Consider the following 56,281-nt stretch of genomic DNA (forward strand, 5'->3'; position numbering starts at 1 on the left):
CACTCAGGATGATGTTTTTAATTTCAACAAGATAAACCAGATGCGTGCCGATGGTTTGCACCTGGCTTATTTCGCCTTCAAGGCTGGCCAGCGCGCCCTTGAGCACCGGCTGCGCCAGCGGGCCTTTCTGCCAGCAGGAGAGGGCAAAGCGATCCTCCATCGTCATACCGGTCATCCCGGCGAAATGGCGAGCCATGATCTCCTGCTCGTGGTTCAGCACGTTAACGCACAGCCTGCCGTTGCCCTGGAATACCGGGTTCATGGCGCTGTTGGCGTTGATGCATACCATCACCGACGGCGGGGTGTCCGTGACCGAGCAGACGGCGGTGGCGGTGATGCCGCAGCGTCCGGCCTCACCCTCGGTGGTGACAACATTGACCGCGGCCGACAGGCTGGCCATCGCGTCGCGAAAACGCAGGCGTTGTTCTGATTGCATGAAAACCTCCCGCTGCGCTATTTCAGCAGCTTATCCAGCATGTTGATATCGCTGTTATTGTGCAGGTGCGGCACCGTCCAGCCGTGTTGGTCGTATTCGGACATGCAGCGGTCGACCATCGCCATCATCTTGTCCATGTTACCGGAGCTCTGCGCCTGGCGCAGACACTGCAGGCGGATCTCATCCTGGCTGCCGGAGTAGTTAATTTCGTACAGCTCGTGACGACCGCCAAACTCGCTGCCGATGGCATCCCACATCAGTTTCAAAATCTTGATGCGTTCGACGTGATCCATGCCGTTGGAGCCGCGCACGTATTTCGCCAGATACTGATCGATCTGCGGGTTGTTCAGGTCCCGGGCGCTGGACGGCAGGTAGATCAGCCCGGAGGTGACGTTACGCTCGATGATGTTCTTGATCTTCGCGTAGGCCATCGGGGCCATCACGCGGTAGGTCTGCAACGCGGCGTGATCCGGCAGATACGCGCCGTTGACCCACGGCGTGGCTTCGGAACACATGGAGTCGCTCAGCGCCCAGAACATGTTGCGCCAGGCAACCACTTCGCCGAGATCCGCCTGCACGCCGCGGAACTCCAGGGTGCCGGTGCACTCCAGGGATTTCTTCAGCAGGGCGGTGATGAAGTCGAGCTTCACCGCCAGGCGCACGCAGGCCTGCAGCGGGTACATTCGCGCAAAGCCGCCTTCCATCGTCCAGCGGCGGCAGCGGTCGAAATCGCGGTAGATCAGCACGTTTTCCCACGGGATCAGCACGTGATCCATCACCAGGATGGCATCGTTCTCGTCAAAGCGGCTGGAGAGTGGATAGTCGTACGGGGATCCGGTTGCGCCTGCCACCATCTCGTAGGAGGCGCGGGAGATCAGCTTCACGCCCTCGGCATCCATCGGCGCGACGAACATCAGCGCGAAGTCCGGGTTTTCGCCCATCACCTGCGCGGAACCGAAGCCGATCATGTTGTAGTGGGTCAGGGCGGAGTTGGTTGCCACCACTTTTGCGCCACTGACGATAATCCCGGCGTCGGTCTCTTTCTCCAGCTTGATGTAGACGTCTTTTACCTCGTCCGCTGGCTTGTGGCGGTCGATCGGTGGGTTAACGATGGCGTGGTTGAAGTACAGGCCGGTTTCCTGAATGCGGGTGTACCAGTTCCGGGCGTTCTGCTCGAACTGGCCGTAGAAGGCCGGATTAGCGCCTAGCGCGCAGCCGAACGCGGCTTTGTAGTCCGGCGTGCGGCCCATCCAGCCGTAGCTCAGGCGCGACCACTCGGCGATGGCATCGCGCTGCTGGCGCAGGTCGTCGGCGCTTTTCGCCACGCGGAAGAACTTGTGGGTATAGCCGCCGCTGCCGGTGTCGGTGCCCCAGCACAGCGTGTCCTGCATGTCCGGCTTGTGCAGCGCGTCGTACATCTGCGCGATGGAGGCCGCCGCATTGCGAAATGCCGGATGGGTGGTGACGTCTTTGACGCGCTCGCCGTAGATATAAATCTCACGACCGTCCTGCAGGCTTTTTAAATACTCTTCACCGGTTAACGGACGTTTGGCATCAGCGCGGAACTCTTCAGGCTTCATAGGGGACCTCGTATCGGAATAGGTTTGTTAAATTTATGTTTTGTTTTTGTTGTTTAATTGAAGCCTGAGAGGGACGTAACGTGAAGGGACGATTGGGACAACGACGGGTACTTTTCGGGTGGGATGTGGTTTTGTGATCTGTGCGGCTTTTTGGCGGGTGGCGCTGCGCTTACCCGCCCTACGAACCGTGATGCGTTCAGGAAACCGGTACTTTCTGCGCCCGATACGCGCTGGGCGAGCATCCCACTAAGCGGTTAAAAAAGCGGGCGAAATAGGCCGGATCTTTGAACCCCAGCTGCCAGGCAATCTCGCTGACGGTGCTGTCGGAGAAGAGCAGCAGGCGTCTGGCCTCCCGCAGCTGGCGGTCGAAGATCAGGCGTTTTGGCGGACGGTTGGCGAAGCGGCGGCAGATATCGGTCAGGCGAGATTCGGTCAGGTGCAGCTCGCTGGCGTATTCCGGCACCGTCCAGTGCTGGTGGTAGTGGGTGTCGATCAACTGGGTAAAGCGCTGGAACAGCTTCAGCTCGCCGCGCATGCCGCCTGAGGCGTGGTCGTCGAGCTTCGCGTTGCGCAGCAGCAGGGTAAACACCGCCTGCGCCAGCAGGACCAGGGTATGCTCGCGCCCGGGCAGCTGCTCCGTGGATTCCCGGGCAATCAGCTGCCAGTAGTGCTTCAGCGCCGCCAGCTCGTCCGGCTTGTCGGCAAGCGAGAGGCAGATCCCCGGCAGGCCAAAGGCCTCCCGCGTGCCGGGGTAGAGCACCTCCAGCAGCGGCCAGATCAGATCCTCGCGCACCGTCAGCACGTGACCGTCGCTGTCGGATTCGGTGATAAACGCGTGCGGCACCGACGGCGGGGTGAGGACAAACAGCGGCGCCTGCACCGAATAGCGGTGATCGTCGAGCTGGAGCTCAATTTGCCCGGTATCGAGAAAGTGCATCTGAAAGTACTGGTCGTGACGATGCGCCTGCATGTCGCGGCCAAAAAAGGCCGCCATGCGGGCGAACGACTGGTAGTGCACATCGTCGGTGCCCAGACTTTCGTCGTACTCCTTGCTGATATCAATGTTGGCGATAGGGTTCTGGCACATGATCGTTCCTCTGTTGATCCCGCTGCGTCATCGGAATGCGCGTCAGCACCAGCGCGCCGACCACCAGCAGCCCGGCCACAAACCACAGCCCCGAGCTGAAGCTGCCGGTCGCGTCGCGCAGGATCCCAATCAGCAGCGGGCTGACGGCGGAGCCGACGTTGCCGATGGCGTTGATCACCGCCAGCGCCACCGCGCGGGACTGCAGGCTAATAACCCGATCCGGCGTGGTCCAGAATATCGCCATGGCGGTAAACGATCCGGTTGAGGCCATGATGATGCCAAGCAGCTGGATCAGGCTGTGATCCGTCGCGGAGGCCAGCATCCATCCCGCCGCGGCGAACAGGTACGGCAGGATGGTGTGCTTTTTTCGCTCTTTCAGCCTGTCGGAACGGCGGCTCCACCAGATCATCCCGAGGATGGTGCAGAACTGCGGGATCGCCGCCAGCAGGCCGATGACGATGTTGCTGCTGCCCGTGTTGAAGCTTTGCAGGATCTGCGGCGTCCAGATGTTGATCGCACTCAGTGTATTGGTCAGGCAGAAGTAGGCCAGCGTGTAGAGCAGCACCGCCGGGGTCAGCACCTCGCGCAGCGTCGAACGCGGCGTGACGGATTGGGCAATCGCGACCTCCTGCTCGCGGGCGATCATCGTTTTGAGCGCTTGCTTTTCGTCCTCATCCAGCCAGGTGGCCTGATCCGGCGTGTCGTTGAGGTAAAACCAGGTCACCACGCCGAGCACCACCGACGGCAGTCCTTCCAGCAGGAACAGCCACTGCCAGCCCTTGAGGTTCCACAGTCCGTCCATCGCCAGAATGTACCCGGAGAGGATCGAGCCGAGCATCATGGTGACCGGCATAGCAATCATAAACAGCGCGTTGGCGCGGGCGCGGTGATAGGCCGGGAACCACCAGGTGAGATAGACCAGAATACCCGGCAGGAAACCGGCTTCGGCAATGCCCACCAGCATGCGCAGGACGTAAAGGGTTTCGGGGCTGGTGGCGAACATGGTGCAGGTAGAGGCAATACCCCATACCACCATGATCCCGGCGATCCAGCGGCGTGCGCCGATCTTCGCCAGCATGATGTTGCTCGGGATGCCGCACAGCACGTAGGTGACGTAAAACAGCGTCGCGGCCAGGCCAAACATGGTTGACGTGAGGCCCAGATCTTTACCCATTGTCAGCCCGGCGAAGCCGATGTTGATGCGATCGAGGAACGAGAAGACAAACAGGATAAAGAGAAAGACGATCAGGCGTCGGAACAGCTTGTGAATGACGCGGTGTTCAACAGCTTTATTATCATGGGTTTGCAGGGTAGAGGTCGTCATGGTGCGCTCCAGATCTTACGTTTAGTAGACGGATTTATTGTTATGAACTGACGTAACCGGTGTTTCGATAAAGCGTGCCGCCAGCGCTTCCGCGCCGCGGGCAAGCAGGGTCGTGTCGACCCCGACGGCAACAAACAGCGCGCCGAGCTCAAGATAGCGTTTTGCCAGCGGTTCATTCGCCATCAGGATGCCGGGAGCTTTACCGGCAGCGCGTATCTGCGCGATCGCCTGCTCAATGGCGGCCTGCACTTCCGGGTGCTGCGGATTGCCGGCAAAGCCCATGTCGGCGCTCAGATCCGCCGGGCCGATAAACACGCCGTCGACGCCTTCCACGTCCAGGATCTGCGGCAGATTTTTCAGCGCCTCGCGGGTTTCAATCTGCACCAGCACGCACATGGCGTCGTTGGCCTGCTGCAGGTAATCGGGAATGCGGTTCCAGCGCGACGCGCGCGCCAGGGCGCTGCCCACCCCGCGAATGCCCGCAGGCGGGTAGCGGGTGGCACGTACCGCCAGCCGCGCTTCGTCGGCGTTTTGCACCATCGGCACCAGCAGGGTTTGCGCACCCACGTCCAGCAGCTGTTTGATCTGCACAGGGTCGTTCCACGACGGGCGGACCACCGGCTGGCTGGGATAAGGGGCGATAGCCTGCAGCTGGGTTAAGACGGTCTGCACGCTGTTCGGCGCGTGCTCGCCGTCGATCAGCAGCCAGTCGAATCCTGCTCCGGCCAGCAGCTCGGCGCTGTAGCTGCTGGTCAGCCCCAGCCATAACCCAATTTGCGGACGGCCTGCTTTCAGCGCCGCTTTAAATGCGTTTTGCATCGTGCTCTCCTAGACAAAGCGGCAGCTGATGGAGCCCATGTTGCCGTAATCGACGTGGAAGGTGTCGCCTCTGCTGGCGGGCACCGGGCGGGTAAACGAGCCGCCGAGAATGATCTGGCCAGGCTCAAGCTGCACGTCGTACGGCGCAAGCTTGTTGGCCAGCCACGCCACGCCGTTGGCCGGGTGGTTCAGGACGCCTGCGGCCACGCCGGTCTCTTCGATCACGCCGTTGCGGTAGAGCAGGGCGGAGATCCAGCGCAGGTCCAGCTCGTCGGGCTTAATCGGACGGCCGCCGAGGATCACGCCCGCGTTGGCGGCGTTATCGGAGATGGTGTCGAAGACCTTGCGCGGACGCTGGGTCTCCGGGTCGACGTTGTGGCAGCGGGCGTCGATCAGCTCCAGCGCGGGGATGACGTAATCCGTGGCGTTATAGACGTCGAAGATCGTGCAGTTCGGGCCGCGCAGCGGTTTTGCCAGCACGAACGCCAGCTCCACTTCAATGCGCGGGACGATAAAGCGATCGACGGGAATGTCGCTGCCGTCATGGAAGAACATGTCGTCCAGCAGCGCGCCGTAGTCCGGCTCGCTGATCTGCGAGCTGGCCTGCATCGCTTTGGAGGTGAGGCCGATCTTGTGGCCCTTCAGCACGCGGCCTTCGGCGATCTTCAGGCTCACCCATTCGCGCTGGACGGCGTAGGCGTCTTCAATCGTAATCTCCGGATAGTCCAGCGAGATCGCGCGGATCTGCTCCCGGGACTGTTCCGCCTGATGCAGACGGTGGGCGATCAGGGTATGGGTATGTTTGTCGAGCATGGCGTATCCTTTATGCGGCTGTCGCCGGGTGGCGCTGCGCTTACCCGGCCTACGTTCGGGGCCGTTGTAGGCCCGGTAAGCGAAGCGTCACCGGGCGGAAAAGATGTCTACTTAAACAACGCGTGCACGTTGTTCTGTTTGTAATTGAGCGTCGGGTGCAGCTCGTCGAGCTCAAACGACAGCGCCAGGTAGCGGCTCGCCATCAGCTCCGCGAAGTGCGCTTTGATAAGCCCAAACAGCATCTCCCCCACGGCTTCCCGGCTCTCCAGACTGCGCCCCGCGCCAATCTTCAGCGTCATATGGACAAAGGCGTAATCGTGCTTGCCGTCGGCCATCTGCCAGGTGTCCAGCCAGTGGGCGCGGCTGCGGATACCGCCGAGCGGGAAGATGCCCGTGGCGGCGAGCGCCTCGTTCACTTTGGCGAACAGCCCCGGCAGGTCGGCCTGCTCGCGGATGTTGTCGGTACATTCAGCAATAAAGTGCGGCATGGTGGCTCCTTACGCGGGCAGAGGGAAAACGGCGTTGACCTGGCCGGTGCCGGAGCTGGCGAACAGCTCGGTGAGAAACTCCACCTTGCCGTCGTATTTGTCCCAGCCGAGCATGCCCAGCAGCATCACCGTGTCGTGCATATTGCCTTCGCCGTAGCAGTAGTCGGCGTACTCCGGCAGCATGCTGCAGAATTCTTTGAACTGACCCTCTCGCCACAGCTTCACCACGCGCTCGTCCATCTGGCGGTCGAACTCGCGGGTGTAGCTGTTCATCCCTTCCTCGGCACGCTGGTCGTCAATAAAGCGGTGCGACAGCGAGCCGCTGGCGAGCACCGCCACGGTGCCGTCGTATTTTTCAATGGCGCTGACGATGGCCTCGCCCAGCCTGCGGCTGTCGGCGAAGTCGTGAACCGTGCAGAACGCCGAAATAGAGACCACTTTGAAGTGCTTATCCGCGTTCATGTAGCGCATCGGCACCAGCGTGCCGTACTCGAGCTTCAGGCTCGGAATGTTGTGCGCTTTGGCGCGCACGCCAAGCTTCACCGCCTCGTCGGCAATCAGCTGGCCGAGTTCCGGGTTGCCGTCGTAGTCGTAAGTCATGTCGCGGATAAAGTGCGGCAGCTCGTTGCTGGTGTAGACGCCCGAAAAATGGTCCGCACAGTTGATGTGGTAGGCGCTATTCACCAGCCAGTGAGTGTCGAAGACGATAATGGTATCGACGCCCAGCTCCCGGCAGCGCTTGCTGATCTCTTTGTGTCCGTCGATAGCGCCCTGGCGGCAGCCGTGGTTTTTACCCGGCAGCTCGGAGAGATACATCGACGGCACGTGGGTGATTTTTGCCGCTAACGCTAATTTACCCATTTTCAGATCCCCCACTTTGGAATCGGATGGTCGCCCATGGAGATGCAGACGTTCTTCATCTCCGCGAACACCTCGAAGCTGTACTCGCCCCCCTCGCGGCCGGTGCCGGAGGCTTTCACGCCGCCAAACGGCTGGCGCAGGTCGCGTACGTTCTGGGTGTTGACGAACACCATGCCCGCTTCGATATTGCGCGCCAGACGGAGCACTTTGCTGACGTCCTGGGTCCAGATGTACGACGCCAGGCCGTACTCCACGTCGTTGGCCAGGCGCAGCCCTTCCGCTTCGTCCTTGAACGGCAGCAGGCAGGCCACCGGCCCGAAGATCTCCTCCTGCGCCACGCGCATGCGGTTATCAACATCTGCCAGCACGGTCGGGCGCAGGAAGTTGCCGCCTTTCAGGTGTGCAGGCAGATCGACCGGTTTGTCCGGGCCGCCCGCCAGCAGGGTTGCGCCTTCCTCGATGCCGAGGCGGATATAGCCGGAGACTTTTTCCCAGTGCTGCTGGCTAATCAGCGCGCCAATCTGGGTGTTCGGATCGGTCGGGTCGCCCACGCGCAGGCGGTTGGCGCGCTCGGCAAAGCGCTTGACGAATTCCGGGTAGATGCTCTGCTGGATAAAGATGCGCGAGCCGGCGGTGCAGCGCTCGCCGTTGATGGAGAAGATGGTGAACAGGGCGGCGTCCAGCGCGCGCTCGATATCCGCGTCTTCAAAAATCAGTACCGGGGATTTGCCGCCCAGCTCCATGGAGTACTTCTTCAGCCCGGCGTTTTTCATGATGTTGCGCCCGGTGGCGGTGCCGCCGGTGAAAGAGACCGCGCGCACGTCGTGATGACGCACCAGTGCATCGCCTGCCGTCGCGCCGTAGCCCTGAACGACGTTCAGCACGCCCGCCGGAATACCCGCTTCGAGGGCCAGTTCTCCCAGACGGTCGGCGGTCAGCGGGGAGAGCTCGGACATCTTCAGCACCGCGGTATTACCTAAGGCCAGACAGGGCGCGACCTTCCAGGTGGCGGTCATAAACGGCACGTTCCACGGCGACACCAGCGCGCAGACGCCCACCGGCTGTACCAGGGTGTAGTTGAGCATCTTGTCGTCAACCGGGTAGGTCTTGCCGTTCATTTGCTGGCACACCTCGGCGAAAAATTCGAAGTTGTGCGAGGCGCGCGGGATCAGCACGTTTTTGGTCTGGTGGATCGGCAGCCCGGTATCGGCGGTTTCCATGGCGGCGATCTCCGGGACGTTCTGGTCGATCAGATCGCCCAGACGACGCATCAGGCGCGCGCGCTCCTTCATCGGCAGGTTGGCCCACTTCGGAAACGCCTCTTTGGCGGCGGCAACGGCCTGATGGATTTCGGCTTCACCGCCGGAGGCCACTTCAGCCAGGACCTCGCCGGAGGCCGGGTTAGTGGTGTGGAAGTAGTCGCTGCCCGCGACGTTTTTACCGTTGATCCAATGGTTTATCTTTTTCATTTTGCCGTCTCCTCACTCACAATTCGGTTCACCAGGCGTCCCACGCCTTCCACTTCCACCACCACCTCATCGCCCGGCACCACGTCGGAGAGCCCCTTCGGCGTGCCGGTGGCAATCATGTCGCCCGGCTGCAGGGTCATAAAGTCGCTCAGGTACGCGATCAGGTACGGGATGCTGAAGATCAGATCCGCCGTGGTGCCTTCCTGGCGCAGCTCGCCGTTGACGAAGGTGCGCAGGGCGAGGTTGTGCGGGTCGGGAATGGCTTCTTTTGGCACGATGTTGGGGGAAATGGGGGTCAACCCGTCGCGGCTTTTCACCCGCAGGTTCGGGCGGTAGTAGTTTTCCAGGTAGTCGCGGATGGCGTAGTCGTTGCAGACCGTATAGCCCGCAACATAGTCCATCGCCTCGGCTTCGCTCACCTTACGCGCCGTTCTGCCGATGACCACCACCAGCTCCGCTTCATAGTGCATGTACTCGACGTTGTTCGGGCGCACCGACGTCTGGTTGTCGCCGTTGAAGGTGTTCGGCGCTTTGATAAAGACCAGCGGCTCGGTGGGCGGCTTGAAGTCCAGCTCGCTGGCGTGATCGGCATAGTTCAGACCGAGGGCAAACAGCGTGGCATGCGGCGGCGTGCGGTGTGTGTTAGCGACGTCGCGCTCATCCACCACCGGGTTTTCCAGCGGCGGAAACCCCTCTGCCAGAATACGCACGCGATCGCCCGGGCGGATCTCAACGCGGCTGTGCGGGGTACCGAGCAGGATCGCATCGCCGGGATTAAGGGTGGCGAACTCGCTCAGGGCGCTCAGCAGTTCGGCAGCGTTACGCTGCAGATCGGCGGTGTTCCAGTGGTCCGCTTCGCGGCCGTTGATCTCGGTGATGATGGTCAGGTTGTCCACGTTATCAACGGCGACCGGTTCGCCAAGCGGGCAGAATCCGTCCCGGCATTTGGCCTTGATGGCCGGGCGGTAGAAGCTCTCTTCCGGCAGGCTCACCTCGTTGGCGAGCGCGTATCCCGCAATATATTCCGCGGCGTCCTCCACGCGCACCTTGCTGGCGGTTTTGCCCACGACCAGCGCCACCGTGGCGCCGCTCAGCACCGTTTCCCCCTGCGGGAACGGAATGGGCTCGCCCGCGCGAATCACGGTGTTATGCGGTTTGATAAACCACACCGCCGTTTTCGGCGGCGTGTTGTAGGGGGCTTTTTCAAACGCCTCATGCCAGGCTTCGCACTGGCTTTGATGGTTGAGGGCGACAGCAAAAACGGTACCTTTCATTCACATACTCCTCAGGCCGGAGGTCCGGTTTGGATTTCATTAATATGTTAATGATCTGGTTTTATGCTTTTGCTGTTTATTTCGCAATCAGAAGTGAAAAATTTGTGATATGAATAACAATAAATTCACATATTCTTTTTTATGCATAGTAAAATCAGGTGGTTAATAAAATTAATGGGTTTCTGTTAGACTTTTTGGCAGAAAACGTGTTGTTTATAAAAACATCTTTTCGTGTTTGTTTACTTGTTAATGATGTGAAGGGAACAGGCTATGCATGATTCATTAACCATCGCGCTGCTGCAGGCGCGGGAAGCGGCGATGTCCTACTTCCGCCCGATTGTGAAGCGCCATAATCTTACCGAGCAGCAGTGGCGTATTGTGCGCGTGCTGGCTGAACATCCGTCGATGGATTTTCACGATCTGGCGTTTCGCACCTGCATCCTGCGCCCGAGCCTGACCGGCATTCTGACGCGTATGGAGCGCGACGGCCTGGTGCTGCGCTTAAAGCCGGTGAACGACCAGCGCAAGCTGTACGTCTCGCTGACCAAAGAGGGCAATGCGCTGTATGAGCACGCCCAGGCGCAGGTGGAGGAGGCGTATCAGCAGATTGAGGCGGAATATACGCCGGAGAAGATGAAACAGCTGACGGCGCTGCTGGAAGAGTTTATTGAACTCGGAAACCGTCATAACGCAGCGCGGGATGAAGAGTAAAAACCACAAATTCCAGGATGAATTTCGTAAAGTTTTCCCTTTCCAGGCCGAAAATTCTGTATCTGTCTGAGGAAAGAGAAAACATGTTAAACCGTATCAAGATTGTCACCAGCTTAATGCTGGTTTTAGCGATATTTGGCCTTTTACAACTCACATCCGGTGGTCTTTTCTTTAATGCTCTGAAGAATGACAAAGAGAATTTCACCGTCCTGCAAACCATTCGCCAGCAACAGTCCACGCTGAACGCCAGCTGGGTAGCGTTGCTGCAAACCCGTAATACCCTGAACCGTGCGGGTATCCGTTACATGATGGATCAGAGCAATATCGGCAGCGGCGCGACCGTGAACGATTTGATGCAAATCGCCTCTGTGTCTCTGAAACAGGCGGAAAAAAACTGGGCTGCCTACGAAGCCCTGCCGCGCGATCCGCGTCAAAGCGATGCGGATGCCATGGAGATCAAGCGTAACTATGATATTTACCACGGCGCGCTGGCGGAGCTGATCCAGCTGCTGGGCGCGGGCAAAATCAACGCCTTCTTCGACCAGCCGACCCAGAGTTACCAGGACGGTTTTGAGAAGCAGTACGTGAGCTACCTGCAGCAGAACGACAAGCTGTACCAGATGGCGGTCGAAGACAGCAACAGCTCCTACAGCCAGGCTATCTGGGTGCTGATCAGCGTCCTGATTGCCGTGCTGGTGGTGATCGTGGCCGTCTGGCTGAACATCAAGCAGACGCTGATCTCCCCGCTGAATCGTCTGATCGACAACATTCGCCATATCGCCAGCGGTGACCTGGTGAAGCGTATTGAAGTTCAGGGCACCAACGAGATGGGTGAACTGGCCGACTCGCTGCGCCATATGCAGGGCGAGCTGGTGCGTACCGTTGGCGACGTGCGTAACGGCGCGAATGCGATCTACAGCGGCGCGAGTGAAATCGCGATGGGCAACAACGACCTCTCCTCCCGTACTGAACAGCAGGCCGCTTCCCTGGAAGAGACCGCTGCCAGCATGGAGCAGCTGACGGCGACCGTTAAACAGAACGCCGAGAACGCCCGTCAGGCGAGCCATCTTGCCCTGAGCGCCTCCGAAACCGCGCAGAAAGGCGGCAAAGTGGTGGATAACGTGGTGCAGACCATGCGAGATATCGCGGGCAGTTCGCAGAAAATTGCCGACATTATCAGCGTGATCGACGGCATTGCTTTCCAGACCAACATCCTGGCACTGAACGCGGCGGTAGAAGCGGCGCGTGCGGGCGAGCAGGGCCGCGGTTTTGCGGTGGTAGCAGGTGAAGTGCGTAACCTGGCCCAGCGCAGCGCCCAGGCTGCACGCGAGATCAAGAGCCTGATTGAAGACTCCGTGGGTCGCGTGGAAGTGGGGTCAACGCTGGTCGAAAGTGCCGGTGAAACCATGGGTGAGATCGTGAATGCGGTCACCCGCGTCACGGACATCATGGGCGAAATCGCCTCTGCGTCTGACGAGCAGAGCCGCGGTATCGACCAGGTCGGGCTGGCGGTGGCAGAGATGGATCGCGTGACCCAGCAGAACGCCTCGCTGGTGGAAGAGTCTGCCGCAGCGGCAGCCGCACTGGAAGAGCAGGCAAGCCGTCTGACGCAGGCCGTGGCGGTGTTCCGCATTCAGCAGGAGCAGATGAAAGCGCGCGAATTCGCTTCTGCGAAAACCGTTGCAGCACCGGCGATGGCGCGTAAAACGGTTACCGCTGATGCAGGTGATAACTGGGAAACCTTCTAACGCCGTATGTTGTGCCGGGTGGCGGCTGCGCCTTACCCGGCCTACGGTTCGTGGTTTTGCCGGGTGGCGGCTGCGCCTTACCCGGCCTACGGTTCGTGGCTTTTGCCGGGTGGCGGCTGCGCCTTACCCGGCCTACGGTTCGTGATTTTGCCGGGTGGCGGCTACGCCTTACCCGGCCTACGGTTCGTGGTTTTGTAGGCCCGGTAAGCGCAGCGCCACCGGGCGATATTACAGAGGCAGGCGCATGGCGCAGCGCGTTTCATACGCGAAACCGTGCGCTGTCTCTTCTTCCCTTTTCTGACGCATTTCAGGCGTCAGCGTCGTCATTTTTTCAAACCCCAGCCGGGCATAGAACGGCGCATTCCACGGGACGTCCCTGAACGTCGTCAGCGTCAGCGCTGTCAGCCCACTGTTACGGGCATGGTCCGCCACGCAGGCGATGAGCTGCCTGCCGATCCCTTTTCCCTGCCAGTCCAGATCAACCGAGAGTTCGACAATAAACAGTGATGACGGATGGGCTTCGGCAAGGATAAACCCGACGGGGTGGTCGTTTGCCAGCGCCAGCCAGCTTAGCCCGCGTTCGACATAGCCGAGGTGTTGTTCAGCGGAAATGACCTCGCCATCGGCAAGCCAGGCGAGTGCCGGGAAGTCACGGAAGCGCCCGGCCGCCGCGCGTTCAATGGCGGACAGGGCGGCAACGTCGTTACGGGTGGTGGGGCGAATGCGAATAGTCATGGCGGCAAGTATAACCTGACCCGTCGACATTATTCCGAGCAGATCAGCACCGGCGAATAGAAATTGCTGATCACCAGCGCGTCTTCCGGCGTGCGCTCGATCGTCAGAAGCCTTTTATTGCCCAGCGTCAGGCCGGCAACGTATTTTTCAAAGACCCCGGGCGGCATGGCGTCATGGCTAAAACGCTCCACTTTTTGAATAACGATCTCATACAGTTCGCCTTCCACGTGACGCCATTTAAACATCTCCTGGCGGGAAACCTCCCAGCTGCGTGGGGCATTCACCACGCTGCCGTTAACCGTGATGTACCCCGTTTTGTCGGGATGAAAACGCATAATGATCTCACCGTCAAAGGTGAAATCGTGACTGTCGCGCCGGTCGGAGAAGGTCAGGTTTCCGTCACAGGCCACCGACAACGGGGGCGTGTGAAAGTACCACGCCAGCACGGTGCCCAGCAGCAGCAGGTTGAGGATCAGGATTAGCCAAACTTTTTTGTGTCTCATATCACCACTCGTAATAGTAAAGCGTACGACAGGCGCTGGCTTTACCCTGCGTGAGGGAACATTGGGAGAGCACCAGCCGCCCTTCGTGGCCGTAGAAAAGCGTTCTCTGAATGTGCATATAGAAAATTGAATTTTTCAGGCACGGAAGATGGCCGTCCTTCTGAAGCGTTTGCGCCAGCGTAATCGCCTTCCCGTGAAACACGTCCGCCAGCGGCGTAAAGGTGTAGACAGGGCAGGTGCCAATGTGCGTCAGCAGATGGATCTCCCGCTGTGAATTTTCCGGCTTGATGAGCGCGATCCAGAGGCATAGCGCAACGACGACCAGCGTGAGCGCGCCGCAGAACAGCCATTCCGGGCGAACGCGCCATGCAGGTTTCGCCGTTTCGGCGGTCGGCGGAGCCTCCTCCAGCGGAGTGACCGTGACATCGGCGCTGAGCATAAAGCCCGTTTTCGGTACGGTAACGATAAACAGCGCGTCGGGAAGCAGGGTCGCCAGCATCTTGCGCAGAATGCTGATGTACTGGTTTAAGGAGTTGTTAGACCCCTGGAGCCCTCGACGATCCCAGACTTCCTGGAGAAAGGTTTCCCGTTCAACCACGTTCCCATGATGCTGAACCAGCAGCTTCATGATGGTATTGGCCGTACAGGTGAGGAGCTGCGCATCCTCATCCGGCGCATTGATAAGAGAAACAGAACCGTCCTCGTCGTTGTAGACGATGGCGTCAGCAAGCAGGTATTTCATAAGTTCTTGTAATAAAAACAGAGATAACGAATAAAAAGAGAAGGTTTACGCCTTCCGGGCAGCACTGCTGGCTATTTTAACGCCACTGTTACCGATAACATTGATCCAGACAGGATTTTGGGTGATTTAATAAGTAAGGGTGATAATCACGTCATCAATAAATTCCCCGGTGCCAGTTAGCGGCTGCGCCGGGACCTCGCCGTAAACGGTGTAGTTCTGGGTGCCGCCAGCGGGATTGGTGACCTGCAGCGCATCGCCGCTGCTTTGATCTCCCCAGCGTTGCGTGGCCGCTTCATCCTGCCAGAGCCCGTAGCGCAGGCACTGGCCCTCGCTGTTGCAGAGCTGCCGCTGATTACCGCTGGCATGGTTGCCTTTGCCCATCGCAAGGGTGAACGCGGTTCCGGCCGGACAGCGCGTGGTCAGGGTGGCGGTGGAACGCGTCGGGCGCAGGGTCGCGGTGCTGGTCAGGGTGCCGAAGTTAAGGGGCGTCACGCGCTCGATGTAGCATCCCTGGCTGATTTCGGCCTGCGCGCTGGTGCCGCCCTGCACCTGCTCCCCCTCTGCGGAACCGTCCGAGCAGTTTTGCAGGGCATCCTGACGCAGGGCGCTGTGCCAGGCGATACGCAGATTCATGTTGTAGTTGTAATAGTGGTAGGCCGGAAGCTGGCTTTGCCCTGCCGGAATGGTCGCGATAAGCGGAAAGGTACCGCTGACGTTGGCATTGCTTTCCGCAGCCAGAGTCTGCTGAATCAGGTTCCCGCTGCTGGCAGGCCCCAGCTCCTGAGATCGCGCTGCACCGTTCAGCAGGCGGAAGAGGAGGGTGTACTGTTTCCCCTCCTGATCCCCCGGCGAGATCATCTCAAAGGGCGGGGCGTCTACGCTGCTCAGGCAGACGTTGAGATATTCCGTCCTGCCCTCGTTGTCGGCCTGGCAGCTAAACTTGACCTCGGTGTTGACGGAGGTGGTATTGCCCGCCACGACGTTGCCAAAGTTAATGGCGGGCATGGAGGTTATCCAGCAGGCTGCCGCCATCGCCTTCACGGACAGGGCGAGCAGCAATAATAACGGCGCTCTTAGTGACACAGTTGTTCTCCGATATTCTGTATAGATGACGCGGTACGCGGTGCCGGAAGCGTGACCCGGCACTCCCCCTCACCGGTCTTAACCACCAGCTCACCCGGCAGGGGCGGATCTTCAAGCCAGATAAAGCCGTCGCGTCCCACGATGGTGGCACCCTGCGGCGTTGACACGACGCTGCCCAGCGGGAGCGGCCTGCGTCGGCTGTCGACCAGCCGGGCCTGAACCGTGACGGCGTGATGGACGTTAAACTCGACTTTGACCGCGCTGCTGTTGCCCGGTCTGGCATGCATGTCGGTGACGGGGGCGATCACATCGGCGGGCAGATCGAGCGGGTTAATGCTGACTTTGCTGTTGTGGTAGCGCGGCAGATCGGTCAGCAGGAGATAACCGTCTTCATCCGTTTCACCGGCCGGGCGGTTTTCCAGCATCACCGGTACGTGCCCAATACCGTGCGTGGAGACCAGCGCCATGCCCTGCTGGATATAGCGCAGCGCGTGCAGGCTGCCGTCGAGCAGCGTCAGGCTACCTTCGGCGGAGGCGTACTGGTTGCCCTGGCTGGCACTTTGCTGCAGCCCAACGTGCCATTCACCCGCGCGGCCCAGATAGCCTATGTCCGCATATTTTTCACGTCGTTCGCCAAAGCCCTGGCCCAGCTCCCATGACCAGCCGCCGGCCTCATCGTCCGGCTGGTGGCGATAATCCATGCGCGGCGTATCCCGGCTGGCCTGAGCGGAGAGCGTGTCCTCGCGACCCAATGGGACGGAAAACAGCAGCTGAACGTGACTCGACGCATCCGTAAACGAGCGGGTATAGCTCAGCGTGGTGGAGATGTGAGCCGGCAGCGACACCGACCAGGAGGCGTTGAGGTAGCGCTCTGTGCTGCCCTGAATGTTCTGCTGTACCCAGCCCGCGCCCACGGTACCGAAATGGGGGATGGACTGGCTTACCCACACGCTGTCGCTGCGCCTGACGGGCGCGGCACCGCTCATGCGGGCGTTGTCGGCGAAATCCGCTTCGGTACGGACGGTGCTGGCAGAAATGCCCGTTCCTCTGCCGTTCCACTGCCAGCCAAGGCCCCACTGAACGCCCTGACCGTAAGGGCTGTCGCTCACGGCAACGTGCTGGCTGACCACCCCTACGGCGGGAGAGACCAGCCAGTCAGCACCCGTGCCCACGTTGTGCAGCCTGCGCTGCTGCTCCGTATGCAGCGCCAGCGTCAGGTGATTATTCACCCCATAGCGCCAGCCTGCGTCCAGCAGCGGCGAGGCGGCATAGTCGTCGGAGTGCAGGGCGTAGTTTTCGCGCATCCAGCCGATGTCCAGCGAACCGCTGCTGAGCCCTTCCGCCAGCATGCCCGGGGCGCCGTAGAGATCGAGCTGTACGGCGCGACGCTGGCCATTGATATCGGTAATGACCACCTCCGCCTGCCCGCTTCCGGTGAAGGAGGGCAGGGTATCCAGCAGAAAGTCTCCTGGCGTGACGCGCTGGCTGCTCTGCTTAAGGCCGTCGATATACAAATCGACCGTGGAAGGCAGTACGGCGGTGTCGCTGTAGCGGCTGCGCGGTTCGGTATTGAGCTGGGGATTGAGCTCAAAGTTACGTGCCCAGTGCAGCCCGCCAAAGCGCACCTGTCGGCTCCAGCGAGTACCGGTGGTGACGCTGTCGCCCAGCGCCAGCGTGGTCAGCGAGTCGGTGTTATCCCACTGCCAGCGGGTTTCGAGACGCGTGTGGGTCGGTCGACCGGCGCTGTTTTCCTCCCCGGCATGGCTTGAAAAACTGCTGCTGAACGTTCCGGGCAGCCCGCCGGACGCGGTCAGCATGGTCTGGGCGTTAAGCTGGCGCTTCCCCTGCACGTCGCTGGCGTAGAGCGCGTATCCGAGCGTATAGGCGCTGACGGGCTGCGCATCAGGATAGCGGTACATCGGCGTGGGCTTCGAGACGGTCAGATGCTGCTGGCCTTCGAGCGCGTCGGCCTCTGCGGTAATCGACACCTGCTGGGACAGCACGTCAAGATTGACCTTCAGGCCCGGCAGGGAGGTCAGCTCAATCCACCCGGCGCGATCCTCCGGGGCGTGAAGCCCCAGCTTTTTCATGTCGCTGCGGCTTATCCATAGCGCATTATCCACCACCCGGCAGGCCCAAAGTTCGCCTCGCGGGGCGTGGTTCACGGTAATGGCCAGCCATTGCACGGTGTCGGCGGGGTCAGTCCGGGCTGACAGCATGAGCGGTAGCCAAAACAGGAGCGCGAGAAGCGAGCGGGCGCAGAGGTATCTGGCTGGCATGATGGTCATCATTGAGATAGACACGCAGCGTGCTGAGCGCGCGACGTGTGGGCTGCTTGAGCGATAAAAGGGCGGTTTGTCCCGGAAGCACATAGCCCGCCAGGCCTTTAATCGACCCTACAACTTTCCCATCGGCCGTCAGGGCCTCAAGGTGGCTCAGGCGGATGTGGCGGTTTCCGGCGTTAAAGCAGCGGAGAGTGGCCGGTATGTCTGCCTGCTCACAGCTCAGGGCATCGTGGCTGACGGGCGCGCTCTGGCTCCCGGCAATAAACACCGGAATCGAGTAGCGCAGCAGGAAGTGTACCGCGGAGGGGTTGGCGGCACGGGACGCGGCGTCCGGCAGTTCGTCGATGACCAGCCGGTAACTTTGCTCCTGCGCACGGTTTCCGGGCTGCATGACGATAATGCGCACCAGCTGCTGCTGGCCCGGCGCCAGTGATGTCATCGCCGGGCTGCTGACCACCTCCCCGGTGGCCACCAGCACATCTTTACCGTTTTTTTGCGTCCATTCGTACACCCGAATCTGCGCATGGATAGCCGCTTTCCCACTGTTAGTGAGATAGACCGCCGCTGCCCGCTGGTCGCTCTGCAGATCGAGCGTTACCGGGGCCACCTGAAGCGTGGCGGCCAGCGCGTAGCGCGACAGCAGCGCCAGCATCATGAGCCACAAAATGAAGCAGGGAAGGTAGCGACGCACGATCAATACTCCAGTTTTAACGTGATATCGTCGCTGTAGTTCCCTGCCTGGGCGGTTGTCAGCGCCCCGGCGTCAATGACGCCATACAGCGTTTCCTCCTGTTCCGCACCGTTGCCGGTATCGTCCAGGCCATTCGTACCGGTGATTTGCGTCTGTTTGCCTTCGTCAGCAAAGAGCTTCCACGCAATCTTCTGCGCGCCCGTTTCGCCATTTTCCGGCTTCAGCCAGAAGGTACCGTTTTCGCCGTCGTTGCTGGTGGCGGTGAGGGTGAACGGCGTGCCGTTGGTACAGACGATATCGACCTGCGTTTTGGCCTGGATTTCGCTCGACTCATCGGAGCCGTGACGCGAGAAGTTGAGGTCGTTGGCTTTGAGGGTGCACGACTTCACAACCTCGAGTGAGACGTGCATCGTCGCGCTTGCGGTACTGTCTGCGGCGATCGCAGCAGCAGGAAGCAGGAGAGCGGAACAACATACAGCGGTGGGAATAATTTTCATGATCTTTTTTCCTGACGTGAGTAACAGTGCAATTACAAAGCGAATGACTGAGCGTCCAGCAGGCAGCGTTTTTGATGGCATTCCGCCAGGTTGTGGCAGCAAAAAGTGGGGCAAGGCCATAAGCAGGCGTTGCCACGCAGAACGATGACCCGATCGCCAGCATTCGGAATAAAAGGGGTCATTTTCTCCCCCACAGATAGCCCTGGCCGTAATCGGCCTCGCTGGCGCGGGCCAGCGCGAAATCACCCGCGGTTTCGATGCCTTCGATCAGTACCTTGCTGGCGACGCGCTTGCACTCACGGGTGAGATGCAGAAACTTCGCCTGCTCGGTCCGTCCGTTCCAGAAGGTATGTTTGTCAATTTTGATGCCGCAGAAGCGGATCTGGCTGGTCAGCAGGTCGGGAAGAAGGTCTTCGCAGACATCGTCTGCCCACACTTCTATCCCCCACTGATGGAGCGTCGCGATGCATTTTTGCAGCACCCGGCTTTGCGTATCGTCGAGTTGGACCATCGTATGGAGATCGGTGATCTCGATAGCAAGTCTCTCCGGGCACGGGGTTTCTTCTTTTAGCCTGTCGAGGAAGTCCGTTTCCAGCAGTAAATCCGATGTCGCATTGAGATAATACTTGTCGCCATCCTTGCAAAACATGGCGTGACGAAGCTGCGCAAAGAAGTGCGCTTTACGCTGCGTCGCCGACATCGAGCCAAAGTAATCTTCAAGATTGACGTTGGGCTTTGCCGTGGACAATACCTCCCAGGCAATCACATTTTCACTGCGCAGTGCCCGGATGGATTCGAACTTATAGCCGGTTAGCATGATAAACGTGCGTAACGCTCCGTGGTGATTTCAGGAGCTGCACATTTTATGGATTTGGTTTTTGGCAGGATATTTATAGATAAAAATGGCTTATATAAAGTGTTTTTATCTAATTTATAATAATTATATAGGATTATTTATTTTCATAAGCGCCCAGCAGAACGCCGGGCGCGACGCGCATTAACCCGCTTTGCTGATGATTTTGATTTCGACCATGCCGATCCCGATCTCGCGCGGTGAATGCCCAAGGATATTCCCCTCGTTCGTGGACTGCGGGTCCGGCGGCACGATGACCAGGGTATTGCTGCGTGAAGGATTCTCAAAATGCAGCGTGTGCGTGCTCACGTCGTTTCCAAGCGTTAACGTCTGCTCCCGATCGCCCACGCGCACGGGGACGGGCTTGTTAGCATTCGGCCCATAGGCCCTGGCGGTGATCACCAGGTCGAACTGTTCCGGCAGGGGATGGGTGTACTCAATTTTCACCTCATTGCCCAGCTGCGCGTTGGACCAGCGTCCCCAGGACTCCGGCCGCGAGATGCCGCTAAACTGCTTCACTTCTTCCGGCGCGCCGGCCACGTTAAAGATAAAGCTGTCCGCTTTGTAGCGAATATCGTTGTCGACGATTTTCAGCATGTCGACGTTACGCTGATAGCGCGCGGTATCAATCACCGTATCATTGAAGGCGGTTTTGCCTTTCCAGTTTGCCTTATCCACGTGCTGCACGGTTTGCTCGCCGCCGAGCTGGCCCTGAGAAACGCACCAGTCGGTAGAGAGCGCCAGCGGCTGCGACCAGAGCTGGCCCATTTTGTAGCAACGGTCGACCCAGACGAAGTTATCGCGTGGCGCAAAATCGGCCAGTTGATAGCGCAGCGGCGCGGAATACTCGCTCTCTGGCAGCGGCTCAACGCGACCCTCCGACACGCGTACCAGCAGCGGCAGGCGGAAGTTGCTGCCTGAGAAGGCAATGGTGTTTTTATCCCGATCGACGGTGAAGTCCTTCATCTCTTTCGGGAAGTTCCACAGGCGGATGATGTCGGGCTTCCAGGCGAGGATTTTTTCCTTCATGTTGAGGAACACTTCCGACAGGGATTGCCCCGACAGCGTGCTGCGGCCCAGGCCAATAAAGTTGTCGCCGCCCAGGATGTCCAGCACGGTGGCGCCGTTATCCATGGAGTTGCGTTTGGTGGCGATCTCCTCCTGCTGCGGCTGGTCGCCGCGCAGGACGAAGAACAGATTGCTGCGATCCTGCTTGTTGAGCTGGTCCCACGCGCTGTTTTTCATCGCCAGGTGATCAGACGAGACGACGATGACGGTGTTTTTAAACCAGGGCGAGGCTTTGATTTTCTCGACCAGCGCGGCAATGTGCTCCTGACTGCAGGTGACGGCGCTAAATGATTTATTGTTTTTACCATCAATGTCATAGCTTTTGCGCTTGCAGGTGCGCGAGACAAAGCCGTCCGGATGGTGGGTGTCCACCGTCAGCGCAAAGAGAGAGAAACGCTTGCCCGCGCGGGACAGCTCCTCGAATTTCTTCCAGGTTTCGTCGAGTACCGTATCGTCATAGAAGCCCCAGTCGTTGCGGTAGCTCGGATCGGCAACCGTCGTTTTTAACTCTTCTGAGCCGTACAGGTGGTCAAAACCGTGGGATTTCAGGAACACATCTTTTCCGGCGAAGCGCAGGTTTGCTCCCTGCACAAAATAGTTTTCGTAGCCGGAGTTTTTCAGGATATCGCCGAGGCAAATATTCTGCGGGAAGAAGGTCGACATGGAGGCTGAGGCGTTACCTTCAAAAGGCGCGAACAGCGGGATACCACACTGGGAGGCAACCATACCGGCAATCGTGTAATCCGTACCGGGCAGCTGCATGGTGTGGCTGAAATCGAGACCTTCATTTTTCAGCGCACCCAGATCTGGCGTCAGGTTCGGGAAGGCATCGTTATCAAAGTACGTACGCTCCAGACTTTCACCGTAGATATAGACCAGATTGAGCGTCGGGTTAGCGATCGTTTTCGACGGCTCTTTGTAGTAAGCCGCGAAATCCGGATCGCCGTCGCGCGACTGGGATTTCACCAGTTCGGTAATCTGATGGAACGCCGGGCTGGCGTCGACGGAGGCCAGCGCCAGGAATAACGCCAGCAGGCTGTAGCCATGATGGTGCGGATGATGGCGACGTCGACGCAGCACCCAGGCCAGTGCGCCAAAAATGGTGACCAGCGCAACGACAAGGCCGAGCCCCGGCAGAATGTACTTGCTTACACCCGCGCCCGTCAGGCTGTTTGTCAGCGTGTAGAGCACCGCATCGTTAATGCCGTCACCGGTAAAGTAATCGCTGGCGTATAAGGTAATGTTTAAAATAATAAAAATGCCGAGCACCACCAGCGTGGCGATAAACCACCAGGTGTGACGGCCGGCTTTCCAGGCGTAAACGCCGACAGAAGCCAGAAAAAGGATAAGAGACAGGAATTCAGACAACAGCATATCCTCGTGACGCCAGATGCTTCGCTGGCTAACTGTTTATTTTTTGGGTCATACAATGTAATTGCGATGTCGTTAAGCTGCAATTTTAGTGTCACGAAAGTGTGCTGTTGTTAGGATTTGGTTTAGAAAATCGTTTTTATGAAGACGTGCACATCCTGACAAACGGACGCTGAGACGGTGGCAGGCAGGAAAAACGCTCATTTAGCGCCGCGTTGCAAGACTATCGCATTAAACGCGGCGTGTTGTGGCAGAAAATGGGGTGGATCAGGAGATGAAATTAACGCCTTGTTTCAGCACCAGATCGCAGGCTTTGGTTTTCACCTGTTTGGCCAGAGAGGAGTTGCCGAGGGTGCTCAGGTTAAGCTGCTGACCGTTCTGCGCGTTAAGCAGGCCCTGAATGCCGTCCATATAGTTGGTGTCCGCTTTTTGCTCCTGAGTATCCAGACCCAGTTTACCCAGCACCTGGTTTTTCACGTTTTGCGCGTCGGTCACGGAGGCCAGCTTTTGCTTCGCGCAATATTCCAGAATCCCCGCCGCGTTGTTCATCGTGCCCGCGCTCAGGCTCTGGGAACTGTTGCCCAGCAGGCTGGTGAGGGAAGAGGCGGAGAGTCCGCCCTGCGTGCTGCTGCTCTCTTTGGTCAGCTCGTTTGCTGCGCTTGACAGGGACTCCTGCCAGGACGCCGCCTGCGCTGCACCGGTTACCAGCAGCGCACCTAAAAAGGTGCTGATTAGAATCTGTTTTTTCATCATGGCTCTCTCAAAAAGGTCCGTTTTGGGCCGAAGGGGTTCCAGTATATACCTGCGACCTGTCGGCGATTCCTGGAACTGTCTTAATACTCTTTCCCGGTGACGCGGCTGCGGTAACTGTCCCAGTCGAAGATGACATACAGGCTGTTACCCAGCTTCATGCGGTCCATGACGCGTTCCCCCAGCAAGCGGGTCATCTCGTCGATGTTGTGGTTTGTCAGCATGCCGGTGGGGCGTTTGGATGAGGAGCGGCGATCGACAATCTGGTTAATGATCACCTTTTCATAGCGGGATTCCGTCTGAACGCCAATCTCGTCGATGACCAGCAGGTCGACATTACTCAGATCGTTAAGCAGCTGTTCTTCGCTGGTTTCGCGGTTGCTGAAGGTGTCTTTCATCGCGGACATGATATCGGCCACGGTGATGATCAGGACCGATTTACCGCGCAGAAGCAGCTCGTTGCAGATGGCGGCAGCCAGGTGGTTTTTGCCGGTGCCCGGCTTGCCGCTAAAGATGAAGCTGGCGATATTGCCGTCGAATTCATCCACGTACTGCCGCGCGGCGGCCAGCGCGTTCATCTGCCCGGTGGTCTCAATTTTATAGTTATCGAACGAGCAGTTCTGGTGCAGGGGACGAATTCCGGAACGGTTAAAGGTGCGCTGCATTTTCATCGCCCGATTTTCGCGGGCAAGCGCGGCGGCGCGGATCTTACCTTGCTCTTTTTGCCACGCCAGCAGCTCTTCACCGGTGGTGAAAGCAGGCTTCACGTTGGCAGGCATCATTTTTTGCAGACGTTTCATCAGGTCGCCGACGTTCTTCATTTCGCACCTCGGAATCCGCTGGGGATCTGTTTATCCGGTTCTGAAAACGCATTGATATCACGTTTTGGCTGACCATTGTTGCCGGCGCGGGTAATCTGGAGATGACGCGCAAGCTTTTGCTGCCACTGAATATGGGTGAACACTTTCCCTTCCGCCTGCCACCAGGCGGTAAACGCGGCAAGCTCTTCCGCGGTGGCGGGTTGGGTTAACGCAATGCCCCACAGCGCGGCCTGCCGCTGAAAATCCGCATCCGGCTGCCAGCCCGCATAGAGGGCAAATTTACCCATCGGAACGGTCACGGGAACGTTAACCGGTTCATCAAAGAACTGATTATCCAGCGTGACATCGCTTACCGGGCGTGACAATTGCGCTTCGATCTCCAGAAGCTGTGCCAGACGTTCCGGTGTGATTGCGTAAAACGCTGGCGCGTTGTCGGCAAAAACCGCAACCGTGCCCCCTTCGGCGTGGGTCAACACACCGCGAGGGTCGCGCATAAAGGCATCAATACCAGCAATGCTGGTGGTCAGAATTCTGGAGGACATAACGCTTACTCTACTGATGACTACGGGCGTGATATGGGCTTATGGTAGCACAGAGAGGGGAAAGGGAAGGAGGGGATTTCCCCGGCGGCGCTGCGCTTCCCGGGGCTACAGTTGTAGGCCTGATAAGCGCAGCGCCGTCAGGCAGTTATCACGCGATGATGTTCAGCGTGACGTCGATGTTGCCGCGGGTTGCATTAGAGTACGGGCAAACAATGTGCGCCGCATCGACCAGCTTTTTAGCTTCCGCAGGATCCATACCTTCAACATGGATGTTCAGTTTTGCTTCAATACCAAAACCGGTAGGCAGCGGGCCAATACCCACTTCGCCTTCAATAAAGGCATCTTTTGGCAGGGTAAATTTGTCGCGTGCGGCCACGAACTTCATCGCGCCCAGGAAGCAGGCAGAGTAGCCCGCGGCAAACAGCTGCTCAGGGTTGGTCACGTCTCCCCCCATGCCGCCCATCTCTTTTGGCACGCCCAGTTTGACGTCCAGTACGCCATCGGAGGAGGTGGCACGACCGTCACGGCCACCGGTGGCTTTTGCTTTGGCGGTATAAACAACTTTTTCTAAAGACATGGCAGGTTCCTCATCTTTTTTTAACGTGTGCTATTAAATAGCGTACGATATATATGGGTAAATAATCACGCGTAAAGTATAGCGTTACGCGCGGTGTAGCTGTTGTCGCAAAAGTTCGAGCTGCTGTTTGAGCGCCAGCAGGGTGTCAGTATCACACTGCGCTGCGCACCCCACCGCATGGGGGATACCCAAAGCCTGCTGCTGGAGCTCACGTCCCGCTTCACTCAGGGTGACGGCGACCTGACGTTCGTCTTTGCGTGAACGGTGGCGGTTGATGAGCCCGGCGCTTTCCAGACGCTTCAACAGCGGCGTCAGGGTCGCAGAGTCAAGGAACAACCGTTCACCGATGTCCGACACCGTCATATCATCCTGCTCCCACAGCACCAGCATCACCAGATATTGTGGATAGGTCAGGTTCAGCGGTGCCAGCAACTGCCGGTACAGCTTGTTAAGCGCCAGATTTGCCGAATAGAGGGCAAAGCAGAGCTGGTTATCCAGCTTGAGCGCAGCGGTTGCATCGTTCGTTTTCGCGTTCATGAGATGAATATAGATAGTGCACGATTTAATTGCAAGCAATTTTATGGGCAGGTGTAACGGAGCGCCACCTGAACGGCCATTTTGCGGTAGTGCTGGCGCTGTGCCTGTTCGTCTGCGCCTTCTTCAAACAGCAGCGTAAAGGTGTAGCTGTTGGCAACGTAGTGAAAGCTGAAGCTGCTTATCAGACGATGAAGATCGCGGGCGTCTACCGTCTCACTGAAGAGCTGTTTTTCTTTCCCCCGGCGCAGGATCTCCTCCAGCAGGTCGAGCGCGCTGCGGTTGACCTGGCGGAGATAGCTCGACTGCTGCATAAAGCGGCCGCGCTGCATGTTTTCCATGCAGATAATCCGGATGTAGTCAGGGTGGTCGGCATGATAGTCAAAAGTGGCTTCAACCAGATTGACCAGCGCTTCGACCGGGGGCATTCCCGTCAGGCTTAGCGCTTTTTCACTGGCGCGAATCTGGGTGTAAACATGTTCCAGTACCAGGAGATAGAGGTTCTCTTTATTCTTGAAATGGTAAACCACCATGCGTTTGGTGGTGCCCGCTTTCTCTGCGATCTGCTCCATCCGTGCACCGTTCAATCCATACTCGGCAAAAAGCGCGATGGCGCTCTGAAAGATTTTCTCTTTCAGGCTGGATTCTTCACTGTGCTCGGGGTGTTCGCTGCCAGGGTTAGCCACATCCTTTCCTTATTTTCACCAAACGGACCAGACGGATTATCTCCACGGCAGCGAAATAACACAAATATCAAACGCGTGGGCGTTTGCGGTACAGCCACAGGCCGGGGATCGACAGCCCGATGGAGAGCGCGCCGACGATGGAGGACGCCTTAAGAAAGTTGCTCAGGAGGAGGATCATCTGAGGTTCGGTATAGCCGAAATGGCTGATTTTCACCGCGGAAATCATTGCGGTATAGGCCGATATGCCCGGGAACATCGGGATCACTGCGGCAACAGTGAACACTTTGGGATGTGCCAGGTACCAGCGCGACCACTGAATGCCGATACTGCCGACCAGCATGGAGGCCATAAATGTCGACCATTCGATGTTAAAACCCGCCGTCATCATGACCATGCGTGAGCCATGGCCAATCGCGCCCAGCAGGGCACACCAAGGCAGAGCGCGTTGCGGGACGTTAAATACCATCGCGAAGCCGATGGCCGGAATCGCGGCCAGAAGCATGTCCTGCGCCAGCGCCAGCAGAAAATCGATCACGCCCATCCGCGTAGCCCCCAGAGTGTCATGGCCATGACCACACCGATGCAGGTCGCCAGCGTCAGCAGGCTGGCGATCGCCCAGCGTGCCAGACCGGTATTGATGTGCCCTTTAAACATGTCGGCGACGGCGTTGATCAACGGAAAGCCCGGAACCAGCAGAAGCACGCTGGCGGCCATGGCAACGGTCGGGGTGTTGGCAAACTGCGGCAGACGCAGCAGCAGGCCAGAAACCGTGGTGGCGACAAATGCGGTAATGCAGAAGTTAATTTGCGGGTGCAGCTGCCGATGCGTCAGCAGCTGGCGAACATACATGGCGATACTGCTGGCGAAAAAGGTGATGATCGCTCCGTCCCATCCGCCTTTGTTGAGCTTACAAAAGCAGGCGCACGAGAGCCCTACCATCAACACGACGAGCCAGCGCGGATAACGTAATGGCTTGATCTGGTTGAACCGTTTTTCAATCTCCCTGAGATCGAGAAGCTTATGTTCAGCGAGGATGACAATGTGCTGCACTTCGGTCACGACGTGCATGTTTATGCCGCGGTCATGGTTTTTGCGCGTGGAGGTCAGGCACTGACCGTCTTTAATCGTGGTCAGCACAATGGCATTGGATGAGATGGCACTTTCGACGCTGTCCATCCCTAGCGCCAGCCCCAGCCGGGTGGAAAGCTCCTCAACCAGCGCGCTTTCCGCGCCGTGCTGGAGCAGAAAAAGACCGCACTGAATACATAGCCGCGTGATAGCACGCTGCGTTGACCGCTCTGCCTGCATGTCGTGTCCTGAAAAAGATGGAGAGGTTGCCGGTTAGCCCATAATGAGTACTTTTAGCACAAAGTGCAGTCCCTCTTGCTGTGGGCCAGATCAAGGTTTGTGCAAACAGTGGCAGGCGGTGTCGTGAAAGGGGGCGGGATTAATTTATTAATGCCGTGAATTATTAATATCAAAATATAAAATATTTGTATTTAGTTATTCTAATTTTAAATTGTCGTTATTTTAATGACTCCACAATTAAATTTTATTTCGCTTTGTGAGATATTACTGCTGTTTAGGCATTTCTTAAACTAAGCATACATCTCATCTTCTGCTTGTATTAACCAGTCTTACACTCAGGGACGAAATAGTCATACGTTGATGTGTTTTAACGTTACTCATCAAATGAAAAATGGACACGGAGGGTCTATGTTGTCATTGCATGGTAAGCATGGCGTTGTCATTAGCCGGATGCCCGTGATGCAAAACGGGTTAGGGGGTGTGATGGCACGTCATTTCCCCGATTTTGAATTGAGCTATTGCCGCTCATTGCAGGAATTAACGCTGCTCCAGCTACGCCGCGCGGACGTCATTATTGCCGATATTTCAGGCGAATACAGGAATCCTCGGGGTGCGCTTGAAGAATATTACAGTTTATTGAATCAATACCGGGACATTCACTGGATCTTTTTAGTCTCGCGTCCGCTTTACCCTATTGCGGTTGAGTTACTTATGCGCCCGGAAAGTACGTTGCTTTCTGATATGGAGCCCATTGAAGGCGTGGTTAACGCGATTCGGGCAGGGAGTGAGCGGGCAGAGCGGATAAGCCAGACGTTATTAACCCCGGAGCCTCAGGGCACGGAGGATGAAAACGAACACGTTATCGCGCTTACGCACTCCGAACGTAAGGTCCTGCGTCTGTTAGGGAAAGGATGGGGGATTAACCAAATCGCCACATTGCTTAAGAAGAGCAATAAAACCATCAGTGCGCAGAAAAACAGTGCGATGCGACGGCTTTCATTACGCAGCAATGCGGATATGTACGCCTGGATCAACAGTACACAGGGAATGAGAGAGCTGAGTTTGTTGTCAGCCTATGGAGAGTTCGAGGAATGGAAAAAACCGATTCAACAAGACATATCGCCATCATCGAAAGTTGCACGATGACGGCTGTCGGGCTACAGCATCTTTTTGCCATGCCCGGCCTGAGCCATTACCAACTACACCTGTTTAGTGAATTTGACAGCTTTAAGAATGCACTTCGTCACGTTAATTTTTTCTCGCTGATCTATTCCCTTTCCGATGCGCGAGAGGAGCGTCGTAACTGCCTGGCGCACCTGCGGGACCTTGCGTTTACGCACGGCCATATCCAGCGCATCATTTTGGTTTCTGACGAGATGGAAGCACGGCTAATTAGCCATCTTTCTCCATCACGTCTGCACGGTGTCGTCAGTAAATCGGTGACGCTTGAGGATCTGCAGAAGGAACTCGTGGAGTTGCTGAGCGAAACGCTGCGTATCAATGACAATATGCTGAATCACTGGTACCGGAGCCAAAACAGGATGCTGAGCCCCACAGAACGGGCAATATTGCGTTATATGTCCTGCGGGTATTCCATCCCTGAAATCGCGGCACATCTTGAACGGAATATTAAGACCATCCGGGCACATAAGTTTAATGCGATGGTGAAACTGGGCGTGAATTCAGACGTAGGGTTGCTTGATGCGGCAGATATTATTACGCATCTTCCTGCAAGAGAGCCGCAATGTTTGACTCTCCTCACGCCCACCTTTTTATAAACCGTTTTTTGCGCGCCAGATACGCTCTGGCGCGTCAATCAGATACAGACATCCACCCATTTTGCGGAAGTCAGCTCTGCCATTCTGTCAGGTGAAATGCGCACAGCGCTGTGAATTGCGCCTGCGGCAGGCAGCACTTCGGCGTACTGCTTTAAAGAGATATCGCAATATACCGCGAGCGGGTTTTCCAGCCCGAACGGGCACACGCCGCCAACGGGATGACCGGTGATGGTCACTACTTCATCACTGCTGAGCATGCGCGCTTTCGCACCAAACGTGTCTTTCAGCTTTTTGTTATCCAGACGCGCATCGCCTTTCGCCACGACCAGAATCACCTCATTTTTAACCTTGAGTGACAGGGTCTTGGCGATTTGTCCCGGCTCGACACGATGGGCGGCAGCAGCCAACGCAACGGTAGCAGTACTTTGACTAAGCTCAATAACGTCTATATCCGGCGCGTTGTCGGCAAAAAACTGCTGTACAGACTGCAAACTCATTGTTTCCTCCTGACAAATATCCTGCGTAATCTGTCATAAGAAATTATGCTCTGTAAATATCTCTTAAGTAACAAATATCCCAAACGGCTGATTTCTGGATCCTCTTCACAATCACAGAAACCGGTTACAGTAACCGGTTGCAGAGCGGGAAGCGTAGATTAATACTGAGTACGTAACGTCCCCTGTATCCAATAATAAGAGCCAAATATGAAACCATTTCGTCTGAGCAGTACCGCTGGTTGGCAAGCCAGCAAGGTTGTGAAGCTGATGTATGGAACAACGTGCGGCGCGTATGTGCCCGTAACAAACGTCTGACAGGAGATCTGCCATGTCTGCCAACCATGCTGCGTTTAACCTGATATTCCGTTTCGTCGAAAATTACGTCAGCCCGATAGCCGGGCGGATCTCGTCCCAGCGTCATGTTATGGCTATTCGTGATGGGTTCATCTCCGCGATGCCATTTATGATCGTGGGTTCGTTTTTGTTAGTGTTCGCTTACCCACCTTTTTCGCCTGATACTACCTGGGGTTTCGCCCGCGCCTGGCTGGATATGGCGAAGCAGTTTGAAGGCCAAATCCTGACGCCGTTTGATATGACAATGGGCATTATGTCCATTTATATCTGTGCGGCGATTGCCTATAACCTTGGCAAACACTACGTCAAATCTCATCAGCTGGACCCGTTTATGTGCGCCATGCTGTCGCTGATGGCGTTTCTGCTGGTCGCGGCACCCAAAACCAAAGGCACGCTCCCTGTCGACAGTCTGGGGGGAACGGGCATTTTTACCGCGATTCTGGTGGCGATTTACTGCGTTGAGATGATGCGTTTCCTCAAAGCGCATAACATCGGCATTCGACTGCCGGACCAGGTCCCGCCGATGATCAAAAACTCTTTTGATCTGCTGATCCCGGTGCTGGTGGTGGTGGTGACCCTCTATCCTCTGAGCCTGGTGATTCAGTCTCAGTTTGGCATGCTGATCCCGCAGGCCATTATGTCGGTCTTTAAACCTCTGGTTTCCGCGGCGGATTCCCTGCCTGCGATCCTGCTGGCCGTGTTGATTGGTCATCTGCTATGGTTCGCCGGGATCCACGGCGCCGCCATCGTCTCCGGAATGTTGCAGATGTTCTGGCTGACTAACCTGGGCGCTAACCAGACTGCACTGGCCGCCAGCCAGCCTCTGCCGCATATCTTCATGGAGGCGTTCTGGACGTTCTTTATCGTGATTGGCGGGTCGGGAGCCACGATGGGGCTGGTGATTTGCTATCTGCGCAGTCGTTCAGCGCATTTACGCTCTATTGGCCGTTTGAGCGTGGTTCCCAGCTTCTTTAACATCAACGAGCCGGTCATTTTCGGTACACCGATTGTAATGAATCCGGTGTTCTTTATTCCGTTCCTGCTGGCACCGATGGTCAACGCCGTGCTGGCGTGGGCGGCGATGACGTTTGATTTGATTGGGCGCGTCATCTCGGTCGTTCCCTGGACGGCACCGGCGCCGATAGGCGCAGCGTGGGCCCTGGGCTGGGACTTCCGCGCGGCTATTCTGGTTGTGGTTCTGGCCTGCGTATCGGCGATCATCTACTTCCCGTTCTTTAAAGTGTATGAGAAGCAGCTGCTGGAGCAGGAAGCGGAAGAAGCGCAGCGTAGCGCGGAAGAGGACAATCAGCAGGTGGCATAGGTGAAAACAAAACGGCAACGCAGGTTGCCGTTTTTTGTTTTTGTAGGCCCGGTAAGCGAAGCGCCACCGGGCAATTTACTGCTCTACTTCAGCGTGCAATCTCCACACTGCTTAACGTCCGGCAGGCGATAACGCTGGCAGCAGGTGCGGCGAACCAGAAGCCCGTCACGGAGTACAACGGTGCGGAATAGCGGGTTGTCACGGCCATCGGAAAGCTGCCTGGCAAAGAAACAGGACTGACGCAGGGCCTCAACGTTCTCATCACCAAGCAGCGGCTTCATTTCTGTTAAATACCAGTGGATTAAATAGCCCGTATTGCTCCAGATAAGCTTCCCGTTAATCTCTCCCGTCGCTTCCAGCGCTTCCACCACCGGGATCAGAGTCTGGGTGATGAGCTGCTCCATACGTTCCTGAGCCGTCAGGCGTTCAGCGCTATGGTCTTCGTGGAGATCAATCCAGAAGCAGGCAGCACGTCCGGTTTCGTGAAACTCAACATGGAAATTATCCGGCGAGAGTTCCAGCATGCTCTTCTGTGTTAACAGCGCCAGCATGAGCGGAGGCACCATCAGCCCGATATACCACTGCGCCCAGAGAGAGAGCAGGGGTTTATTTTCCCGCGTAAGGGTGGGTTGATTGCGATAGATATGGTCGGAATAGGTGGCCAGCAGCGATTGCAGCTTTGACGGCTGTCGCCACTCTGAGAGCGTCATCGCGTGGGACGGGGGTGCTTCATCAAGCCGGATAAAGTCCAGCAGGTGGGCGCGCGTTTCCGCAATTTTGTCTCGTATCGCATCTGCAAGCGAAGCATTCCCGCTGGTGAGCGGCGCTCGCCAGAGGAGAGGTTCGACGATGTGTGCAGTATGCGTGGCCATAGTATAGATAGAAATCTAAATGATAATGATTGCCAATCCTAACTATTGCTCATACCAATGGCAAGACTTTTGTCCGGGTGACATCGTCGTTATGTCTACGCCGTCTGAATCTCTTCACTTAACAGAATGTTATTGCGTCCCATATGCTTTGCTTCATAGAGGGCTTTGTCCGCTTTTTCCAGCGCGCCTTCCACGTCTTCATCCTCGAAAATGGCGATACCAATGCTGATGGTGACGTTTGTCGCGACACTTTCGTTAAACAGATGCGGGATTTTCAAATCGTAGACTTTCTGACGGATTCGCTCGGCCGTCTGGCGGGCGTGTTCAAGTGAAATGTTGGTCAGCAGCACCATAAACTCCTCCCCACCAAAACGCGCCACAATATCGCGAGAACGCACGGCATCGCGGATTGCTGCAGAGACACGCTTCAGCGCCTGGTCGCCCATCATATGGCCGTAATGGTCGTTATAGGCTTTGAAGTGGTCGATATCCATCAGCAGGACAAAATGCTCGCCATTTTCTACCGTGGGCAGATTCTCCAGACGGCTTTGCAGACCGCGACGATTATAGAGCCCGGTAAGCGGGTCCATCATGCTGAGATCGGTAAGGGTTTCTCGTTCTTCCAGAAGGCGAGAGAGCAGCTCCTGAGCGAAACGGTCGTTGCGTCTTTGCAAAATGTTATGAATAGCAATTGCCACCACAGGAAGTGCGAAAGAATAGGTCATTCTCAGCCATATATCGTGATCGCTTAACCACAGGCAGACAATAAAGGTGGGCAGTGAATGCAGCGTAAAGGCTTTGATATTACTGGCGAACGCCAGCGTGCCGATAAAAAGCACCGTTAAAAGGGCGATTAACAAATACGTCGCATGATCGTGGGTAATTAAGGCGAATTTGGAGACAATTTGCCAGGCCCACAAAATACCGAAGATCCCTGAAACGACAGGAATATTTATCTTCCGCGCGCGCTTTCGCCAGTGCCAGATGAACAGGCCGGTACTGATGGAGAAAATAGCAATCAGAGGGGCGGAAAACAGGCGTACAGAATTGAGCGGGTTTGTTACCGAGAACACTGCCGAGGTTGCGTTCAGAAATAAAAATAAACGTAACGATAATTGATATTTTCTGTGAACCAAAGACCGCCAGGATTGTGATGTCATAGTCGTGTGTTTTTATTAAAATTTAATTAAAACAAATAAATAGATGTCGTTTCGCAATAAAATATGCAAAAAGCGCAAAGAGTAATTATCAGAAAATCTTTAGACGTTGTTAACAGGTGCGCAATTTATCACCTTAGGCAATTCCTGTCATTACGGGAAAGGTAAAGGTCGATGGATTTTGATTCATTCAGCTGACAAATGATAATCTCTGTCATATGATATTGGTTATCATTATCGTTGAAAGAGGGCAGATCATGTTGAACAGGGCGCTGGGCAGCGGTTGGGGGGTATTGCTACCGGGAGCCATTCTCGGCGGTTTGACGTTTGCCGATCTCTCTCTTGATACCTGGAAAGCCATCATTGTGTCAGGACTGTTAGTCACGTCAGGCATGATCTGGCATAAGCAACTGCGTCACTTTGTTTTACTGCCATCGTGTGTCGCGCTGGTCAGCGGAATTCTGGTGATACTGATGAGTTTGAAATAACAGGGAAAAGAAGATATTCAGAGGGGTTGTAAGATAATTGGTGCGAGGGGGGGGACTCGAACCCCCACATCCTAAGGACACTAACACCTGAAGCTAGCGCGTCTACCAATTCCGCCACCTTCGCACAGTCATCTTACTTTTTATTGCTATGTTGATATCGCCTCGTTGGTGCGAGGGGGGGGACTCGAACCCCCACATCCGTAAGGACACTAACACCTGAAGCTAGCGCGTCTACCAATTCCGCCACCTTCGCCCAGTGCGAGCAATATCATCGTGATTTATGGTGCGAGGGGGGGGACTCGAACCCCCACATCCGTAAGGACACTAACACCTGAAGCTAGCGCGTCTACCAATTCCGCCACCTTCGCATACCATCGATACTGTAAAAGTATCGTAACCACGGAGGCGCATTCTAGATGTTTTCAGCTTTACGTCAACAGAAAAGTGCGCGTGATGCCTTGATTGATGGAAAAATGGCCGATGGATGCGCCCTGTATAGCCGGATGGCGCTTTCGCGTATCCGGCCTGGAGGGGAGGTGATTACTTTTTGGCCTGACGCGTCATCACGGTGCGGTAGACCTTAAAGCGACCCGTCTGGGCGATAACTTCGTGGAAGCCAAAGGTTTCATCCAGCACTTTCGGGTACGCCAGGAAGGCGTTCGCGACGATACGCAGCTCACCGCCGCTGTTGAGGTGACGGACTGCACCACGGATCAGCGTTTGTGCCGCTTCCAGGCTGGTCTCCATACCGTCGTGGAACGGCGGGTTAGAGATGATCATGTCGAAGCGACCGGTGATGTCGGAGAAGACGTTGCTGGCAATCACCTCGCCTTCAATGCCGTTTGCGGCAAGCGTTGCGCGGCTGGCTTCAACCGCCGGGGCGCTCACATCACACAGGGTTAAGCGCACCTTTGGCGAATGGCTGGCGAGCACGGTAGAGAGCACGCCCGCGCCGCAGCCCACGTCCAGCACTTTGCCTTTGGTGTGCGGCGTCAGAGTTGAAAGCAGCAGCTTGCTGCCCGTATCCAGCGCATCGCGGCTGAACACGCCCGGCAGCGTTTTGATGGTCAGGCCGTCAAGCTGGTACTCATCCCAGTATGCCTGTGCATCAAACGTTGTCTGTTTTTCCAGACGGCCATGGTACAGACCACAGCGGCGAGCGCTGTCAACTTTGTTCAGCGGCGCATAGCCTTCCAGCAGCTGTTCCGCGCTACGCACGCCGCTGCGGTTTTCACCGACCACGAAAATATCGCAGCCGACCGGCAGCAGGGAGAGCAGGTTCATCAGCTGGAACTGGGCTTCCGGTTTATTCTTCGGCCAGTAGTAGATCAGCGTATCGCAGTCGGCGATATCGCTCTGCTCTGCCACCAGGCTAAAGCGCGCGCGCTCGCCCATCTGGCGGCTCAGCACCTGCCAGTGGTGGTAGTATTGGGTGTGGGCACGGCTTTCAGCACAGTCGAAACGTGCGGGCAGGTCATCCTGCATATCTCCGGCAAACAGAATACGGCTTTCTTCGAAATCATCACTGTGACGCAGCAAGACTTCACTTGCCGGGGTAAATGCAGACATGAATTGTTCCTCAATAAACTCAGGCGGGGATTATAGTAGGTAGATGGCGCACTTTCGACACATTTGCTATATTTGCGCGCCTGAGAGACAGGAGTTTTCCCTATGACATTCCGACGAGACTGGCAGTTGCAGCAACTGGGCATCACCCAGTGGGCTTTGCGTCGCCCGACGGCGTTGCAGGGCGAAATCGCCATCTCCATCCCGGCGCACGTTCGTCTGGTGATGGTGGCGGAAGAACTGCCTGCCCTGAATGACCCCCTGATCGATGATGTCCTTCGCAGCCTGAAGCTGACGGCCGACCAGGTTTTACCGCTGACGCCAGAGCGTGTCGCGATGCTGCCTCCTGATAGCCGCTGTAACAGCTGGCGTATCGGAGAGGCGAATGAGATCTCTCTTCAGGGGAGCCAGATCTGCTCGCCAGCGCTGGACGAACTGAAAGCCAACCCAAAAGCGCGCAGCGCGCTATGGCAACAAATCTGCGAATATGAACACGATTTCTTCCCTCACGACGCCTGACCTGTCCACAGCGTTCGCGATTGAAACACGCGCCCACGCGTTTCCGTGGAGCGAAAAAACGTTCGCCAGCAATCAGGGCGAACGGTATCTGAACTACCGCCTGGACGTTGACGGCACCATGGCCGCTTTCGCGATCACGCAGGTTGTTCTTGATGAGGCGACGCTGTTTAATATCGCGGTTGATCCCGCGTTTCAGCGCCGTGGGCTGGGAAGAGAACTGCTTGAGCACCTCATCCGTGAGCTCGAAACCCGTGACGTTTTCACCCTGTGGCTGGAGGTGCGCGCGTCGAATGTCGCCGCCATCGCGCTCTATGAAAGCTTAGGCTTTAACGAGGCGACAATCCGCCGTAACTACTACCCCACCGCAGAGGGACGTGAAGACGCCATCATAATGGCTCTGCCGATTGGATAATAAAAAATAAGGTTGTAACGATGAAATGGGACTGGATTTTCTTTGATGCCGACGAAACGCTGTTTACGTTCGACTCGTTCGGCGGCCTGCAGCGGATGTTTCTCGACTATAGCGTAACCTTCACCGCTGAAGATTTTCAGGACTATCAGGCGGTCAACAAACCGCTGTGGGTGGATTACCAGAACGGTGCCATCACCGCGTTACAGCTTCAGCACCAGCGCTTTGACGTCTGGGCGGAACGCTTAAAGGTCAGTCCGGGGACGCTGAACGAGGCTTTCCTTAACGCCATGGCCGATATCTGTGCGCCGCTGCCGGGCGCGGTTTCCCTGCTGAATGCGTTGAAAGGTAAGGTGAAACTGGGGATCATCACCAACGGTTTTACCGCCCTGCAGCAGATCCGCCTTGAGCGTACCGGCCTGCGCGATCATTTTGACGCGCTGGTGATCTCGGAAGAGGTCGGCGTGCCGAAGCCGGATCCGCGAATTTTCGACTACGCGCTGGCGCAGGCCGGCAATCCTGACCGCGATCGTGTCCTGATGGTGGGGGATACGGCAGAGTCAGATATTCTGGGCGGCATGAAGGCCGGTCTGTCGACCGTGTGGCTCAATGCGCATGGCCGTGAGAAGCCTGACGGCATCGAGCCGACCTGGACCGTGACGTCGTTGAACGAACTGGAGCAACTCCTGTGTAAACAATGATTGCCTGCCCCCCGTTGATGGGTAAAATAGCCGCAATTTTGTATTCCATGATGCGTGGCGTGCTGCCGCGCTTATAAAAGAAGATTTAATTATGACGTTGTCTCCTTATCTGCAAGAGGTGGCCAAGCGCCGCACTTTTGCCATTATCTCGCACCCCGATGCCGGTAAAACGACCATCACTGAGAAGGTGTTGCTGTTCGGACAGGCGATCCAGACTGCGGGTACCGTTAAAGGCCGTGGCTCCAGCCAGCATGCAAAATCTGACTGGATGGAGATGGAAAAGCAGCGTGGTATTTCGATTACCACCTCCGTGATGCAGTTCCCGTATCACGACTGCCTGGTGAACCTGCTGGACACCCCGGGCCACGAAGACTTCTCCGAAGATACCTACCGTACCCTGACGGCGGTGGACTGCTGTCTGATGGTGATCGACGCCGCGAAAGGTGTAGAAGATCGTACCCGTAAGCTGATGGAAGTGACCCGTCTGCGCGATACGCCGATCCTCACCTTTATGAACAAACTCGACCGTGACATCCGCGATCCGATGGAGCTGATGGATGAAGTGGAAAACGAGCTGAAGATCGCCTGTGCGCCAATCACCTGGCCGATTGGCTGCGGTAAGCTGTTCAAAGGCGTTTACCACCTCTATAAAGACGAAACCTACCTGTATCAGACCGGTAAAGGCCACACCATTCAGGAAGTGCGCATTGTTAAAGGTCTGGACAACCCGGATCTGGACGCGGCGGTCGGCGAAGAGCTGGCCGCGCAGCTGCGCGACGAGCTGGAGCTGGTCAAGGGCGCGTCTCACGAATTCGACAAAGAGCTGTTCCTGAGCGGCGAAATTACCCCGGTCTTCTTCGGTACCGCACTGGGTAACTTCGGCGTTGACCACATGCTCGACGGTCTGGTGGAGTGGGCGCCGCAGCCGATGCCGCGCAAAACCGACACCCGTGAAGTGGAAGCAAAAGAAGAGAAGTTCACCGGCTTCGTATTTAAGATTCAGGCCAACATGGATCCGAAACACCGTGACCGCGTGGCCTTTATGCGCGTGGTGTCCGGTAAATATGAAAAAGGCATGAAGCTGCGTCAGGTGCGTATCGGGAAAGACGTTGTCATCTCCGACGCGCTGACCTTTATGGCGGGTGACCGTTCGCACGTTGAAGAAGCCTATCCGGGCGACATCATTGGTCTGCACAACCACGGTACCATCCAGATCGGCGACACTTTCACGCAGGGTGAAATGATGAAGTTCACCGGTATTCCGAACTTCGCACCGGAACTGTTCCGTCGCATTCGTCTGCGCGATCCGCTTAAGCAGAAACAGCTGCTGAAAGGCCTGGTCCAGCTCTCCGAAGAGGGCGCCGTGCAGGTCTTCCGCCCGATTGCGAACAACGATCTGATCGTTGGCGCGGTCGGCGTGCTGCAGTTTGACGTGGTTGTTGCGCGCCTGAAGAGCGAATACAACGTAGAAGCGATTTACGAATCGGTGAACGTCGCGACCGCGCGCTGGGTTGAGTGTTCTGACGTGAAGAAATTCGAAGAATTTAAGCGTAAGAATGAAGTTCAGCTGGCGCTGGATGGCGGCGATAACCTGACCTATATCGCGCCAACGATGGTCAACCTGAACCTGACGCAGGAACGTTATCCGGACGTTCAGTTCCGTAAAACCCGCGAGCACTAATCCCCTCTCAGAGCACGGCAGCAGCCGTGCTCTTCTTTTATTCCTGTCTTATTAATCCCTTGCGGAATGTTCTTAATTCAATGCAATTTCACGCTATTCGCGCGTTTTTTACCCAATTCTGAAAGCGGCTCTGTGAGAGTGATCTATATTTAACTCAGTGTTTAACACCGGGCGTGGATAAATTAACTGTTCAATGCATGGCTTTAGGTTATCCATTTTGCCCACGTGTTTATTCGCAATATATATCACTACTAAGGAAGTACGTAGCCCGAATAACGGGTCAACACAGGAATAGATCGATGAATATGACAAGACTGAAGATTTCTAAAACTCTGCTGGCTGTAACTCTGGGTAGCGTTCTGGTGAGCGGCTCCGCCCTGGCGGAAAGCAGCACCATGGATAAAGCACAATCCACGGCTGACAGCGCAGGGCAAAAAATCGATAGCTCTATGAATAAAGTCGGCAATTTCATGGATGACAGCTCTATCACAGCAAAAGTGAAAGCCGCACTGGTGGATGATGAAGCCATCAAGAGCACCGATATTTCCGTTAAGACCGACAAAAAAGTGGTCACGCTGAGCGGCTTTGTTGAAAGCCAGGCTCAGGCAGAACAGGCGGTAAAAGTGGCGAAAGGCGTCGAAGGCGTTGCCTCCGTCAGCGATAAGCTGCATGTCCGTGACGGCAAAAATGCGTCGGTGAAAGGTTATGCCGGTGATGCAGCCACCACCAGCGAAATCAAAGCTAAACTTTTAGCAGATGACATCGTGCCGTCCCGTAAGGTGAAAGTGGAAACCACCGATGGTGTGGTTCAGCTTTCCGGTACGGTAGATTCGCAGGCGCAAAGTGAACGTGCCGAGTCCATTGCGAAAGCGATTGATGGTGTGAAAAGCGTTAAAAACGATCTGAAAACGAAGTAAATCTGGACCATTCGCCCGTCTGGCTAAAACCTGCGGGCGATATAAGAACGACTCTGGAAAAACGCCGGTGAGTGACCTGAGCGCTCACGTTTAGCGGCCGACATTAACTATGGTAAAGGAGAAGCTTATGTTTCGTTGGGGCATTATATTTCTGGTTATCGCGTTAATTGCCGCCGCATTGGGCTTTGGTGGACTGGCAGGTACAGCAGCATGGGCAGCTAAAATTGTCTTCGTTGTAGGTATTATTCTGTTCCTGGTCAGCCTGTTTACGGGGCGTCGACGTCCGTAGCAAACGCAATATTCCGTCAACAAAATAAAGCCAGTCACTGCGACTGGCTTTTTCTTATTTGCGTAACAGGTCGGGTGCGTTACTGTGGTGTTATAAAATAATCAAAACAGGAAAGCAGAGGTGGGGCAACGAATTCCCGTTACGCTCGGCAACATTGCGCCGCTGACGTTAAAACCGTTTCGCGCAGGTCAACTCGCGCTGGTCTGCGAGGGTGGCGGACAGCGCGGCATTTTCACCGCTGGCGTGCTGGACGAATTTATGCGCGCGCAGTTCAACCCGTTTGACCTGTACTTCGGCACGTCTGCCGGGGCGCAGAATCTCTCTGCCTATGTCTGTAACCAGCCCGGATACGCGCGAAAGGTCATCATGCGCTACACCACGGCGAAAGAATTTTTTAATCCGGTGCGTTTTGTGCGCGGCGGTAACCTGATCGACCTCGACTGGTTGCTGGAGTCAACCTCCAGCCAGATGCCGCTGGCCATGGACACCGCGGCCCGCCTGTTTGATAGCGGTAAAGAATTCTGGATGTGCGCCAGCCGGGGGGATGACTATTCGCCGGGCTATTTTTCTCCGCAGAAGGAGAACTGGCTGGACATCATCCGCGCCTCCAGCGCCATTCCCGGTTTTTATCGTACCGGTGCGCTGCTGGACGGCATTAGCTATCTGGACGGCGGGATCAGTGACGCCGTGCCGGTGCAGGAAGCCGCCCGTCGCGGGGCGAAAACCATTGTGGTGATCCGTACCGTACCGTCGCAAATGTATTACACCCCACAGTGGTTTAAGCGGATGGAGCGCTGGCTGGGCGACAGCAGCCTGCAGCCACTGGTGAACATCGCGAAGCAGCATGAAACCACCTACGGCGCGATGCAACGTTTCATTGAAAAGCCGCCGGGTAAGCTGCGTATTTTTGAAATTTATCCGCCTAAGCCGCTGCTGAGCATGGCGCTGGGCAGCCGCGTCCCTGCGCTGCGCATGGATTACAAAACGGGACGGCTGTGCGGACGCTACTTCCTGGCGACGGTGGGGAAAATGCTGGCGGAGCAACCGCCGCTTCATCGCCATAAACGCATTATTACGCCGCCTGCGATTGTCGCCAACGACGCTCTGACGGTGCCCCTGGTGGACATTCCGCAGGCGAATGACGCTTTACTGGATAACGAGGATCTGGCGTGACGCACCGCTTTGTCGATACCCATTGCCACTTTGATTTCCCACCGTTTACGGGAGATGAAGAACACAGTATTGCGAAAGCGGCTGACGCAGGCGTTCAGGCCATTATTGTGCCGTCAGTGGAGGCGGCGTACTTTTCCCGGGTGCTGGATCTTGCTGCACGGCACCCCGCGCTCTATGCGGCGCTCGGCCTGCATCCGATCGTGATTGAGCGGCATCGTGATGAGCACATTGAGAGACTTGATGAGATCCTGCGGACCGCAGGGGACAAGCTTGTCGCCATCGGGGAGATCGGCCTCGATCTTTATCGCGAAGATCCGCATTTTGAGCGCCAGCAGACGATCCTCGACGCGCAGCTCAGGCTGGCGAAGCGTCACGATCTGCCGGTGATCCTCCACTCCAGACGCACGCACGATAAGCTGGCGATGCACCTGAAACGCATCGATCTGCCGCGCAGGGGCGTCGTGCACGGTTTCTCCGGCAGCCTGCAGCAGGCGCAGCGTTTCATTGAACTGGGCTATAAAATTGGAGTGGGTGGCACCATCACCTATCCGCGTGCCAGTAAAACCCGTGACGTGATGGTACAGCTGCCGCTGTCGGCGCTTCTGCTGGAAACCGATGCGCCGGATATGCCGCTGAACGGTTTTCAGGGACAGCCGAATCGCCCGGAACAGGCGGCGCGCGTGTTCACCACCCTGTGTGAACTGCGACAGGAGCCGGAAGAGGTGATTGCCGATGCGCTGCTGGAAAATACGCGTTCGGTATTTGGCATCACGCTATAGATAAAGCGCCGGGCGGATCACCGTTATCCTCTGTTTTTCCAGCGCCCGCGCAAGCGGTTCAACGTCTTCCGGCGTGGCGCTGCGCCACGACGCCGCCTCACCGTACACGCCATGCGCATGAAACGCGTTAAGGCGTACCGGCACGTTTCCCAGCCCGTGGATAAACGCCGTCAGCGGCTTCAGATTTTCCAGGTAATCACACTGCCCCGGAATCACCAGCAGGCGGAGCTCCGTCAAACGGTGGCGTTCTGCCAGCCAGCGGATACTCTGCTTGATCTGCTGATTGTCGCGTCCGGTCAGGAAGCGGTGGTGTTCGTTCCCCCATGCTTTCAGGTCCAGCATCGCGCCATCCAGTACCGGCAGCAGCTTTTGCCAGCCGGTTTCGCTTAACAAACCGTTGCTGTCGACCAGACAGGTCAGATGACGCAGGGCGGGATCGGCTTTGATCGCGGTGAACAGCGTCACTAAAAACGGCAATTGCGTTGTGGCTTCCCCGCCGCTTACGGTGATCCCTTCGATAAACGGTGCGGATTTGCGGACCTGGGTGAGGATCTCCTCCACGCTCAGTCGGTGCGCCATGGGCGTCGCCTGCTGCTGGCACAGGTGCAGGCAGGTGTCGCACTGCTGGCAGTCGCTCTCCTGCCACCAGACGCGCCCGGCCTGAATGGTCAGCGCGTCGTGCGGGCAGTGGGGCACGCAGTCCCCGCAGTCGTTGCAGCGGCCGATCGTCCACGGGTTGTGGCAGGTTTTACAGCGCAGGTTGCAGCCCTGCAGGAACAGGGCCAGGCGGCTGCCCGGCCCGTCCACGCAGGAAAAAGGAATGACCTGACTAACTAAAGCGCATCTGCTGTTCATGGCTAATCACGCGCGGCTGACGTTCCAGAATGCGGGTATTGCGTGCGGCTTCTTCCCCCAGCCACGTGGTGTTCGTTCTCGACCCTGCTTCCCGGTATTTCTCCAGATCCAATAGCCGCACCATATACCCGGTGACGCGCACCAGATCGTTACCCGCTACGTTGGCGGTAAACTCGCGCATACCCGCCCTGAACGCGCCCAGGCACAGCTGAACCACCGCCTGCGGGTTGCGTTTTACCGTTTCATCCAGCGTCAGGATATCGCTTATCCCGGAAGAGTAGTGCTTGTGATGGGGAGCCACCGCCAGCAGATGGCTGATGGGATCCGGCTCGTCACCGTAGGGCAGGCGCGCGCCCGGCGTGGTGCCCGAATCGGAGCTGATCCCCGACTGCGCATGAAGCATCGCGCGCTGCTTCCAGCCGTGTTTCACCGGCGTGTTTTCGACAAACGCCGCAAGCTGTTCGCTGATGCGATAGCCCAGCGCGTTGGCCTGCTCATCTTTGCCGTAACGTCCCGCGATGCCTGCTTTCTCACAGAGCACGTTTACCGCTTCTGCCAGACCGTACATGCCAAACATCGGCACAAACCGATCGGCATCAATCAGCCCCTCTTTCACCAGGAAGCTATTCTCAAAGAAGCCGGATTGTTGATACAGGAAATCGCAGCGGGCATCAATGATGGCCATTTGCTGCTGGCAGTAGTGCGGAAGGGCGCGGCTGAAGAAGTCTTCACTTGACGTGCTGTGTTCGGCGATGGCCTTGAGATTGAGACGCACCAGGGTGCTGCCACCGCCAGCCAGAGGCAGGGAGTTGTAACAGCTCACCACGCCATAACGGCCTTTTGTGAAAATTTTATCATTCACCGGGCCATTAGAAATATGCGGTTTGCTGCATTCACATATGTTTTTCGCCACCTCAAGCAGTAAATCATCCGGGGTGATCTCTGGATCATAAATAAAGGTCAGGTTCGGCGCGACCTGCTTCAGATCTGCATCGGCACGCAGAATGGCACGGGTGATGGGCGTATCTTCCGGCCCGATATTGGCATGCATAAAGGCATCCGGCAGCGTACGGTCAAGATAGCGCCAGAAACGTTTTATTCGGCTATTGATTTCTTCTTGTGTTAGAATTCTAACATATGGTTGCAGCAGCGCATCAAGCTGGCCGAGATAGACCGGCATCGATGTAACGGACGGGACATGATGGTAGAGGATGGTTAACAGCGAGAGGGCATCGTCGAGATCTTTTGCCCCTTCCAGCTCCAGCCATTCTGAACCGTTAGCCAGAAATTTTGCGTAATCCGGCAGAACGTAACGGGGTTTGTAAGGCGCATGGCCTTCGAACATGTCACAGATAAACCCCTCGTCCAGCGCGGCGCGCGCAACTTCAGGAAGTGCCGGATACGGCAGGTTGTTTTCCGCTTCCAGCGCCAGAAAATGACGTTTTTGTTCCGGGGTTAACACCGGGCTTGTCACAATCTGCTGGCAACGTTGCTGCAGGGCGTCGGGGCTGGAGTGGGGCATATTCGCTTCCTTGAATGTTCTGCGGATGATGAACGGATTGTAGAAAGCCTGCCTGTTGGCGCTTTTGATCCCACAGGGGGTATTGCTGCTTTAGTCGGCAATTTGCGCACTAAAGTTTGAAGAAGATCTCATTACAGTAATGCAAATTTGTACGCAGTTTTCATTAACTGTGATGAATGTCGAAGTGTGGATGCGGGTGGATGTTAGAATACTCACAGACCCGCAAGGTAAAATTTATACGGCACTGCCGTTGGAGATTGTTATGACCGATTTAACTGCAAGCAGCCTGCGCGCGTTGAAACTGATGGACCTGACTACCCTGAACGATGACGACACCAATGAGAAAGTCATCGCCCTGTGCCATCAGGCGAAAACGCCAGTGGGTAATACCGCAGCCGTTTGTATCTATCCGCGCTTTATCCCGATTGCCCGTAAGACGCTGAAAGAGCAGGGCACCCCGGACGTGCGCATTGCAACCGTGACTAACTTCCCGCACGGCAACGACGATATCGAGATTGCGCTGGCAGAAACCCGCGCGGCGATTGCATACGGTGCAGACGAAGTTGACGTGGTGTTCCCTTACCGCGCGCTGATCGCCGGTAACGAGCAGGTCGGTTTTGACCTGGTGAAAGCCTGTAAAGACGCGTGTGCGGCGGCCAACGTGCTGCTGAAAGTGATCATCGAAACCGGCGAGCTGAAAGAAGAGGCGCTGATTCGTAAAGCCTCTGAAATCTCCATCAAAGCCGGTGCGGATTTCATTAAAACCTCTACCGGTAAAGTGCCGGTAAATGCGACCCCGGAAAGCGCGCGCATCATGATGGAAGTGATCCGCGACATGGGCGTGTCCAAAACCGTAGGCTTCAAACCTGCGGGCGGCGTGCGTACCGCCGAAGACGCGCAGCAGTTCCTGGCGATTGCCGACGAACTGTTCGGCGCCGACTGGGCCGATTCCCGTCACTACCGCTTCGGTGCGTCCAGCCTGCTGGCCAGCCTGCTGAAGGCGCTGGGTCACGGCGACGGTAAGAGCGCAAGTAGCTACTAAGTTTGAATTGCCGGGTGGCGCTACGCTTACCCGGCCTACCCGGATCGTGGTCGGGTAAACCGTACCCGCCACCATTCACCCGATTCCTCATGGGGGTTACCGTGTTTCTCGCACAAGAAATTATTCGTAAAAAACGTGATGGTCATGCATTAAGCGACGAAGAGATCCGCTTCTTCATCAACGGCATTCGTGATAACACCGTCTCAGAAGGGCAGATTGCGGCTCTGGCGATGACCATTTTCTTCCACGATATGTCGATGCCTGAGCGCGTGTCGCTGACCATGGCGATGCGAGATTCAGGAACCGTTCTGGACTGGAAGAGCCTCAACCTTAACGGCCCGATTGTCGATAAACACTCCACCGGCGGCGTGGGCGACGTAACCTCCCTGATGCTCGGCCCCATGGTGGCAGCCTGTGGCGGTTACATCCCGATGATCTCCGGGCGCGGCCTGGGCCACACCGGCGGTACGCTCGACAAACTGGAAGCCATTCCGGGCTTCGATATCTTCCCGGATGACAACCGCTTCCGCGACATTATTAAAGACGTTGGTGTGGCGATTATCGGCCAGACCAGCTCTCTTGCTCCGGCAGACAAGCGTTTCTACGCGACCCGCGACATCACCGCGACCGTTGACTCCATCCCGCTGATCACCGCTTCTATCCTGGCGAAGAAGCTGGCAGAAGGGCTGGACGCGCTGGTGATGGACGTGAAGGTAGGCAGCGGCGCGTTTATGCCAACCTATGAACTCTCTGAGGCGCTGGCCGAAGCGATCGTTGGCGTCTCCAACGGCGCAGGCGTGCGCACTACCGCACTGCTCACCGATATGAACCAGGTGCTGGCTTCCAGCGCCGGTAACGCCGTCGAAGTGCGTGAAGCCGTCCAGTTCCTGACGGGGGAATACCGTAACCCGCGCCTGTTCGACGTCACCATGGCGCTGTGCGTTGAGATGTTAATCTCCGGCAAGCTCGCCAAAGACGACGCCGACGCCCGCGCGAAGCTGCAGGCGGTGCTGGACAACGGCAAAGCGGCGGAGATCTTCGGCCGCATGGTCGCGGCGCAAAAAGGCCCGACCGACTTCGTCGAAAATTACGCGAAGTACCTGCCCACCGCGACGCTCAGCAAAGCGGTGTATGCCGATAGCGAAGGGTTTGTCTCCGCCATGGACACCCGTGCCCTCGGCATGGCGGTGGTCTCAATGGGCGGCGGTCGTCGTCAGGCCTCAGACACCATTGATTACAGCGTCGGCTTTACCGATATGGCCCGTCTGGGCGACAGCGTTGACGGCCAACGTCCGCTGGCGGTGATCCACGCCAAAGATGAAGCCAGCTGGCAGGAAGCGGCGAAAGCGGTGAAAGCGGCCATCACGCTTGACGATAAAGCACCGGAAACCACACCGACTGTCTATCGCCGTATCACCGAATAGCGGTATACTGATCTGATCGATAATTTTTGAAGCACTACGTACGGAGAACAATTATGAAACGTGCATTTATTATGGTGCTGGACTCATTCGGCATCGGCGCAACCGAAGATGCAGAACGTTTTGGTGACGTGGGTTCCGATACCATGGGTCACATCGCGGAAGCCTGTGCGAAAGGCGAAGCGGATAACGGTCGTAAAGGCCCTCTGACTCTACCAAACCTGACCCGCCTTGGGCTGGTGAAAGCGCATGAAGGCTCTACCGGTAAAATCGCAGCCGGTATGGACGGCAACGCGGAAGTCGTGGGCGCCTATGCCTGGGCGCACGAGCTCTCATCCGGTAAAGACACCCCGTCTGGTCACTGGGAAATCGCCGGTGTGCCGGTGCTGTTCGACTGGGGTTACTTCTCCGATCACGAGAACAGCTTCCCGCAGGAGCTGCTCGATAAGCTGGTGAAGCGTGCCAACCTGCCGGGTTACCTCGGCAACTGCCACTCTTCCGGTACCGTGATTCTGGACCAGCTCGGCGAAGAGCACATGAAAACCGGCAAGCCGATTTTCTACACTTCTGCTGACTCCGTGTTCCAGATTGCCTGCCACGAAGAGACGTTTGGCCTGGATAAACTCTACGAGCTGTGCGAAATCGCCCGCGAAGAGCTGACCGAAGGCGGCTACAACATCGGCCGCGTGATCGCGCGTCCGTTTATTGGTGACAAAGCGGGTAACTTCCAGCGTACCGGTAACCGTCACGATCTGGCCGTTGAGCCGCCGGCGCCAACCGTGCTGCAGAAGCTGGTCGATGAGAAAGACGGTCACGTGGTGTCCGTGGGTAAAATTGCGGATATCTACGCTAACTGCGGCATCACCAAAAAGGTCAAAGCGACCGGTCTCGATGCGCTGTTCGATGCCACCATCAAAGAGATGAAAGAAGCGGGCGACAAGACCATTGTCTTCACCAACTTCGTGGACTTCGACTCCTCCTGGGGTCACCGTCGCGACGTCGCGGGTTATGCTGCGGGTCTTGAGCTGTTCGACCGCCGTCTGCCGGAGCTGATGGAGCTGGTGGGTGAAGATGACATTCTGATCCTGACCGCGGACCACGGCTGTGACCCAACCTGGACCGGTACCGACCACACCCGCGAGCACATTCCGGTGCTGGTGTACGGCCCGAAAGTGAAGCCGGGCTCGCTGGGTCACCGTGAAACCTTCGCGGACATCGGCCAGACCCTGGCGAAATATTTTGGTACGTCTGACATGGAATATGGCAAGGCCATGTTCTGATGTCATTGCCCGGTGGCGCTTCGCTTACCGGGCCTACGGTTTTGTAGGCCGGGTAAGGCATAGCCGCCACCCGGCAAAAACAACAATGTAAAAGGAACTGAAGATGGCAACTCCTCACATTAATGCAGAAATGGGTGATTTCGCTGACGTCGTGTTGATGCCGGGCGACCCGCTGCGCGCGAAGCACATTGCAGAAACCTTCCTCGAAGACGTGCGTGAAGTGAATAACGTACGCGGCATGCTGGGCTTCACCGGTACCTATAAAGGCCGCAAAATCTCCGTCATGGGTCACGGTATGGGTATCCCATCCTGCTCTATCTACACCAAAGAGCTGATCACCGACTTCGGCGTGAAGAAAATCATCCGCGTGGGCTCCTGTGGCGCGGTGCGTATGGACGTTAAGCTGCGCGACGTGGTTATCGGCATGGGTGCCTGCACCGATTCCAAAGTAAACCGCATGCGTTTCAAAGACCATGACTTCGCGGCAATCGCTGACTTCGGCATGGTGCGTGACGCGGTTGACGCGGCAAAAGCGCTGGGCGTTGACGCGCGCGTGGGTAACCTCTTCTCTGCCGATCTGTTCTATGCACCAGACGGCGGCGAGATGTTCGACGTGATGGAAAAATACGGCATTCTGGGCGTGGAAATGGAAGCGGCGGGCATCTACGGCGTTGCGGCTGAGTTTGGTGCGAAAGCGCTGACCATCTGCACCGTGTCCGACCATATCCGTACTCATGAGCAGACCACTGCCGCTGAGCGTCAGACCACCTTCAACGACATGATCAAAATCGCGCTGGAATCCGTTCTGCTGGGCGACAAAGCGTAATGTTGTCTGCCGGGCGGCATTCGCTGCCCGGCATTTTCACTTCTTACAGATACACGACGCTGATCGTCGCCTGACCATCAAACTCGGTGTCTTCCGTCAGAGACAGCTTCTTCAGGTTTTCCACTGCCAGCGAGACGTTCAGCGGGAAAGAGACGCTGGTCACCGCCATCGGGTCGGTTTTACCGGCAGATGCCACGCTCATCAGACCCAGGTCTTTGTTCGCAATGGTGCCACCATTGGCTTTCTGCCAGCGGCCCATACTTGTACCTGCAGACAGCGCAGTACGGATAGGCTCAACCGTTGCGCCGTTCGCCGTGACGTCACCGGTGCTGGTATACACTGAGTATGCGCCGATGTTCTTACCGTCATGCGTTTTACCCAGACCAAAGGTCGAGATGCTGCCGCGCAGCTCGCCACCGTTAGACGTCGCATTCATCACCTTCAGATTGGAACTGCTGCCGGTGCTGGCGTTGGTGTCTGCGCGGTTATCCGCGATGCTCCAGCCCACTTTAGTCGGCGTTGGGCAGTTGATCGTGAGTGTCAGACCCTTTTCACCCAGCTGGGTTGCCTGGGTCTGAGAGAGATCGCCGACCTGGACGGTACCGAAATCGATCACGCCATTGTTGCTGAGTTCAGGCGTACAGGAATTGCCTGTCAGCGACGCTTTGACTTTCAGTACCGCTGTGTCACCCGCATGAGCACAGGTCGCTGCCAGTGCCAGTGCGGCGGCAAGGAGACTCTTTTTCATGGTTAATCCTTAACATAGATGTAATGAATATTAAATTGAATGGACGGATCCATAATTTAAAAGGTTTATTTTTCTTCTTACTCTTCACCCAAAAAATGAATACGAAGGTGAATTCTTTTACTCGCTTGTTAATAATTCCCAGGCGAGGGTGCTTTCCAGGTCGGTATTATCGGAAATTCTGCGCAGCTGGTTATTATTAATGATGGGTATAAGTTTTATGGTTACGCTCATTTGCTTGCCCTGAACCGGTGTCGCGTTTTGGCGAGCAATGATGCCGTCGTTGTTTTTCAGGAAAACATGTTCTTTGGGGCTGTCTGATGAGGTAAATTTTACCCGGTCGGTGGTTTTGACGAGATCGTAGCGGCGTCCGTCTACCGTCATGTTGTTCGCGACCAGCGCCAGCCGTCCCTCCTGCCCAAACAGCACGCCGCCGTTGGCGCCAGACGCGGACTGCATGAACAGGGCCATGACCTGAGGCTGAGGGCAAAACACGTTGATCATCACCTCTTTTGCGGGCATGCGATTCCAGTTTTTCAGAGAGGCAGCAATATCGTCCTGTTTGAATCGGCCAAACGAGACGGTCGGCTGAGAAAGGGTCATCTGGCACTCCTCGCTGAATACCTGAGAGGCGAAAAATAATGTCAGACCGCTCAGCATCACGTTAACTATTTTCACTGGCATGTTCCTTCTGCTTTTTCGTAATAGGCGTCTTTATCTTTCTCTTCATTCAGCGTGTAGTGGATCTGGCATAAACGCGTCATATTGTCGTCCACGACATACAGCTCCGGCGTCGTCGAGGCATCAGAAATAAACACGCTGCCGTTATCCATCACGCTGACAATATAGTTGCTGTCTTTGTCCACGATACTTAGCCCTTTTTCGAGCCAGCCGCCATTGACATGTTTTACCTTCAGCATCACGCGACGGGTATTCAGCACCTGGAAATCGACCTGGGCAAATGAGCCGTAGGCCGCGGACACGGTCTGGATACCATTTGATAAATCCATCCCCTGCGGCAGCGAGCTGGTATTGATCACAATTTGTGATTTCTGCCACTCTCTGAGCCCGGGAACGACGGCTTGCCCCCAGTAATCTGTCCAGACGGTGCCATCGGGTGTGGTGATTTCTATTCCGCTTTCCGGCTCACTTAGCCTTGCGATGCCAAAGGTCTCTTTCACCGGGAAGGGGGCAAAGGTGAGGCCATGGCGGTGCATGACAATGCCACCCCCTAACGATGCGCTGTAGTTATGCTGGTTTCCGTCATTCTGACCAGCAGACAGCCCAAGTTGGGTATAGTGCAGGTTGGTCGTGATATTGCCGTTAAAGGAATCACTTTTGTCCTGATTATCGCGATCGGCAGAAATGTTGTAGTTAAGGTTTCGGCCGACAGAACCGCTGTCCTGGACGCCATAGTTTTGCTTTTCACCCTGAGTACGCATGTAGGTACTGACGCGATCGTCGCCCAGAGGGACGATCAGGCTGACATAGAAGAGATCGTCATTGTTGCTGGTGCTGTTTTCTGTTTCGCTATTGCTCATGGCGTGTTGCCAGTTTATGGACAGCGAAGTACGCCCCAGGCTTTTGCTCCACGAGGCCATCAGATAGCGTGAGTCACCGCTGCTCTCATCGCCAGAGTTCGCGCTGTATTGTAAAGAGAGGGAGCCGATGTATTCGTTGTTCCAGCTGAGGCTGGTATTCCATGCGTTTTCATAGCTTTGCGATTCTTCGTCCATGGCTTCGGTGAGCTCACGAAAGTCGCCGTTATACTGGGAAGCACTGAGCCCGAGCGTCAGCTGCGCGGGGAGTAAAATATTGCTGCTGAGCTCAAACTTGCTGCCCCGCTGCGTATCATAAAAGCGGGACTGACTCAGCAATACGCTGGGTGAAATGAGCCAGTTTTCATTGACGGACCAGTCGAGCTTTGCACCGGTAGACTGGTATTTCTCGGCCAGCACGCTTGCCGCAACGGCAGTCAGGCGTGTAGTCAGGCTCGTACCGTCAGACACGGTGAACACCCAGGGGGAATTCTTTTCATCGCCACTGTCGCGAACCTGACCAAGTGCCAGATTTAACCCCTCGGCACGGTTGCTCCCGATGACGTTGAGGGCTGATGAGGGCACGGTGAAATGGGTTGTTGAGCCATCGGTTTCGATGACGCTGACATCCAGGTCGACATTGCTGCGCAAAACCGGTACGTCCGGCAGCGTGAAGGGACCGGCATTGATCAGCGAAGAATAGATAACCTGACCGGACTGACGAACTTCTACGCGAGCCTGGTTTGTACGGGCAATACCGGAGACTTCCGTGACCTGAATATTGGGCTGAAGACCGGTTTCAGGCATGAGCTGGACCCCGGTAATTTGCGCGCCGCTAAACAGGGCGGAGTTGATATTGATTTGACCGACCTGCGCACGCATTTTTTTCTCTTCAAAAACGTGCTCAGCGTAGGTGTAAAGATTCTCGGCGCTGCGGGTGCCGTTATCGTCCGTCAGGATGTAGTTACTGCGCAGCGTCCAGTTTGCAATGTTAATACCGGTACCGATATTTCCCTGTGAAAACGTGCTGTTGCCACCGCTGCCATATTCGTTGTAGTTGGTGAAAGCGTTGTAGTTAATGAGGCCCGCAACGCCGCCGTGAGAGTAAAACCTGGCGGCATAGAACCCGTTATCCATGGCTTCTGCCGGAACGAAGATCTCCAGTGACTCGGTGTTGGGCATGAGCGTGATCGTGGCTGAAGGGTAGTCTTTGAGCAGGTCATGACACGTCTCTTTTTCGCTGATATTTAGCGGTAAAAGCCCCACGGCGCTGATGAAATCATCATCAACACAGAGCTGCCCTTCGTCCCCTATCTTGACGGCGAGACTGCCCTTTTCAATGCCGTTTATTTTTACCTGCACGGCATGCTTGCCAGGCAGATAGCGTTGAGCTTCAGAGAAATAGTGGGCGAGGTTGGTACTGATGCCACGTGTCGCCAGAATATCCGTATTAAAGTCCACATCGGACGCATGCAGCGCGGAAGACGGCAGTAATACTGCCACTACTGCCGCTCGGCGCATCCTGTTGCGCAATGATAGCTCAGTCACCAAAGCATCCCTGTCGTTTTAGCGTTTAAGGGGGGCTGTGTAGTTATCCACTTCAATCCCGTAGCGGCTCGCGGGGCTGAACTCTACTGCGTTATCGGTGCTACCCATCGGCTTGTCCATCTGCACTTTCATGGTTTCACCCGGCAGGATAAAGGTCTTGTTGACCAGCCCGGTTGCTCGCGATGGAAGTAGGGTAATGGCGGTTGAGAAGCGCACGACGTAAGGGGAGGTATTGCGCACCACAACCTCTTTTCCTTCCAGCGACCAGGTCAGTAACTTCCACGCATCGGTGACGACAGGCAGACTTTTCGGATGGATCAGTACCGGCAGATCCTGGCGAAGGTTAATCCCCACCTTCACGTTTTTATCTTTGCTCTTCGGCGGAATGCCTTCGAAGATCACGCGCTTATAGTGTTCGACCGCGAGAGGTTTATCGGTTTCAAGAATAAAACGCACCTGCTGTTCCTGGCCTGGTTCCAGACGAACAACCGGCTGGGTGACGTTGAGCTTTACGCCATTTTCCCCTTCGATATCGTTAATAGAGGTGTAGAGCAGAGTCGGTATGGTGTCGGTATTTTTGACGCTCATTACGCCGCCGTGGTTGGCTTCATCGATCATCAGCAGCGTGGTTTCAGGTACCATGCCTGCGGCGAACAGCGTGGTGGGAAGCGCGAATAAAAGGACGGAAAACAGGGATGAAGTTTTCATTATTCTGGTCATGATTTTTTCGTGGTTAACGGTAGTAAAAAACTCCCCATCGAAATGGAGAGTTTTGCGGCAACATGCTGAATTACAGATAAACCAGCGTAATAGTGGACTGGCCGTCGAGATCGGTTTTGTCGGTCAGGGTCAGATCTTTGCTTGGCGCGATAGCCAGGGCGATTTTCAGTGGGAAAGCTGCAGTGGTGAAGGCCATTGGCGCACGCTCACCCGTTTTGGCAACGGTCATCACGTCGGTACCGTCGTTCATGATGATGCCGCTGGTCCACATGTTGACCCAGCTTCTGCTGCTGATGGCGCCGCCGGTGTACATAGACGCGGCAATAGGCTGAGCCGTTGCGCCGTCTGCGGTGACGGAAGTCAGATAGGTCGCAACGGAATAGGCACCGATGTTTTCCCCTGCGCTGGTTTTACCCACGCCGTTCAACTGGTAGTTACCGGATGCCTGAGCACCGTTCGCCGTGCCGTTATCCACGTGGAACTCGCTTGATGTTTTATTCTTACCGGCATTTGAATCTGCACGGTCATCTTTGATCGTCCAGCCTACGCGGGTAGCCGACTGGCATTTGATGGTGAATGTCACATCTTTATGGCCAGCCTGGTAGGCCGCGGAGGAGGAAAGCGAATCCAGACCCACTTCGCCGAAATCTGCCAGACCGCCGTTGCTGATTTCAGGCACGCAACCAGCGCTGGTCAGCGTTCCCTGAACTTTCAGCATTGCAGTCGGTTCAGCATAGACCGCAGTCGCTGCCATTGATAAAACGGTAGCGAGAAGGAGCTTTTTCATTGTTATTCCTTAACCATAGAAAGAGTTAATAACTCAGATATTTTTAATTTAAAAATGACTTGCAAATCGATAAGTATCGGCATGACAAGCAGCGCCGATTTTAGTAATGATTTAAGTAATTCAATAATTAGTTTTACTTACACGTGCTTTGAGATTTAATAAGGCTAATTTAAACATTTATGAATGTATTTATTTAAATGAAAACGGCGGAATACTCCGCCGTGATAGTGACCAATCGTCAATGATTACAGGTAAACCAGCGTGATGGTGGTTTCGCCGCTCAGCTGAGCTTCATCCGTGGTGGACAGGCGGTTAGTGTTAACAATCGCCAGAGACACTTTGAACGGATAAACCACGTTGGTGATGGCCAGCGGTGCGGTATAGCCAGGCTTGGTTGCGGTCATAATTTCCGCGTTACCGTTAGCGATAACGCCAGACGCCAGGTTGCGCCACATGTATTCGCCTTTGCTGTTCACGTAGGCAGGGGCATAGATAGCCTGGGCAGGCATGCCGTTAGCCGTGATTTCATTGACGCGGGTGCTGATCGCATACGCACCAATTTTGTCGCCAGCGGCAGTGGTGCCCACGCCATAGGTGGTGCCAGCACCATACACGTCGCCGCCATTGTCTTTAGCATCACGAATATAAAACTCGCTGGAGCTCAGATCGTTTGCCGCATTGGAGTCTTCTTTGTTATCGGCAATACTCCAGGCAACTTTGGTTGCAGACGGGCAGTTGATGGTCAGAGACATGTCTTTCTGGCCCATCTGGTTGGTCTGGGTTGGAGAGAGCTGATCCAGCGCGATCGTCCCAAAATCAATAGAACCGCCGTTGCTTAATTCAGGGGTGCAAGAAGCATGGTTCATTTTACCCTGAACCTTCATCACGATGCTGCCGTCTGCCAGCGCTGCCGTGGACGTCATTGCAATCAGTGTTGCAAGAAGAACTTTTTTCATTGTTATTCCTTAACCAATAATTGAATAATTGTATTAATTATCATGAAGTCATTAACTTGCAGTGTTGCAAGCGCGAGGATTCTATTAATGGTTAATGTTAATTCTATAATGATTAATTCTAATTTTTGTTTTGAGAAATATTAATGCGGGTAAATACATTTGTGCATGTATTTACATGTAGAGGGAAGCGAATAATAAAAAAGCGGTGCATTTATTCACCGCTTTTTATCCGGGTTATTTTATAGCCTGGGCGATCCAGGCCGATAATTCCCGCAATTCTCTTTCTTGTTGCGGAAAATCGCCGATCAGCGCATCACACTCCTGCTGCAACATATCCGCCCGATACAAACAGCCCTGCAGACGCGCGGCCAGCGCCTCTAACGGTGCCGGATTGAGACTATCCGTAAAGACCTGCGTGCGGGTAATATGGCCCTTCTCAACGTCAAAGTGCAATTCCACGCCGCCCCAGGTAAAACGTTCGTCCAGTAGATGGGAAAAGGCAGGGGCCTGACCGAAGTTCCACTCCCAGCTGCTCTGGCGGGCGAAGGTGTCGGCGAAGTTGGGCAGGTCCGGCGTTTTGTCCGGGGAGATCACTTCGGCTTCTACCTGCTCACCGTAATGTTCGAAGAAAGCGTCACGGATCGCATCGCAAATCTGCTCGTGAGTAATCCCGGGCAGCAGTTCCACCAGATTCGCCACGCGCCCGCGTACGGATGTAATGCCCTTAGCCTGTAGCTTTTTCTTATCAGGATTAAGGTAGTTCGCCAGACGGCTCAGATCGGCATTCAGCAGCAGGGTGCCGTGGTGGAATCCGCGATCCATCGTTTCACGATAGGCAGAGCCGGAGACCTTGCGGTCACCGTCGGGCGTTTTGACCACCAGAT

General features: G+C 56.2%; 58 protein-coding genes and 3 tRNA genes (2 of these 61 running past the window's edge). 18 read left to right on the forward strand and 43 right to left on the reverse strand.

Annotated features, from left to right (window positions below; translation table 11 throughout):
• The 10 genes from V1572_RS05755 to hpaG all read right to left on the reverse strand — a co-directional run.
• A protein-coding gene (locus V1572_RS05755; RefSeq protein ID WP_045907710.1) for a 4-hydroxyphenylacetate 3-monooxygenase reductase subunit crosses the window boundary here: on the reverse strand, positions 1-436 show its 5' portion. It extends 74 nt beyond the left edge of the window; only the first 436 of its 510 coding nucleotides appear in the window; it begins with the start codon at positions 434-436; the stop codon falls past the left edge of the window.
• Between the two features lie 17 nt (positions 437-453).
• Positions 454-2,016: a 4-hydroxyphenylacetate 3-monooxygenase, oxygenase component gene (gene hpaB, locus V1572_RS05760; protein ID WP_008501307.1), complete on the reverse strand. Its 1,563-nt coding sequence runs from the start codon at positions 2,014-2,016 to the stop codon at positions 454-456.
• Positions 2,017-2,212: 196 nt separating this feature from the next.
• The gene (hpaA, locus tag V1572_RS05765) at positions 2,213-3,103 is read right to left on the reverse strand and encodes a 4-hydroxyphenylacetate catabolism regulatory protein HpaA (RefSeq protein ID WP_048028628.1); all 891 of its coding nucleotides are present in this window, start codon (positions 3,101-3,103) and stop codon (positions 2,213-2,215) included.
• Positions 3,075-4,427, reverse strand: a complete 1,353-nt coding sequence (gene hpaX, locus V1572_RS05770) for a 4-hydroxyphenylacetate permease (protein WP_063622611.1) — start codon at positions 4,425-4,427, stop codon at positions 3,075-3,077. The genes hpaA and hpaX overlap by 29 nt, the downstream gene beginning before the upstream one ends.
• Before the next feature lie 21 nt (positions 4,428-4,448).
• Positions 4,449-5,246, reverse strand: coding sequence for a 4-hydroxy-2-oxoheptanedioate aldolase (gene hpaI / locus V1572_RS05775; protein ID WP_045907712.1), 798 nt, complete (start codon positions 5,244-5,246; stop codon positions 4,449-4,451).
• 9 nt (positions 5,247-5,255) lie between these two features.
• Complete coding sequence (gene hpaH, locus V1572_RS05780) at positions 5,256-6,059, reverse strand: 2-oxo-hept-4-ene-1,7-dioate hydratase (RefSeq protein ID WP_024908290.1); 804 nt, start codon at positions 6,057-6,059, stop codon at positions 5,256-5,258.
• A gap of 107 nt (positions 6,060-6,166) precedes the next feature.
• Entirely contained in the window at positions 6,167-6,547 is a 381-nt protein-coding gene (locus V1572_RS05785; protein ID WP_032655006.1) for a 5-carboxymethyl-2-hydroxymuconate Delta-isomerase, read from the reverse strand.
• Between the two features lie 9 nt (positions 6,548-6,556).
• Positions 6,557-7,408 carry a 3,4-dihydroxyphenylacetate 2,3-dioxygenase gene (gene hpaD / locus V1572_RS05790; protein WP_014830538.1) on the reverse strand — a complete coding sequence of 284 codons (852 nt, stop codon included), beginning with the start codon at positions 7,406-7,408 and terminating at the stop codon, positions 6,557-6,559.
• A 2-nt stretch (positions 7,409-7,410) separates the two neighbouring features.
• Positions 7,411-8,877 carry a 5-carboxymethyl-2-hydroxymuconate semialdehyde dehydrogenase gene (gene hpaE, locus V1572_RS05795; protein WP_048225537.1) on the reverse strand — a complete coding sequence of 489 codons (1,467 nt, stop codon included), beginning with the start codon at positions 8,875-8,877 and terminating at the stop codon, positions 7,411-7,413.
• Complete coding sequence (gene hpaG, locus V1572_RS05800; RefSeq protein WP_395299777.1) at positions 8,874-10,151, reverse strand: 4-hydroxyphenylacetate degradation bifunctional isomerase/decarboxylase; 1,278 nt, start codon at positions 10,149-10,151, stop codon at positions 8,874-8,876. Before hpaG ends, hpaE begins: the two co-directional genes overlap by 4 nt.
• A gap of 270 nt (positions 10,152-10,421) precedes the next feature.
• Here hpaG and hpaR point away from each other — a divergent pair, with 270 nt between their 5' ends.
• Together hpaR and tsr are read left to right on the forward strand one after the other, a co-directional pair.
• Positions 10,422-10,862: a homoprotocatechuate degradation operon regulator HpaR gene (hpaR, locus tag V1572_RS05805; protein ID WP_045907716.1), complete on the forward strand. Its 441-nt coding sequence runs from the start codon at positions 10,422-10,424 to the stop codon at positions 10,860-10,862.
• An 83-nt stretch (positions 10,863-10,945) separates the two neighbouring features.
• On the forward strand, positions 10,946-12,610 hold the full coding sequence (gene tsr, locus V1572_RS05810) for a methyl-accepting chemotaxis protein (protein WP_069720120.1): 1,665 nt from the start codon (positions 10,946-10,948) through the stop codon (positions 12,608-12,610).
• 228 nt (positions 12,611-12,838) lie between these two features.
• On the opposite strand, the gene V1572_RS05815 is transcribed toward tsr, so the two are convergent.
• The 17 genes from V1572_RS05815 to V1572_RS05895 all read right to left on the reverse strand — a co-directional run bounded on the left by V1572_RS05815 (position 12,839) and on the right by V1572_RS05895 (position 27,656).
• Positions 12,839-13,345: a GNAT family N-acetyltransferase gene (locus tag V1572_RS05815; RefSeq protein WP_395299778.1), complete on the reverse strand. Its 507-nt coding sequence runs from the start codon at positions 13,343-13,345 to the stop codon at positions 12,839-12,841.
• A 29-nt stretch (positions 13,346-13,374) separates the two neighbouring features.
• Positions 13,375-13,848, reverse strand: a complete 474-nt coding sequence (locus tag V1572_RS05820) for a hypothetical protein (protein ID WP_048028616.1) — start codon at positions 13,846-13,848, stop codon at positions 13,375-13,377.
• 1 nt (position 13,849) lies between these two features.
• Positions 13,850-14,590, reverse strand: a complete 741-nt coding sequence (locus tag V1572_RS05825) for a transcriptional regulator (RefSeq protein WP_045907718.1) — start codon at positions 14,588-14,590, stop codon at positions 13,850-13,852.
• 126 nt (positions 14,591-14,716) lie between these two features.
• Complete coding sequence (locus V1572_RS05830) at positions 14,717-15,673, reverse strand: spore coat U domain-containing protein (RefSeq protein ID WP_262790838.1); 957 nt, start codon at positions 15,671-15,673, stop codon at positions 14,717-14,719.
• Complete coding sequence (locus V1572_RS05835; RefSeq protein WP_395299779.1) at positions 15,664-17,952, reverse strand: fimbria/pilus outer membrane usher protein; 2,289 nt, start codon at positions 17,950-17,952, stop codon at positions 15,664-15,666. The genes V1572_RS05830 and V1572_RS05835 overlap by 10 nt, the downstream gene beginning before the upstream one ends.
• Positions 17,873-18,649 (reverse strand): molecular chaperone, encoded by a 777-nt coding sequence (locus V1572_RS05840; RefSeq protein ID WP_395299780.1) that lies wholly within the window; start codon positions 18,647-18,649, stop codon positions 17,873-17,875. Before V1572_RS05840 ends, V1572_RS05835 begins: the two co-directional genes overlap by 80 nt.
• A 2-nt stretch (positions 18,650-18,651) precedes the next feature.
• A complete protein-coding gene (locus tag V1572_RS05845; protein WP_063620692.1) occupies positions 18,652-19,146 on the reverse strand; it encodes a spore coat U domain-containing protein in 495 nt (164 codons plus the stop codon).
• Positions 19,147-19,324: 178 nt separating this feature from the next.
• On the reverse strand, positions 19,325-19,963 hold the full coding sequence (locus V1572_RS05850) for an EAL domain-containing protein (RefSeq protein ID WP_048028608.1): 639 nt from the start codon (positions 19,961-19,963) through the stop codon (positions 19,325-19,327).
• Positions 19,964-20,143: 180 nt separating this feature from the next.
• Positions 20,144-22,435, reverse strand: coding sequence for a phosphatidylglycerol--membrane-oligosaccharide glycerophosphotransferase (gene opgB, locus V1572_RS05855; RefSeq protein ID WP_395299781.1), 2,292 nt, complete (start codon positions 22,433-22,435; stop codon positions 20,144-20,146).
• 270 nt (positions 22,436-22,705) lie between these two features.
• The gene (locus tag V1572_RS05860) at positions 22,706-23,188 is read right to left on the reverse strand and encodes a DUF2501 domain-containing protein (RefSeq protein WP_021240596.1); all 483 of its coding nucleotides are present in this window, start codon (positions 23,186-23,188) and stop codon (positions 22,706-22,708) included.
• A gap of 83 nt (positions 23,189-23,271) precedes the next feature.
• Positions 23,272-24,009: a DNA replication protein DnaC gene (dnaC, locus tag V1572_RS05865; protein ID WP_008502094.1), complete on the reverse strand. Its 738-nt coding sequence runs from the start codon at positions 24,007-24,009 to the stop codon at positions 23,272-23,274.
• Positions 24,006-24,551 (reverse strand): primosomal protein DnaT, encoded by a 546-nt coding sequence (gene dnaT / locus V1572_RS05870; RefSeq protein WP_252033060.1) that lies wholly within the window; start codon positions 24,549-24,551, stop codon positions 24,006-24,008. The genes dnaC and dnaT overlap by 4 nt, the downstream gene beginning before the upstream one ends.
• 148 nt (positions 24,552-24,699) lie before the next feature.
• A complete protein-coding gene (locus tag V1572_RS05875; protein ID WP_008502092.1) occupies positions 24,700-25,128 on the reverse strand; it encodes an organic hydroperoxide resistance protein in 429 nt (142 codons plus the stop codon).
• Between the two features lie 84 nt (positions 25,129-25,212).
• Entirely contained in the window at positions 25,213-25,665 is a 453-nt protein-coding gene (locus V1572_RS05880; RefSeq protein ID WP_023293337.1) for a MarR family winged helix-turn-helix transcriptional regulator, read from the reverse strand.
• A gap of 41 nt (positions 25,666-25,706) precedes the next feature.
• A complete protein-coding gene (locus V1572_RS05885) occupies positions 25,707-26,348 on the reverse strand; it encodes a TetR family transcriptional regulator (RefSeq protein ID WP_008502090.1) in 642 nt (213 codons plus the stop codon).
• Positions 26,349-26,415: 67 nt separating this feature from the next.
• Positions 26,416-26,889: a threonine/serine exporter gene (locus tag V1572_RS05890; RefSeq protein ID WP_045907727.1), complete on the reverse strand. Its 474-nt coding sequence runs from the start codon at positions 26,887-26,889 to the stop codon at positions 26,416-26,418.
• Positions 26,880-27,656 carry a threonine/serine exporter ThrE family protein gene (locus V1572_RS05895; RefSeq protein ID WP_048028601.1) on the reverse strand — a complete coding sequence of 259 codons (777 nt, stop codon included), beginning with the start codon at positions 27,654-27,656 and terminating at the stop codon, positions 26,880-26,882. The genes V1572_RS05890 and V1572_RS05895 overlap by 10 nt, the downstream gene beginning before the upstream one ends.
• Positions 27,657-28,064: 408 nt before the next feature.
• Between V1572_RS05895 and V1572_RS05900 the strand changes: the two genes are divergently transcribed.
• The gene (locus tag V1572_RS05900; protein ID WP_048028599.1) at positions 28,065-28,802 is read left to right on the forward strand and encodes a LuxR C-terminal-related transcriptional regulator; all 738 of its coding nucleotides are present in this window, start codon (positions 28,065-28,067) and stop codon (positions 28,800-28,802) included.
• Positions 28,799-29,434 carry a DNA-binding transcriptional activator BglJ gene (bglJ, locus tag V1572_RS05905; protein ID WP_395299980.1) on the forward strand — a complete coding sequence of 212 codons (636 nt, stop codon included), beginning with the start codon at positions 28,799-28,801 and terminating at the stop codon, positions 29,432-29,434. Before V1572_RS05900 ends, bglJ begins: the two co-directional genes overlap by 4 nt.
• Positions 29,435-29,472: 38 nt before the next feature.
• Here the strand turns inward: bglJ and V1572_RS05910 are convergent, their stop codons facing one another.
• Positions 29,473-29,931 (reverse strand): YbaK/EbsC family protein, encoded by a 459-nt coding sequence (locus V1572_RS05910; RefSeq protein WP_008502085.1) that lies wholly within the window; start codon positions 29,929-29,931, stop codon positions 29,473-29,475.
• A 328-nt stretch (positions 29,932-30,259) separates the two neighbouring features.
• Between V1572_RS05910 and V1572_RS05915 the strand changes: the two genes are divergently transcribed.
• Complete coding sequence (locus V1572_RS05915; RefSeq protein WP_045907731.1) at positions 30,260-31,606, forward strand: PTS sugar transporter subunit IIC; 1,347 nt, start codon at positions 30,260-30,262, stop codon at positions 31,604-31,606.
• 83 nt (positions 31,607-31,689) lie between these two features.
• Here V1572_RS05915 and fhuF read toward each other — a convergent pair whose 3' ends face one another.
• Positions 31,690-32,478 (reverse strand): siderophore-iron reductase FhuF, encoded by a 789-nt coding sequence (gene fhuF, locus V1572_RS05920; protein ID WP_048225555.1) that lies wholly within the window; start codon positions 32,476-32,478, stop codon positions 31,690-31,692.
• 95 nt (positions 32,479-32,573) lie between these two features.
• Entirely contained in the window at positions 32,574-33,638 is a 1,065-nt protein-coding gene (locus V1572_RS05925) for a GGDEF domain-containing protein (protein ID WP_045907733.1), read from the reverse strand.
• A gap of 215 nt (positions 33,639-33,853) precedes the next feature.
• Here V1572_RS05925 and V1572_RS05930 point away from each other — a divergent pair, with 215 nt between their 5' ends.
• Positions 33,854-34,123 carry a DUF1435 domain-containing protein gene (locus tag V1572_RS05930; protein ID WP_048028591.1) on the forward strand — a complete coding sequence of 90 codons (270 nt, stop codon included), beginning with the start codon at positions 33,854-33,856 and terminating at the stop codon, positions 34,121-34,123.
• Between the two features lie 38 nt (positions 34,124-34,161).
• On the opposite strand, the gene V1572_RS05935 is transcribed toward V1572_RS05930, so the two are convergent.
• The 4 genes from V1572_RS05935 to rsmC form a co-directional block, all read right to left on the reverse strand.
• Positions 34,162-34,247, reverse strand: a tRNA-Leu gene (locus V1572_RS05935).
• A 42-nt stretch (positions 34,248-34,289) separates the two neighbouring features.
• Positions 34,290-34,376: transfer RNA gene (locus tag V1572_RS05940), tRNA-Leu, on the reverse strand.
• Between the two features lie 28 nt (positions 34,377-34,404).
• Positions 34,405-34,491: transfer RNA gene (locus tag V1572_RS05945), tRNA-Leu, on the reverse strand.
• A gap of 172 nt (positions 34,492-34,663) precedes the next feature.
• Complete coding sequence (rsmC, locus tag V1572_RS05950) at positions 34,664-35,692, reverse strand: 16S rRNA (guanine(1207)-N(2))-methyltransferase RsmC (RefSeq protein WP_039265277.1); 1,029 nt, start codon at positions 35,690-35,692, stop codon at positions 34,664-34,666.
• 102 nt (positions 35,693-35,794) lie between these two features.
• Between rsmC and V1572_RS05955 the strand changes: the two genes are divergently transcribed.
• From V1572_RS05955 to V1572_RS05990, 8 genes are all read left to right on the forward strand, one after another.
• The gene (locus V1572_RS05955) at positions 35,795-36,208 is read left to right on the forward strand and encodes a DNA polymerase III subunit psi (RefSeq protein WP_395299782.1); all 414 of its coding nucleotides are present in this window, start codon (positions 35,795-35,797) and stop codon (positions 36,206-36,208) included.
• The gene (gene rimI / locus V1572_RS05960; RefSeq protein WP_008502078.1) at positions 36,177-36,620 is read left to right on the forward strand and encodes a ribosomal protein S18-alanine N-acetyltransferase; all 444 of its coding nucleotides are present in this window, start codon (positions 36,177-36,179) and stop codon (positions 36,618-36,620) included. The genes V1572_RS05955 and rimI overlap by 32 nt, the downstream gene beginning before the upstream one ends.
• A gap of 20 nt (positions 36,621-36,640) precedes the next feature.
• Entirely contained in the window at positions 36,641-37,318 is a 678-nt protein-coding gene (yjjG, locus tag V1572_RS05965) for a pyrimidine 5'-nucleotidase (RefSeq protein ID WP_045907737.1), read from the forward strand.
• Between the two features lie 91 nt (positions 37,319-37,409).
• Positions 37,410-38,999 carry a peptide chain release factor 3 gene (gene prfC, locus V1572_RS05970; RefSeq protein ID WP_008502076.1) on the forward strand — a complete coding sequence of 530 codons (1,590 nt, stop codon included), beginning with the start codon at positions 37,410-37,412 and terminating at the stop codon, positions 38,997-38,999.
• 299 nt (positions 39,000-39,298) lie between these two features.
• Positions 39,299-39,916, forward strand: a complete 618-nt coding sequence (gene osmY, locus V1572_RS05975; protein WP_008502075.1) for a molecular chaperone OsmY — start codon at positions 39,299-39,301, stop codon at positions 39,914-39,916.
• A gap of 127 nt (positions 39,917-40,043) precedes the next feature.
• Positions 40,044-40,205 carry a DUF1328 domain-containing protein gene (locus V1572_RS05980; protein ID WP_003856556.1) on the forward strand — a complete coding sequence of 54 codons (162 nt, stop codon included), beginning with the start codon at positions 40,044-40,046 and terminating at the stop codon, positions 40,203-40,205.
• 120 nt (positions 40,206-40,325) lie between these two features.
• Positions 40,326-41,378: a patatin family protein gene (locus V1572_RS05985; RefSeq protein WP_008502074.1), complete on the forward strand. Its 1,053-nt coding sequence runs from the start codon at positions 40,326-40,328 to the stop codon at positions 41,376-41,378.
• Positions 41,375-42,157 carry a TatD family hydrolase gene (locus tag V1572_RS05990; RefSeq protein ID WP_045907738.1) on the forward strand — a complete coding sequence of 261 codons (783 nt, stop codon included), beginning with the start codon at positions 41,375-41,377 and terminating at the stop codon, positions 42,155-42,157. Before V1572_RS05985 ends, V1572_RS05990 begins: the two co-directional genes overlap by 4 nt.
• On the opposite strand, the gene V1572_RS05995 is transcribed toward V1572_RS05990, so the two are convergent.
• Together V1572_RS05995 and V1572_RS06000 are read right to left on the reverse strand one after the other, a co-directional pair.
• The gene (locus V1572_RS05995) at positions 42,152-43,012 is read right to left on the reverse strand and encodes a YjjW family glycine radical enzyme activase (RefSeq protein ID WP_045907739.1); all 861 of its coding nucleotides are present in this window, start codon (positions 43,010-43,012) and stop codon (positions 42,152-42,154) included. The two genes, V1572_RS05990 and V1572_RS05995, sit on opposite strands and share 6 nt — an antisense overlap.
• A complete protein-coding gene (locus V1572_RS06000; RefSeq protein WP_395299783.1) occupies positions 42,987-44,534 on the reverse strand; it encodes a YjjI family glycine radical enzyme in 1,548 nt (515 codons plus the stop codon). The genes V1572_RS05995 and V1572_RS06000 overlap by 26 nt, the downstream gene beginning before the upstream one ends.
• Before the next feature lie 262 nt (positions 44,535-44,796).
• Here V1572_RS06000 and deoC point away from each other — a divergent pair, with 262 nt between their 5' ends.
• The 4 genes from deoC (at position 44,797) to deoD (ending at position 49,103) form a co-directional block, all read left to right on the forward strand.
• The gene (deoC, locus tag V1572_RS06005) at positions 44,797-45,576 is read left to right on the forward strand and encodes a deoxyribose-phosphate aldolase (protein ID WP_003856543.1); all 780 of its coding nucleotides are present in this window, start codon (positions 44,797-44,799) and stop codon (positions 45,574-45,576) included.
• A gap of 101 nt (positions 45,577-45,677) precedes the next feature.
• Positions 45,678-47,000, forward strand: a complete 1,323-nt coding sequence (gene deoA / locus V1572_RS06010; protein ID WP_024908263.1) for a thymidine phosphorylase — start codon at positions 45,678-45,680, stop codon at positions 46,998-47,000.
• A 53-nt stretch (positions 47,001-47,053) separates the two neighbouring features.
• Positions 47,054-48,277 (forward strand): phosphopentomutase, encoded by a 1,224-nt coding sequence (gene deoB / locus V1572_RS06015; protein WP_014882457.1) that lies wholly within the window; start codon positions 47,054-47,056, stop codon positions 48,275-48,277.
• 103 nt (positions 48,278-48,380) lie between these two features.
• Positions 48,381-49,103: a purine-nucleoside phosphorylase gene (deoD, locus tag V1572_RS06020; RefSeq protein WP_045907741.1), complete on the forward strand. Its 723-nt coding sequence runs from the start codon at positions 48,381-48,383 to the stop codon at positions 49,101-49,103.
• A gap of 43 nt (positions 49,104-49,146) precedes the next feature.
• Here the strand turns inward: deoD and V1572_RS06025 are convergent, their stop codons facing one another.
• From V1572_RS06025 to lplA, 7 genes are all read right to left on the reverse strand, one after another.
• Positions 49,147-49,851 (reverse strand): DUF1120 domain-containing protein, encoded by a 705-nt coding sequence (locus V1572_RS06025; RefSeq protein WP_045907742.1) that lies wholly within the window; start codon positions 49,849-49,851, stop codon positions 49,147-49,149.
• Positions 49,852-49,968: 117 nt separating this feature from the next.
• Positions 49,969-50,532: a hypothetical protein gene (locus tag V1572_RS06030; protein ID WP_052714348.1), complete on the reverse strand. Its 564-nt coding sequence runs from the start codon at positions 50,530-50,532 to the stop codon at positions 49,969-49,971.
• Positions 50,523-52,889, reverse strand: a complete 2,367-nt coding sequence (locus tag V1572_RS06035; RefSeq protein WP_395299784.1) for a fimbrial biogenesis usher protein — start codon at positions 52,887-52,889, stop codon at positions 50,523-50,525. Before V1572_RS06035 ends, V1572_RS06030 begins: the two co-directional genes overlap by 10 nt.
• A 63-nt stretch (positions 52,890-52,952) precedes the next feature.
• A complete protein-coding gene (locus V1572_RS06040; RefSeq protein WP_233099204.1) occupies positions 52,953-53,642 on the reverse strand; it encodes a fimbria/pilus chaperone family protein in 690 nt (229 codons plus the stop codon).
• Between the two features lie 82 nt (positions 53,643-53,724).
• Positions 53,725-54,441 carry a DUF1120 domain-containing protein gene (locus tag V1572_RS06045; protein ID WP_045907745.1) on the reverse strand — a complete coding sequence of 239 codons (717 nt, stop codon included), beginning with the start codon at positions 54,439-54,441 and terminating at the stop codon, positions 53,725-53,727.
• A gap of 245 nt (positions 54,442-54,686) precedes the next feature.
• Complete coding sequence (locus tag V1572_RS06050; protein ID WP_045907746.1) at positions 54,687-55,397, reverse strand: DUF1120 domain-containing protein; 711 nt, start codon at positions 55,395-55,397, stop codon at positions 54,687-54,689.
• 234 nt (positions 55,398-55,631) lie between these two features.
• Positions 55,632-56,281, reverse strand: partial view of a lipoate--protein ligase LplA gene (gene lplA, locus V1572_RS06055; protein WP_048028573.1) — the 3' portion only. Its footprint extends 367 nt past the window's final position; 650 of the gene's 1,017 nt are visible here — the last part of the coding sequence; its start codon lies beyond the right edge, outside the window; the stop codon is at positions 55,632-55,634.

It is taken from the genome of Enterobacter quasiroggenkampii, assembly GCF_043972695.1.
In the GTDB taxonomy this organism is placed as follows: domain Bacteria; phylum Pseudomonadota; class Gammaproteobacteria; order Enterobacterales; family Enterobacteriaceae; genus Enterobacter; species Enterobacter quasiroggenkampii.

Coding starts and splice junctions, on each gene's coding strand:
- hpaB (WP_008501307.1), bottom strand. CDS start 2,016: ATGAAGCCTGAAGAGTTCCGCGCTGATGCCAAACGTCCGTTAACCGGT.
- hpaA (WP_048028628.1), bottom strand. CDS start 3,103: ATGTGCCAGAACCCTATCGCCAACATTGATATCAGCAAGGAGTACGAC.
- hpaX (WP_063622611.1), bottom strand. CDS start 4,427: ATGACGACCTCTACCCTGCAAACCCATGATAATAAAGCTGTTGAACAC.
- hpaI (WP_045907712.1), bottom strand. CDS start 5,246: ATGCAAAACGCATTTAAAGCGGCGCTGAAAGCAGGCCGTCCGCAAATT.
- hpaH (WP_024908290.1), bottom strand. CDS start 6,059: ATGCTCGACAAACATACCCATACCCTGATCGCCCACCGTCTGCATCAG.
- V1572_RS05785 (WP_032655006.1), bottom strand. CDS start 6,547: ATGCCGCACTTTATTGCTGAATGTACCGACAACATCCGCGAGCAGGCC.
- hpaD (WP_014830538.1), bottom strand. CDS start 7,408: ATGGGTAAATTAGCGTTAGCGGCAAAAATCACCCACGTGCCGTCGATG.
- hpaE (WP_048225537.1), bottom strand. CDS start 8,877: ATGAAAAAGATAAACCATTGGATCAACGGTAAAAACGTCGCGGGCAGC.
- hpaG (WP_395299777.1), bottom strand. CDS start 10,151: ATGAAAGGTACCGTTTTTGCTGTCGCCCTCAACCATCAAAGCCAGTGC.
- hpaR (WP_045907716.1), top strand. CDS start 10,422: ATGCATGATTCATTAACCATCGCGCTGCTGCAGGCGCGGGAAGCGGCG.
- tsr (WP_069720120.1), top strand. CDS start 10,946: ATGTTAAACCGTATCAAGATTGTCACCAGCTTAATGCTGGTTTTAGCG.
- V1572_RS05815 (WP_395299778.1), bottom strand. CDS start 13,345: ATGACTATTCGCATTCGCCCCACCACCCGTAACGACGTTGCCGCCCTG.
- V1572_RS05820 (WP_048028616.1), bottom strand. CDS start 13,848: ATGAGACACAAAAAAGTTTGGCTAATCCTGATCCTCAACCTGCTGCTG.
- V1572_RS05825 (WP_045907718.1), bottom strand. CDS start 14,590: ATGAAATACCTGCTTGCTGACGCCATCGTCTACAACGACGAGGACGGT.
- V1572_RS05835 (WP_395299779.1), bottom strand. CDS start 17,952: ATGCCAGCCAGATACCTCTGCGCCCGCTCGCTTCTCGCGCTCCTGTTT.
- V1572_RS05845 (WP_063620692.1), bottom strand. CDS start 19,146: ATGAAAATTATTCCCACCGCTGTATGTTGTTCCGCTCTCCTGCTTCCT.
- V1572_RS05850 (WP_048028608.1), bottom strand. CDS start 19,963: ATGCTAACCGGCTATAAGTTCGAATCCATCCGGGCACTGCGCAGTGAA.
- V1572_RS05860 (WP_021240596.1), bottom strand. CDS start 23,188: ATGAAAAAACAGATTCTAATCAGCACCTTTTTAGGTGCGCTGCTGGTA.
- dnaC (WP_008502094.1), bottom strand. CDS start 24,009: ATGAAGAACGTCGGCGACCTGATGAAACGTCTGCAAAAAATGATGCCT.
- dnaT (WP_252033060.1), bottom strand. CDS start 24,551: ATGTCCTCCAGAATTCTGACCACCAGCATTGCTGGTATTGATGCCTTT.
- V1572_RS05875 (WP_008502092.1), bottom strand. CDS start 25,128: ATGTCTTTAGAAAAAGTTGTTTATACCGCCAAAGCAAAAGCCACCGGT.
- V1572_RS05880 (WP_023293337.1), bottom strand. CDS start 25,665: ATGAACGCGAAAACGAACGATGCAACCGCTGCGCTCAAGCTGGATAAC.
- V1572_RS05890 (WP_045907727.1), bottom strand. CDS start 26,889: ATGGGCGTGATCGATTTTCTGCTGGCGCTGGCGCAGGACATGCTTCTG.
- V1572_RS05895 (WP_048028601.1), bottom strand. CDS start 27,656: ATGCAGGCAGAGCGGTCAACGCAGCGTGCTATCACGCGGCTATGTATT.
- V1572_RS05900 (WP_048028599.1), top strand. CDS start 28,065: ATGTTGTCATTGCATGGTAAGCATGGCGTTGTCATTAGCCGGATGCCC.
- bglJ (WP_395299980.1), top strand. CDS start 28,799: ATGACGGCTGTCGGGCTACAGCATCTTTTTGCCATGCCCGGCCTGAGC.
- V1572_RS05910 (WP_008502085.1), bottom strand. CDS start 29,931: ATGAGTTTGCAGTCTGTACAGCAGTTTTTTGCCGACAACGCGCCGGAT.
- V1572_RS05915 (WP_045907731.1), top strand. CDS start 30,260: ATGTCTGCCAACCATGCTGCGTTTAACCTGATATTCCGTTTCGTCGAA.
- fhuF (WP_048225555.1), bottom strand. CDS start 32,478: ATGGCCACGCATACTGCACACATCGTCGAACCTCTCCTCTGGCGAGCG.
- V1572_RS05925 (WP_045907733.1), bottom strand. CDS start 33,638: ATGACATCACAATCCTGGCGGTCTTTGGTTCACAGAAAATATCAATTA.
- V1572_RS05930 (WP_048028591.1), top strand. CDS start 33,854: ATGATATTGGTTATCATTATCGTTGAAAGAGGGCAGATCATGTTGAAC.
- rsmC (WP_039265277.1), bottom strand. CDS start 35,692: ATGTCTGCATTTACCCCGGCAAGTGAAGTCTTGCTGCGTCACAGTGAT.
- V1572_RS05955 (WP_395299782.1), top strand. CDS start 35,795: ATGACATTCCGACGAGACTGGCAGTTGCAGCAACTGGGCATCACCCAG.
- rimI (WP_008502078.1), top strand. CDS start 36,177: ATGAACACGATTTCTTCCCTCACGACGCCTGACCTGTCCACAGCGTTC.
- yjjG (WP_045907737.1), top strand. CDS start 36,641: ATGAAATGGGACTGGATTTTCTTTGATGCCGACGAAACGCTGTTTACG.
- prfC (WP_008502076.1), top strand. CDS start 37,410: ATGACGTTGTCTCCTTATCTGCAAGAGGTGGCCAAGCGCCGCACTTTT.
- osmY (WP_008502075.1), top strand. CDS start 39,299: ATGAATATGACAAGACTGAAGATTTCTAAAACTCTGCTGGCTGTAACT.
- V1572_RS05980 (WP_003856556.1), top strand. CDS start 40,044: ATGTTTCGTTGGGGCATTATATTTCTGGTTATCGCGTTAATTGCCGCC.
- V1572_RS05995 (WP_045907739.1), bottom strand. CDS start 43,012: ATGAACAGCAGATGCGCTTTAGTTAGTCAGGTCATTCCTTTTTCCTGC.
- V1572_RS06000 (WP_395299783.1), bottom strand. CDS start 44,534: ATGCCCCACTCCAGCCCCGACGCCCTGCAGCAACGTTGCCAGCAGATT.
- deoC (WP_003856543.1), top strand. CDS start 44,797: ATGACCGATTTAACTGCAAGCAGCCTGCGCGCGTTGAAACTGATGGAC.
- deoB (WP_014882457.1), top strand. CDS start 47,054: ATGAAACGTGCATTTATTATGGTGCTGGACTCATTCGGCATCGGCGCA.
- deoD (WP_045907741.1), top strand. CDS start 48,381: ATGGCAACTCCTCACATTAATGCAGAAATGGGTGATTTCGCTGACGTC.
- V1572_RS06025 (WP_045907742.1), bottom strand. CDS start 49,851: ATGAAAAAGAGTCTCCTTGCCGCCGCACTGGCACTGGCAGCGACCTGT.
- V1572_RS06030 (WP_052714348.1), bottom strand. CDS start 50,532: ATGCCAGTGAAAATAGTTAACGTGATGCTGAGCGGTCTGACATTATTT.
- V1572_RS06040 (WP_233099204.1), bottom strand. CDS start 53,642: ATGAAAACTTCATCCCTGTTTTCCGTCCTTTTATTCGCGCTTCCCACC.
- V1572_RS06045 (WP_045907745.1), bottom strand. CDS start 54,441: ATGAAAAAGCTCCTTCTCGCTACCGTTTTATCAATGGCAGCGACTGCG.
- V1572_RS06050 (WP_045907746.1), bottom strand. CDS start 55,397: ATGAAAAAAGTTCTTCTTGCAACACTGATTGCAATGACGTCCACGGCA.